Here is a 57,671-nt window from a genome sequence, read left to right on the forward strand (position 1 = left end):
AAAACTTCTTTAAAAATTTACGAATAGCTTGGGTAAGTTTTTGCTTAAAAGATAAATATAGGAAAACAAAAAAATCTACTTTATCTTCTCTTAAACTTATAAACATCCCTTAACTTGACGCGTATGCCTGCTATAACTATCTCATTATCACCAGTCATAATCGCATTTGCTGCAAGTGCTACGCTTTTAAGACCTGAGCCACATACTTTATTAATCGTATAACCCGGCACTTCTTTCGGTATCCCCGCATGCATCAGAGTTTGCCTCGCCGGATTCTGCCCGCTACCGCCTGTTATTACTTGTCCAAGTATTACCTCACCTACTAAAGCTGAATCGATTTTGCTGTTTTGTATCATATCTTTTATTAAATGAGCAGCTAGCATTGGTGCTGAAGTCGTGCTAAGACTACCCATAAACGAGCCGCACGCCGTCCTTTTCGCATAAGTTATATAAACCGGTTTTGTCATAATGTGTATACTCCCAGTGAATGAATAATAGGTATACGAAGATCAACTTCAAAAAGAGCTAGGTATTCAAAGTCCTCGGAGCGGAGCGTATAGTAATACGTGAGCACCGCAGCTCTTATAGAATGACAACACCAATTTTTTGAAGTTCTATCTAAGTATACTCCTTAAATAATTTATCTAATTTACTATTTATCAAATAGCTAATATGTCCGCTTTTTACTTCTATAAGTTTAGAATTTTTTAATAATTTTTGCAAAGATAAAATGGAAGATTTAGGCACTATTTGCTCATCTTCCGCTGCTACTATATATACAGGGCAATCGATTAAACTCGGATCAATAATCAAATTAGACCTCTTCGGAAACTCTACTTCTAGAGGTAATTTGTACGTCGATCCGGTACTCGCATCTTCACGTTTATATACGCTGCGGTGCTGCATTCCGTGTCTCCTCCAAATTCCTCTCTATAAGCGAATTTCTGAAGAGGTCTATTATCGATTTGCCATTTAAGATTTATAAACATATTTTTATCCAATATATTTTGTATGATTTGATTATCAACCCCTTTAGATATATTATTCCCTGACATAAGGCAATGTTCTATTCTAAATGCTAATTCTTGCTCCTGATCGGAAGTTATAGAGAAGGATTTTTTAATTTAGTATTGAAATAGTTAGGAAATAACAGAAAAAATAAAATTTGAATATGAATTTTAGGAATTATCGGTAAATTTTTTATGCCACTATCTAGTGTTAAATATCTATGCAACATTCTTATAGAAAAAAAATGAGCAAAATCCCACGGGCAGGTAAGTAAAGTCAGAGTTTTTATAAATTTAGGCATAAGTACATTTGTGGCTATCGCAAGGTTACCGTCGATACAATGACCTATGAAATTAATGTCTTTAATTTGCAAACTATCTATTACTTCAATTATTTTATGCACATAGTCGTCTAGTAAATATTTAGGTTCCTCAATCTCTAGCTAATCTACTAAATAAACTTCACCGTAGTTTCTCAAATGTTCAATAAAGTTTTTGCCACGAGCTAGAAAAAATATTTCCGGTGCGTTGAAGATAGAGGGGATGATTAGGAAAGTATGCTTGTCATCCCTGTATCTGTTTATGTCATTCCCGCGAAAGCGGGAATCTAGAGCTAATCATAAGATTGGTTCCCGCTTTTGCGGGAATGACAAGGAGGGCATTGAGGATGATGCCGAGTAATGCAACACCCTATAATGCTCTGTTTGCATTACTATTTTAGCGTATTCTAAATATTTATACCTAGCTTATGTGCCTTTGTATAATTATTATAAAGGTCAAAATATTCCTGTAGTTTATTACTATCTAGCATTGCGAGTATTTTATGACTAAATTATTGACAAAAGACTAAATATATTATATAAGTTCAGCACCTTCAAAGTACAATAAACAGTATACCATCTCTCAGATGCTATCTGTAAATATATTTTCATAAAATCTGAGGTTCTGTGTACTGTATAATTAATGATTATACAGTACACAGAACCTCAAGTACTTAAGTTTTTTTTTTGTCCTTAGGGATTTATAATGCTAAGTACCTCATCACGATCGTTTAAAAGCAAATTCAGAGCGGCATTTTGGCCTGTGCATGATTACGAACTCGGAAAGTTTATTCCGATGAGTGCCTTAATGTTTTGTATTTTATTTAATCAAAATGTTTTACGAATCTTAAAAGATAGTATTTTAATTTCCGAGATTAGTGCAGAAATAGCAGGTTTTGCTAAAGTTTATTGTGTTACGCCTGCTGCTGCTTTATTCGTGATTATTTATGCTAAAATGATTAATCATCTTACTTTTGAAAAGATCTTTTATTATTTAAGTGCATTTTTCATCAGCTTTTTTGTTTTATTTGCCTTTGTTATTTATCCTAATATTCATATTTTTCATGTACATCCCGATAATCTAGCTGACTGGATGGAACGCTATCCTCATTTTAAGTGGTATATCTCATTAGTAGGTAATTGGGGTTATATAGTATATTATAGTCTTGCCGAGCTTTGGCCTAATATTTTTTACGTATTATTATTTTGGCAGTTTGCTAATGAACTTACTACCACCGAAGAAGCAAAAAGATTTTATACTCTCTTTTCGCTATTCGGCAACTCTTCTTTAATATTAGTCGGCTTTTTAATGATGAATCTATCATCGGAAGATACTATTATTAAGAAGTTTATGAGTATTTCGGATAGTAAAATCACTTTAGTTCAAGTATCCACGACAATTGTTGCTATCGTTGCTATTGTTTATTGTTTGTTAGTGAGATTTATTAGCAATAACGTTTTTACTAACCCATTATTCTATGCCAAAGCAAAAAGCGGTAGATCAACTTCAGAACGGATGGGACTGATTAAAAGCTTTAAATATATTGCGAAATCAAAATATTTATGGCTACTTTTAATTTGTTCGGCAGCTTTCGGATTTGCTATTAACTTAGTCGAAGCCGTATGGAAAGCAAAAATTAAGGAATTATATCCGACTGTAAATACCTATGCTGAATTTAACAGTCTGTATATACTTTGGACAGGCGTTGCAATAATGGTTATGACCATCATCGGTAATAACGTTATGCGTATGCATAACTGGTTTGCAGCAGCAGTTATTTCACCAGTTATAATAATGGTGACCGGCATTTTGTTCTTTGTACTTATAGTATTTGATCAACAAATTTTATCATTATTTGATGGAGCAATTTTAATGTCACCTCTTGCTCTTGCCGTTTCGATCGGCGGTATTCAAAATATTTTAGCTAAAGGTACTAAATATTCTATATGGGATACTTCAAGAGAAATGTTATATATCCCTCTTGATGAGGAGCTTAAAACCAAAGGCAAAGCAGCGGTTGACGTAATAAGTGCAAAAGTCGGCAAATCCTCTAGCGGTCTTGTACAATCTATTATCTTTACCTTAGTTCCGACTGCTACTTTTACCTCAATCTCACCGATGCTAATGGTGGTATTTACTTTCGTATGCCTTGCTTGGATTTATGCAGTAAGGAAAATATATTTTGAATATCAAAAAATAGCATAATGATACTGATGTTGCCTACGTGATTCGATTTTCTTGTCATTGTGAGCGACTGTAGGCGTTGTTGCGTGGATCGGTTTTTCTTCTGTCATCCCGCGACTTGATCGCGCGGGATCCAGGAAAAATAGACAAATAATATACGCTACAAGCTGTTTTTCTGGATACCGTGGTCAAGCCACGGTATGACACCGAGCGTATTTTTTCGATCCATGCAATAAGGCTGCGACTGTAAGGAGCGTGGCAACCTCAAGAATCTTATATTACTTGCTTTATGAGATTGCCACGTCTCGATGCTATGCATGTCCTCGCAATGACGTCTCAATATCTACAATAAAGCCCTTGTTAACTAGAAACCCTACAGCATAAAACTATCGATTTTACTATGAATCAATCGCTCCTAAAGCTTTAGTCTTTATATTATCTAAGAAAATCTCAAAATCCTTTCAGATATTTTCAACATCTTTTAAGATAGGAGAAAATGCGTCTTTACTTTGAGAAGAAGGCGGTTTAAATGAAGTGAGGGTAACTTTTTCACTCTTTATAAAATTATGAAGCTGATCCTTAAGTTTAATAGTAACAACTTCACCTGCTAGAGGGTTCGTATGTGCAATCTCATTAATTGGGTTTGGATGCGTAATTTTTGGTTTTTTGGGAGTATTATCTTCCTTGTTCTTGCTACGGAATGAAAAAATTCTAGATAATGGCATTTGATTTACATTCTATTTAAAAAATGCCATGATAGGGAAATAATTTATATTTAACAAGCAGGATAGTTAATTTTCATAAACTTTTCTATCATTCTAGTAACGGAACGTTCTAGCTCAATATCGAATTTTGAATAATCAGAAAAGCTAAACCATTTAAGTTCATTCGATTCGTTATTTTTTATAAAATTAGCGTTATTTACTGTTTTGAGTAAAAATCGTACATCATAGTGATAATGAGCAGGCTCCTTATGAGTTTGCGGAATATAATGGGCGTCTATATCAAAAATTTCTTTATTTATTATTTTAATCTAATTAATTCCGGATTCTTTTATAGCTTCTTTAACCGCTACATTTAATATATTACTATCTCCATCACAATGATCGCCTAGTTGAAGCCATTTATCAAGCTTTTTATGGTGCATCAATAAAAATTTAGTTTTATCATTATTAAGTAAAAAAGCCGCAGCAGTGAAATGTCATATTTGTAAATCTCGGCTAAAATGGTTTTCATACTCATTTAAAAATTCAAGCATTTTTGTTTGTGTAACAATTTCTTCAGGATATATACTACTGTAATTTTGTAGTTTAATATTTAATTCATTCATAACGATAATTTCTTATGTATAGAGCTTCGGTATTTAACTAAATTTTTCTGCTAAGTCAAATGAAAATAACAGCATAAAATTATATTTTACCATGTTTCGTGGTAATATTAACAATTAGTTAATATTTAGTTATACACTATGGCTCTAGAATTTAATATTAATTAATAGGTTTATATTTATGCTTAAGGAAATAATCAATGATATAGTAAACGATAATATAAACCCTTGGTACGATAAGCTTGCAGTAGTAGGAGCATGTGCTGTTGGAATTTATTTAGTAGTAATTGATCCACCTTTAAAAATTGCTATGGCATGTGCTGCCGGCATAATGGGAACATTAGCTGCAATTAAAGTAGGAGAAGCATGTTATAATTATTATATGGAAACAAATACCCAAGAAGAAGGATGAATTGGAGCAGTAGAATATAATACTGCAATATAATAACAAAATATTTTTAATGAATTTAGAGTATAAACCTCTCTAAATTCATATTTATTTAAAATCAAATCTTATCGCTATACAAACCGTTTTTTAGTCTAATTTTGACTTGTTTTAAAGAACGAGGAGTTGCATCCGTAACTTCAATTTCAATATTTTCTGAAATATCTATTCTAGTACCGATAACCGGCACACTACTGACTCTAGTCAATACAAGTCCTCCTATTGTATCAAACTCATCATCATTTTTGAGCTTTTCTCCTATTATTTCTTCAAGCACCTCTACTTCAACACGTGCATTTGAAATAATTGTTGAATTATTAATAACCTTGAAATTATCGCTATCTAATTGCTGATCATGCTCATCATCAATTCGTCCTACTATTTCTTCTATAAGATCTTCAATAGTGACTAAACCGTCAGTACCGCCATACTCATCAACAACTATTGCAATATGTGTTCTCTCACGACGCATTTTTGCTAACAAATCTAATAATTTCATAGAAGGAGCTGCAATTATATGCTTACGTATAAGTTTTTTTAAACGACCATTTTGCTTTGTAGCCAATGCTTTAAACAAATCCTTGATATGAATGAACCCTACTACATTGTCCAAAGTACCGTCATATATAAGAGTTCGTGTATGTGGGACTTCTAACCTAATAGACTCACTTAATTCTTCTAGATTCGTAGTTAATTTAATTGCCGCAATATCAGAACGCGGTACCATTATATCTTCAATAGTTTTATCTTCTAGCTCCAATAAATTAGCTAAAATATTACGCTCGTCTAAAGTCATTTTTTGGCTATTAATTTTAAGGCGCTTGATGACACCAAAAAAATTATCAGGTGTTTTTGTTTTTATAAAAAATTTTTTTATCGGAGAGAATAATTTTCGTACAGTAAAAATTAACTTATTATTTTGATTTTTTTTCCTAGAATCTTCTTTTTGTGAAGATTTTAACATAAAGTTTTTTATTTAGTTAATAAGGGGAAGAAATACCGAAATATGATAATATTTCAATTTCTAGATTTTCCATAATATGTGCTTCTGTGTCATTTTGATGATCAAATCCAATTAAATGTAAAATACTATGTATTAAAAGATGAATAAAATGATTCTCAAAAGTTTTTTGCTGCTCGCACGATTCATTATATATTACCTCATAACAAAATGCTACATCACCTAAATGCATATAATCAGAGTCGCCTAAAAATTCAAGTTTAGAATATAAATCCTGCCAATTTAATTCATTACTTGGAAAAGAAAGAACGTTAGTAGCCTTTTCTATATTACGAAATTGTTTGTTTAAGGTCAATATTTCTGCAGTATTTGTTAGTAAAATTGATAATTCAAATTGTTTTATTTTACTAAAATTATCAAACCGCAATAAAATATTTTGAGTTATTTTTTGGATTAAACGCTTATTTATCTGCTTATGCTCACGCCATTTGTCGTAATTTTTTATGATTTCTACGTTTATCATTGTACCAAGTATTGAATGAATTATCGTTATAGACTTAGATGTCATTTAATGGCATATTCCAAAAGCTGCATATCTTCATTAGAGATAACGTTAATTTTAGATTTTAACCTTAATTTGCTTACTGTCATTATTTGATCAGCCATGGCTTTACCTTTTTTACCACCTATCATTATATAAGCTTCACAAGGATAGCATTTATCAATATTACTAGTTAAAGGTATTTATTTGCACACGATTTAATGAAGCATGTGAGTAATCGTTGCTAACGATTATTGCCGGTCTTACTTTAGTTACTTCACCGCCTAACTAGGGATTAAAATCTACCAACCATACTTCACCTCTTGTCATACAAATCACTTTCTATTAATCCTTCTACCCACTCATTGGCTTGTTCTTCAGCTTTTGTATCTTTAGCCATAGCTTCGTCAGCAACTCCCAGCTCCTCATTAATTACATAAGGTTTTACAAGTTGTTCAATAAATTTACTAATTTTACATTCACCTATTACAGAATAAAGCCTATAATAAACTGCTTCATCTATAGTAATTGTTAATTTCTTCTGCATAAAACCATCCTCATACACGTATATCATACGTGTAGTATCATATATAAAAATTAATCAATATTAGGATTATTTACTTTAGAGGTATTGCCAGAAAGAGTTAATATTGTCATGAGTTAAGTAACTAAAAGGAAGTAGCAAGCTCAGGACTCTTGTACTACTTGCTTTATGAGATTGCCACGTCGATGCTACTGCGCTTCTTCTCGCAATGACGGTTCTAGTATCCATACAACAACACCCGTTAAGCAACTGTATGACGCTGTTGGTAATTCTCTTTTAATTTTTGAAAATCCTCATCGGCATAGTATGAAGAACGGGTTAGTGGGGTTGCCGAAACCATCAAGAATCCTTTTGTTTTTGCTATTCGCTCTAAATATTTAAACTCTTCAGGAGTAACATATTTTGCGACCTCGGCATGATTTTTAGTAGGTTGCAGATACTGCCCGATAGTGAGGAAATCAACCTTTGCTTCCCTTAAATCATCCATAACCTGTACTACTTCATTTATTTCTTCGCCAAGCCCTACCATCATACCGGATTTTGTAAAAATTTCAGGCGATAATTTTTTGATATTGTGAAGTAAGCTTAAAGAATTATAATATCTAGCCCCAGGTCTAATCGTTTTATATAAAGACGGTACTGTTTCGACATTATGATTAAAGACGTCAGGCTTTGAATTGGCTATTATTTCAGCTGCTCCTTCTTTTCTTAAAAAATCGGGCGTTAGAATCTCGATAGTAGTATTTGGCGATGATTTTCTAATTTCATTAATACACTCCGCAAAATGTGAAGCTCCACCGTCCTCAAGGTCATCACGATCGACGGAAGTAATTACCACATGCTTAAGATTTAACTTTTGTACCGCCTCTGCTAACCTTTGCGGTTCGTGCGGATCAAGTAAATCCGGTCTACCCGTTTTGACATTACAAAACCTACAGGCTCTAGTACAAACCGAACCTAAAACCATCACGGTTGCATGTTTTTTCGACCAACACTCACCGATATTAGGACAAGCAGCTTCTTCGCACACAGTATTTAAACTCAGATTCTTTATTAAATCTTTTGTATTATAATACTCTGCAGAATTAGGAGCTTTAACCTTTATCCAATCCGGTCTTTTGTTTAAATTAGTCATAAAACGGAAATAATTTAATTAGTTTTGTTACTTTATTTAGCACTTTCTGTTCAGCTTTACTATTATCTTCATTATTCTTTAGACCATCTAAAATATCTGCTACCATATGACCGACTAATACAAAATCCTTGTCTTTAAAGCCTCTAGTAGTACACGCTGGAGTACCAAGGCGAATACCTGAAGTGATCAAAGGCGAAGTTTCATCAAACGGGATAGCATTCTTATTACATGTAATTCCTGCTCTATCTAAAGAATTAGCAGCAAGCTTTCCGGTAATGCCGTTTTTACGCAAATCCACTAAAACAATATGATTATCTGTCCCGCCTGTTAATATATCATATCCTCTTTCTTGCAAGCTACTTGCGAAAGCTTTAGCGTTACTTATTACCTGCTTAATATAGCTTTTATATTCAGGCTGCAAGCTTTCTAAAAAAGCTACTGCTTTTGCGGCGATTATATGCATTAAAGGACCACCTTGTAATCCTGGAAATAATGCAGAATTTATTTTTTTGCCTATCTCTTCATCGTTAGATAAGATTAAACCGCCCCTTGGTCCCCTAAGCGTTTTGTGAGTAGTAGAGGTAACAACATGAGCATAAGAAGTAGGGCTTTGATGCTCACCTGTGGCAACAAGCCCTGCAATATGAGCAATATCTGCCATGAAATATGCTCCGACTTTATCCGCAATTTCTCTAAATCTTGCAAAATCAATATTACGAGGATAAGCAGAAAAGCCAGCTATAAGTAGTTTTGGCTTATGTAAAACTGCTAACCTCTCAATCTCATCATAATCGATTAAATAAGTTTCTTTATTTACGCTATAAGAAACGGCGTTAAACCATTTACCGGACATATTAGGGGCTGCACCGTGTGTTAGATGCCCGCCGCTATCTAAGGACATACCAAGAATTGTATCGCCCGGCTGTAATAAAGCAAGATATACAGCCTGATTTGCTTGTGAGCCTGAATGAGGTTGCACATTTGCATATTTGCAGTTAAATAATTTTTTTACTCTCTCTATCGCTAAATTTTCAGCTTTATCTACTTCCTCACAACCGTTATAAAAACGTTTACTGGAATACCCTTCTGCATATTTATTAGTCAGAATCGACCCTTGCGCTTCAAGCACTGCGGGACTTACGAGATTCTCTGATGCAATAAGCTCGATTACGCTACTTTGACGTAACTTTTCATGCTTTATTATTTCATTAATTTCTTTATCCGTTTCATGTAAATTATTATTAAAAATATTCATTAATTATCCTATATTTATATTGCTTCTACATTTTCATACAACTCGTTCAATCTACTATTTCTGAACCTGAACTTAGTTCCATGATTATGCCCTGTTCTAGCATCAAAATCTACAACAATATCCCCAGAATATAAGAAAAATTCTTTCTCTGCTTCTTTTTTTACCTCTACACCTATAAAAAAACAATTATGAATTTTAGTTCCTGTTTTATGATACAAGTCTTGAAATCCACAAGATAGTTGAGGATTAAGCTCTTTTAAACCAATATTTTTTTTCAACAGATAATAACCACTCTTTATGATGATTAGCTACAAGCTCAGCATCAAACGAGATTAAAACTTTCTGCTCTAATCTATCTACAATTATTTTGAATCCTCTATCACTCTAAGGTAGAAATTGTCTGACTAAAGCTCTTTTCGTGAATAGGATATTTTTTTCCTGCCTCTTGATGAGACCAACCATATTTGGGTAATAGCATACAAGGAACAAATTTTAAAGCTGTAGGGGAGGGCTCCATATGAAAAAGGGTCGTAAGTGATACGGTATTAAGACGTTGACATTTTAGTTCCCATTCAGCAGCATTTGGAATTGGTAAATTATGTTCTCCGATACCTAATAAATCTTCAATAGTGTTTCCAACCCCACCATGATTTCCATGTCTACTATTTTCTATCCATCCCATAGATTTAATTTCAAGTAATTTAGCAATTAAAGATTCTTTTGTATAAATAGGAATATTTATTTTATTAACATTGTTAATTTGTCCAGTTGATCATTAATTCTTGCTTGTGCTTTATTTACATACTCTTGAGAAATTTCTATACCTATATAATCTCAATTTAATTTTTGAGCAGCTATTGCTGTTGTTCCAGAACCCATAAATGGATCTAAGACTATTGTTGCTTAGTAGAAGATATAATTCTTTCAATTAGTGCATTTGGAAACGGTGCAGGATGATCATTATTCATTTCTTGAGTAAATTCCCATACATCACCATATGCATTTGCTTTAGGAGACAATTTAAAATTTTCCTTACATAGGTAGCAAATAACCAGGATTAAAGTTTATCCCTCCTGTGCATTGCCATATAATAATTTGCCTTACAGGAAAACCTGATATTATATCTTGATGATCTTGTAGAATTCCTTTTTGTACTCTCCATTTATGGTTATAGAAAATAGCTCCATCATTTGATATTATCCTCAGCATTTCAGCTAAGCATTCTCTTTGCCAACTGACATATTCATCATGCGGCATACAATCGGAGTGGTTTTATAACCATTAAGTAAAGCTGTATTTGACCATTTACCACCACGTCCATCTTTCATGCCATTACCCGTAGAATTCTTTAAATTATATGGTGGAGAAGTTACAATCAAATCAATAGAATTATTGGGGATTTTATCCATTACTTCTAAACAATCACCACAAATAATCTTAGTTTATAAAGTCTTAAGGCAATCACATAGTTTAATTTTTATACACAGAATCTATAAAATTAATCGCAATCTCAAGCCCCCGTCCATCTATTGAGTGAGCAAGAGAAGTTAATTTATGCCCGCTATGCTCTATATGGAGCTTAGATAAATAGTTTGAAGCATTATACATCTCACTAACACCAACCACCTCATCTAATTCCCCATGAATCAAGCATATAGGGGTACGCTTATTATTAACTTCCATAAGTGGAATTAATGCACCCGCAAAACCTATAGTACAAAAAAACGGCTCTTTTTGAACTAGTGTTAAATATAACCCTACCATCGTACCTTGCGAAAAGCCGATAATGATAGTATCCTTGTTGGTTAGATTTAACTCTTCCTGCTTTTGCTTTATTATATCTTCAAGCTTAGAAATATTATTTGCAATTAGCTTTGCCATAATATGTGGGCTGCGGTCTTGCAAACTAAACCATTGTCTACCATAAGGCATCATATCATAAGCCTCGATACCATGTGGGGAAATAAAATGACAATTGGGTAAATCATTTTTGATATAAGGGACTAATCCTATTAAATCATGTCCGTCCGAGCCGACACCGTGCAGTAACACTACTAGTTTCTTTGCCGGCTGCTCTTTACTTTCTACTTCGGGATATTCTAAATATTTGTTCATGTTTTTTAAAAAATTGTTATGTTTTATATGTCATGCCCGCGAAAGCGGGAATCCAGTCATTAAAAAATTTAAACGCTCTAAACAGTATGACATCCTTACTCTCTTAACATCTTCTCAAGCTCGCCATTATTGTATAGCTCCGTTGTAATGTCACAGCCGCCGACTAATTCCCCTTTAATGTATAATTGTGGGAATGTTGGCCAATCGCTAAATTTTTTTAAATCTTCGCGAAATTCCGGATTAACAAATACATTAATATCACGAAACTCTACACCTAATTTATTCAAAATAGCTACTACTTTAGCAGAAAAGCCACACATTGGAGCTTCCTGAGTACCTTTCATGAACAGCACTACTTTATTATTTTTTAGTGCATTTTCTATAAATTCAAAATTTTTATTTTCTAGCATTTTAAGACTCAATAATTTATCTTCTAAAATACACTTTCTATAGCAATATATGCAAGCACAAATAGTTAATAAAATTCTTGAGATTTTTAGTAAGAATAATCCAAATCCGAAAACTGAATTAATATATAAGAATGATTTTACCTTATTAGTAGCAGTAATATTATCTGCTCAAGCCACCGATATATCAGTAAATTTAGCGACTAAATCTTTATTTGAAGCTTACGATACACCGGAAAAAATTCTAGAACTCGGTGAAGAAGGACTTAAAAAATATATCAAATCTATCGGACTATTTAACAGCAAAGCAAAAAATATTATCGCATTATGTAAAATATTGATAAGCAATTATCAAGCTTCAGTACCAAATGACTTTCAGGAATTAGTGAAACTACCGGGCGTTGGCAGAAAAACTGCCAATGTTGTACAAAACTGCTTATTCGGTATGCCGACAATGGCAGTTGATACGCATGTTTTTAGAGTAGCCAAAAGGATTGGACTTGCTAAAGGTAATAGTCCTGAAATAGTAGAAAAAGAGCTACTGCAAATTATCGATGGAAAATGGCTAACTCACGCCCATCACTGGCTAATTCTGCATGGTAGATATCTTTGCAAAGCTAGAAAACTAGATTGTGACATCTGCCCTATTAAAGAGTATTGTGAGTATTATATTAATAAACTCACAGTAAATGAAATAGATATACGAAGATCAACTTCAAAAAGAGCAAGGAGTCTATAAGTCGAGGAACGGAGCCTATACTTAATAAGTGAGTACCGCAGATCTTATAAGACGACTTAGCCAATTTTTGAAGCTCTATCTGAGTATACATTTTAAGTTGATAATTTTTTGTTTACTTCATAATATCTAGTCTCAATTTGATAAAGGTAAATTTATGCGTTCAGCATTTATAACTTCTATATTAGTAGCTGTAGCTTTCTTAACAAGTGCGTGTAATACAATGCAAGGAGTTGGTCAAGATATGCAAGCGGCAGGTAAAAAACTTGAAGATTCAGCAGAAAGAAATAAGCCTAAAAAAGGTTGCAGATGTTCTCACAGCTCAGCTAACTAATGTGTAATAGGTCGTCTGATATATCACAGGCGATCTTTTATTTTTCCTACCTTATCGATTTCTGCTTTTAGCTTTTCTATTTCCTCTCTAGTTAGCCCTGTAGAATCTGCTATTATATTTATATCTATATTTTAAAATAATAAGTTCTTTGCTATTTCTATATTTCTTTCAGCCCTTCCTTTCTCTTCCATCTTTTTAAAAGCCCCGGCTTTAATTCTAAGCCATTCTCTACGATTCTCATATTCTTCTCTTTCTGCATCACTTAAATTTATTACTTCAAGTATTGTTAATGCTTTTTTAGCTCCTTATTATCTAGCTCTTTTGGTAAATTATCTTTATTTAATAAATCATTACGTGTTAAAAATGCTAGCCATATATCTAAAGCGTTTTTAACTTTCTTAACGACATCCGATGACTCTTCTTTAGGGTTCTTAGCAAATTTATTAAGCTCTATAGTATGTAGTGCTATATCTTTGAAATATATTAAACCACTATTTTTTTGCTTAACTGAAAAGCATTATGATAATTATCAGTATTCGTAATACTTATAAAATTAAGTATATGTATACCTATTGCTTTGTTTAATTCTGAGTAGCTGGCTCCTTCTCTTAGCTGCTGCATATACATCTTTGCCCAATAATATAAAGCTCGTTTATCGTAATCCGCTTCATCTGTCACTTGTATTGCAATATTAAATATTTTACTATTTTCACTCTTGGCTTTAATATTAAGGATAGACAGCTTATCTGTCCAAAAATTCTTCGGGTTATATGGATTAAGCAGCATTACTTTTGCAACCTGATCTTCTTTGCTTACTATCGAATTAATAAGCAAGATCAACAAATCCTTATTCTCTTCTACTCCAAAGATTTTTTTAAAGGCCAAATCGACTCTCGGCTTAAATTTATACATATTATACTACTAAATTTTATCTTTTCTCTTTAATTTACCATATTCTAAGGTAAATTCTACTATAAATTTATACTAGGCTTCTTTGGAAACTCGCTTATAGGGAGGAATTTGAAGGAAACACAGAACGCAGAACCGCAGCATATATAGACATACATGAGGATGCGAGTACCGGATCGACGTACAAATTACCTCTAGAAGTAGAGTTTCAGAAGAAGTCTATTAAGTTTTTTGCTTGTTCACCAATCTATATATTGCTTTCTTACTATAAACGTCTTTGAATTTGTCATAAGCAAGTTCGGTAGAGGTTTTGCTACTTAAGTTTTTACTTAAGCAAAGTTCTATAAATTTTTCTAAATTTATTTGTTGGTTTTGTTCTTGTAAATTTCCTGAAATCAACAATACTATCTCACCTTTTAAAATATTGTTTTGATAGAACTCTATTATTTCATCTATATCCCCTGTTTTTATTTCCTGATACAGTTTAGTTAACTCACGAGCTACACATATTGCTCGGTTTCCTAGTATTTCCTTAGCTACCGATAAGGTGTTTATCAAACGAGGAGCAGTTTCAAAAAAAATCAATGTAGCCTTAAGATTTACTAATTCAGAAAAAATCTTTTGCTTACTTTCTGTAGTTTTAGGTAAAAACCCGTGAAATAAAAATCGATCAGTAGGAAGAGCCGATAAAGTTAGAGCAGTAATCAGTGCAGATACCCCTGGTACTACGTCTATATGACAATTAAGATTACGCAACCCTTTAACTAACTTATAGCCAGGATCGGAAATTAAAGGAGTTCCTGCATCAGAAATTAAGCTTATTATATTGCCCGATTTTATTAAACTTATAATATTTTCTCTATCTTTCTCGTCACTATGATCATTATAAATTTGTAATTTAGTATAAATATCATGTTTTGCTAGCAATTTTTGCGATATTCTAGTATCCTCACATAAGATAATATCTGAGTTTTTTAGAGTCGATATAGCACGAAGCGTTATATCTTCAAAATTGCCTATCGGCGTTGAAACAATATATAATCCCGATTTTAAAATCATAGTTTTTTAATTTTAAGTAATATTATGGCTAGTATAAAACATAAACTACGAATCGTTCTATCATTTTTTTTCTTGATATATTTAACGTCCTGTCAAACTCCGAAAGAAGAACCTATAAGTTTTCCTAAAAAAGAACAAAAAAAAATTGAGATTGCAATTTTAATGCCAAATCAGGGTCCTGATAGTATTGTTGGGACACAATATAAAGATTTAATTAAAATGGGACTTAAAGACGGAATCAAAGCTTATATACATGTTACGTCTTACGACGGTTCAGACGAAAAAAACGTTTTAGCCGCTATGGATAAAATAGTAGCGCGTAAAACTAAGATTATTTTAGGGCCTCTATATTCTAACTTTACCTCTCTAATAGCCGAAAAAGCAAAAGCTAATGATATTATTATTATAACTATGTCAAATAACCCGGCTCTTGCAGAAGATAAATTATTTGTATTCGGTCATGCGCCTTTAAAACAACTGATACGTATTATCAATTATTACGCAAGTAACGACCATAAAGATTTTATGGCATTATTGCCTAAAGGGAAGCATTCGCAAACTATTAGTCAAGTAATGCAAAATATATTGATTCAGAAAAATGCATCATTATCACGCACCGAATTCTATGAGGATAATCCTGAATCTATAGCAAAAGCCGCAAGAAATATTTCAGACAATACCGATATTATAAATGAACGTAGTGACACAACAAAACCGGTTATTTATCTATCAGATGATCCAAAAAATTTAAACCTACTTGCCGATAGCATTCGTAAATATAATTTAGATAAAAAAGCTATTTTAATCGGTGATAATCGTATTGATATCGATTACCCTGAAAATATCGATATTAGCTTTACTGGTTCTTTAAATTTACTCAATAGCAACGTTCTGGATAGGGCAAAAGACTTAGGTATTAACCATATGGGCTTCATGCATCTTCTTTCTTATGATTTAGGACGTATGACTGCAAACTATATAGGCAATGAATTTGCATCTGAAAGGTTTTTAAATAGAATGAACAGTAGACAACCTTATATAGGTTTATCCGGTAATATTCATTTCATCAATGGAGTAGCACAGCGACGGTATGACATTATTAGGAAAGAGAATAGTGTATATTCTACTGTTTCAAGGGATTAGGGCACTGTTATTTGTCATCCCGTGGCTTGCCACGGGATCCAAAAACTAACTTAACATACTAACAATTTTAGTATTTTTAATTGGACCCCGTGGGACCACGTGGTCAAGCCACGGGGTGACACTAAAGATCAATTATTTATTTTTATCATTATCACTACCATCGTATTTCATGCCGTCTTTAAAAGCTTTAAGACCTTTAGCTAACTCGGACATAACTTGAGGTAATTTACCGGCACCGAATAATACAAAAATAATTAATAAAACTATTAATAAATGGCTAAAGCTCATTCCCATGATATTTTTGCTGTATAAGTTAAAATTTTATTATATAAGATATTATAGCTCTAATCTAGAATAAAATAATTAAAGCAATGTTTACTAAAAAACAATTTTCAGAATTTTTTGCTACTTTTTTTTATATCGGAAAAATAAAATACTGTCCAGGCACTTTTGGATCGATTGTCGCTTTCCCTCTCACTTACTTCTTAATATATTTTATTGTTAATAATAAAATAATTATTCTTTTCTCAAATCTTACTCTCGGTGAAGCTCAACTTGTCAGTATATTTATTATAAGCTTTAGCCTATGTTTGATACTCTTAATACTCGGCACTTATTTTACTAAAATATATTTAAATTATACAAATTCAGAAGACCCAAAAGAAGTGGTAATTGATGAAGTAGTAGGGCAAATGCTAACTATCGTTTTAGTATTTTTTTCTGCTTTATTTGCTAACGAATCGCATTTAATTAAATATTTTAGTCCACTAACAATAAATATTATATTACTTTTCATATTACCTTTTTGTTTATTCCGATTTTTTGATATAGTAAAGCCCTGGCCTATTAATTGGTTTGACAAAAATATTAAGGGCAGTATCGGCGTTATGCTTGATGATTTGCTAGCCGCAATATTTGCTGCGGTAACTCAATACGCAACTATATTCGTATTAATAGATAATGTGAGTAAGTGAAAAGGTAGTATACGAAGATCAACTTGAAAAAGAGTAAGGAATCTACAAGACGAGGAGCGACAGCAGTACTTAATACGTGAGCACCCTCGTCCTTGTAAGATGACGTAGCTAATTTTTCAAGTTCATCGAGTATAACATAATATTATCATTGACTAATTTCTAATATAATAATATGATACGACAAATATTTATTAATTTTTAAAGAGATAGTTTTCATGTTCGCAGTTATAAAAGCAGGTGGAAAACAATATAAAGTAGACAGAAATAGTATTATTAAAGTTGAAAAAATTGATGGAGAACTTGGCTCTAAAATTCAGTTTGATCAAATTTTAATGATTGGCGAATACTCAAAGCCTTCCTTTATTGGTACTCCAATAGTGAAAGGGGCTGTCGTTACGGCTGAAATTACTAACCAACTTAAAGATAATAAAATTATAGTCTTTAAGAAAAAGCGTAGAAAAAATTATCGTCGTAAAGCCGGTCATCGTCAAGAACTGACGGAATTAAAAATATTAGATATTACCAAACAATAATAATAACTTAAAAGGAATTATAAAATGGCAACCAAAAAAGCCGGTGGTGGTTCTAGGAACGGAAGAGACTCGGCAGGTCGCAGGCTGGGAGTTAAAAAAGCCGATGGACAATATGTAATACCCGGTAATATTATAGTCAGACAACGCGGCACAACAATTCATCCTGGAACGAATGTAGGGCTTGGTAAAGATCATACAATATTTGCTTTGATAGAAGGTAGAGTAGAATTTTTAACTAAGCGAAGTCATAAAATTGTTAATGTTAAAGAAATTACAAGTGCCTAAGAGGCCATCTGTAAATAAACTTTAATTACTAATTAAAGTTTATTTACAGATGGACTTTGAGAGTATTGTAGTTTGATTTACTAGTATCACATGGAACAAAAAATGCTTTTATGGCATTGTTGTGTAGGTACATAGGTGTCAACTTAAGGCTCGATGTCATTCACGCCTACGCAGGCATGACATCGAGTGAGAGTGTTTTGTTAATCCACTAATAATACTGATAAATAGGCTCCCTTTAGTTATGGCCTTAATAATTCAAAAGTTCGGTGGCACTTCCGTTTCAAATATTGATAGAATAAAACAAATCGTCCCTATCATAAAATCCGAAATAGCTAAAAATAACCAAGTAATTGTAGTAGTTTCGGCTATGGCAGGTGTTACTAATCAACTTGTCACATTATGTAATGAAGTATCAAGCCTTGACAATATTTCTCAATTTGCAGAATATGATGTAGCACTTTCGAGCGGTGAAATAGTCACAGCCTCATTACTAGCACTAGCTCTTCAAGAAGAAGACATAAAGGCACGATCATTTCTAGCTTGGCAATTACCGATTCTCACCGATAATAATCATAGTAAAGCTTTAGTAGAATCAATTACTACAGATTTACTAAAAAAATATTTACAGTTAAATATCGTCCCTATAATAGCCGGTTTTCAAGGAATTAACAAATCCAATAGGTTAACCACTTTGGGCAGAGGAGGATCCGATACTACTGCCGCCTTAATCGCTGCAGCTATGAAAGCCGATAGATGTGATATTTATACCGATGTAGAGGGAATATTTACTGCTGATCCAAGAATTATTCCACATGCAAAGAGAATAAAAGCAATAGATTTTTTAGAAATGTTAGAACTAGCATCAAGTGGAGCAAAAGTATTACACCCTAGAGCCGTAGAGCTGGTAATGCGGTATAAAATAGATATGTGTGTTCTTTCAACATTTTCACCGAATACAGAAGGTACGTTAATTACTTCAAAGGATAAAAATATGGAGAATGGAATTATTAACAGCATTACTTCTAATAAAAATTTATTAAAAATATCTGTAAAGAGCATTTCTTTAAGTTTTTTGCAAGTTGCAAATATTATTACACAAAATAATAATCATATTGAATTTATGCAAGAGATAAAAAATAATGAAGAATATAGTTTTATTATAAATTTAACCGATAAAAATAATTTACAAGCTTTACTTACTAATTTAAAAAATGATAAGCAGATACAAGATTTTACTTTTGATGCAGAAATTGCTACAATCTCTCTTATTGGTTATGGGATTAAAAATGATTGTAAAGTACTTGAAACGATATTATCAAAGTTAACGAAAGATAATGTAAATGTTAACATGATACAATTATCAGAAGTTAAAATTACCTTATTAATAAATGATCAAGATGCAGAAAAAACAATTTTTAATTTATATAATCTTTTTAAAATATCTTAGATTCTGCATCTGCAATTTAATTTATATCTTAAGTTATTTTATGTTAAAATTATAAGATTTTGAAAAGGCATGGTTTCTATTTCAGAAAATTTTATAATTTGTGACAAAAAAAGTTAAAATAGATTAATGTAAATTTCATATATCAGACCTAAATACTTAATGAAATATCTTAAATTTATTATTTTCATTATAATTATCTTCTCTTTACTATTTATTAGTTATATATTAATAAATAAGTCTAATAGGTTATCTATGAAGTTATTTTAAAGCTTGAATTCTTTTTTGCTATAAAATCTCTTTAATTATCAATTAAAATAACTTCATAGATAACCTATTAAAAATCATAAATGCTTATCATTTAAAAAATTATTTTAACTCTCAATTTTTAGGAGTAAATTTTACAGGAAAAAATAATGAGCGAAGATATAAGGTCAAAAGAAAAATTTAATTGGATTAACGATGTATCAGAAACAAATAAAGATATTCTAGAAGAAATTAGAAATAATATTAAAAAATTTGTACTGAATATATTAGAAACAGAGAATATAACCCCGTATAAGTTAAGTGAAAGAACAGGTACCCATGAAACAGCATGGAAAAATTTCCTAGATGGTCGTACAAAAATGCCTGAGATGAGAGCAATTGTTGCTCTTGCCGATTATAAAAATGTTCCGCTAGATGAAGTAATAGGAAGAGATATAAATAAAGAAAAAAAGATAACGGTAGAAATAAAACAAACTCCGGAAATATCCGCATCTATAGCTAAACTACCAAAAGACATACTTCAAGAAGCTATGCTGATAGGAGAAAAAACTAGAGGATTTATGCATAAACCGACAACTAAAGAAACAAAATCTTTTGCTGAACAAGTTAAAAACTCTAATAAACCGAAAGGAAGGTCTCTATCTAAATAAAAATATGTTTTTCAATATTGAGCCTAATATCAAACCTAAAACCTTACTTGATATTCTAAAATGGAAAATAACTTCAAAACGACCAAAAGGGCCGACAACACTGCCACACTTCCACTGATATTCCACCAAAATAACTGATAATGAGACTATAAGGATATCCTATATAGGGCATATAACCTTTTTAGTTCAAATAGACGGTTTAAATATCTTAACCGATCCGGTATGGTAGGAGCGGGAGCTGGTTAAGCCTTGTACTTTTGCAGGACTAAAAAGAGTAGTAAAGCTTGGTATTAATTTTATCGATTTACCTAAAATAGATATTATAGTAGTAAGTCATAATCATTGTGACCACTTAGATATCAGAATAATTAAAGATTTATGGATAAGGGCTAAGCCTAAGATTATTACACCGCTAATGAATGACGTAATAATCAAAAAACATATTAGCGATGCAGAAATTATTACCTTGGGATGGGGAGAATCATATAAAGAACAAAATATTTATCTAGAACCGGCACAGCACTGGTCTGCGAGAGGAATATTTGATAAAAATAAAGCATTATGGGGAACTTTTATCATTAAAACTAAAATAAGAGAGATTTGTTTTATAGGTGATTCGGGTTATAGTGATACTCTTTTTAAAGAGATCGGAAAAAACATAATATTTTAATAAGCCTTATTCCGATAGGTGCTTATGAACCAAGATGGTTTATGGAACAGGTACATATGAATCCTGAAGCAGCCGTATTGACTCATTTGGACTTAGGCTCTAAATATTCTATAGCTAGTCATTTTAACGTATTTCAATTAGCTGATGAAGCCTTTAATTCGACTCTTTTGGAACTACGGCAAGCTATGAAAAAACATAATATTGGTAAAAATAAGTTTATTATGCCTGAAATAGGTGAATTTTTCCTATTTGATTAAAGGATATAAAATAATTATCGTGCCATAATAAACTTAATACCTAAATCTAATTTTTTTGCCAAATTTTATCGCAAGTAAGAATAGGATAATTTTTAAAGATAGCAAGAGCTATACATGCCCCATCTCCAAGTGATAAACCATAAATTTTAGTTGTATTAATTATATTTGCACTTAATTAGTGCTTGCTCAGGACAAAAGTCTATAATTTTGATATCTCATAATTTAATAAGAATTTTTGCAGTTTCTTCCGTTAAGCCTTGTTTTTCTATACAATATTTATAAACTTCAGCAATATTTACGCTTGCAATAACTCCATCTCTCATATATTTCTTAATCAATTGGTAACCATTTTCTTTAGCAAATAAGGCAATTAGTGTAGAGGCATTAAATATTATTTTGGACATTTTTTACTTCTTTTTTCTTCAATTCAATATTCCTGACGTCTTTCAGCAATAAAATCATCTACTATAGAAATATTTTTATCAATTTGATTTTTGATGAAAATCTTATGCATCTCATCAATTATTATTATCAACGCTAACGATTTTAATTTCACTATTTTCAATTTCTATGGTGATTTTTTCACCCGGATGTTATTAAATCTTTCTCTAATGGAAGCCGGTATAAGCACTCTGCCATGCTGGTCACTATTCTTTATATTATAACTCTAAATTAACATTTGTTATAATATGTCATTTTTAAGATAATTACAATTTATTACTTATGTTTATTTGTCGTTTTTTAGATCTTGATTTAATATAGTATCCTTACTAAACAACATCGTCATAGAATAAGCAAGTACGGCAAACATACAAAGATATAAAATCGGGAATAGGTTAAACTCAAATGATTTTATTACCTTTGCACAAATATAATTAGTAGTACCAGACATTAACATTGAACCGATATTATGTCCTAAACTTATAACACGGTAACGTTCCTTAACTCCAAAAGACTTAATAACTATACTATGAGCAAGAGCATTAAAAGGAGCAACCGATGCAGCTAACATTAAACTAGCTGCAAGCCCTAAATTAGTCATTTGATATTTTACTGCTATCACCAAAAATACACTTGCTGTAATAGTACATATAAATGCGATTTTTAATACTGAATTAACTCCTAAGCTGTCAGCAATAAAGCCGGCAATCGGCATGCAAACACCAAAACATATTACTATTAATACTGAAAAAGAACTCATAATAATACCGACTGAAGGTAATACGATTGGTAAATATTGCTTCATAAAGATGATTGCAATTTGATATGTTGCTCCAAAACCTCCGGCCAAAAATATTAACCGTGCAATATTTTTCCATTGCTTTTTAATTATAGAGCTAAGTTTTTCAATAGAATCTTGGCTATGATGTGCTTGTTTAAACTCCGGTGTTTCATCAAATTTCCGGCGATAATAAAGAGTTATTAATGCAAGCGGTAAACTTAGTAAAAATGGAACACGCCAACCCCACTCCGGAAAAATATGAGAATTGAAGAAATTAGTTGCACCAATCCCGCATAATAAACCCATTACTCCTGTACATCTAGTTATTGCAGAGGCAGTAAATCGGTATTTTGCTCCTAAATGTTCAATAACATAAATCGCTGCACCGTCATATTCCCCTCCAATAAAAATACCTTGCATCAAGCGACATAAAACTAAAATTATCGTACTCCAAACTCCTATCGAAGAATAATCAGGCAATAAACCTATTATTAAGGTAGGTATTACAATACCGATAATCGTAAAACTTAAGGCTTTTTTCCGACCGTATATATCCCCTATACGTCCAAAAATATAAGCCCCTATAGGTTTTGATAAATATGCTGCTGCATAAATGGCAAAAACATTTACAAGCTTTGTTAACGGATCAGTACCGGCTGAAAAGAATTTATCTGCGATAATTGCCGCTGAAAAACCATATAAACTATAGTCGTAATATTCAATGATAGTGCCTAAAAAAGCACCGAGAACTTTATTGCTTGATTTTGTTTGTTTCATTTTAAAGCTGATTTGTCGTTTTGTGGTGTCATCCGGCTTTGTTGCATGTGTCGCAAAACCTACTCGATGTCATCCCCGCGTAGGCGGGAATCCAGTAAAAAATATAAATCCAGCAAGTTTTTAAAAATTAAAAGCTCGATTTATCTCGTTTTATGCTGGATTCCCGCTTTTAGCTAGGAATGACATAGGTATATATGACCGCTTTGGCCGTTACTTAAAATCCTTCAAAGACCTTTATGTAAAGGTGGACTTTATATATCTAAACTGAATTAGTATTAGACAGGGACAATGTCCTAAAAGTTAGTGGTAGTCCTAGGTTAATATTAAGCTCACGAACCAAGCAGCCAAGAGCTAATATATCACTTTCCCATTTTACGTGCAAGGTTTTCTAGGTAACCTGCGATAGTAGTTAAGGTTTCTGCGAATTTTTCTTCGTCGGGATGATTTTTTTGAAGGCCGTTTTTATTAAGTGTTTCTGTTAGACTAGCTATTTCAGCTTGAGCAGTAAGTGATGCCATAACTAATAATAGCTCAAAAGAGGCTGTGGGACTACCAAGTTTAATTTCCGCTATTTTATCATTCAATTTATTCGCTAAAGATAGTAATTTTTCTTCATCCCCATTATTACAATATAATTGAAAGCTCTTGTTATTTAATGTTACCGTAACAATTGACATAATTATTTTTGCTGTTTTTTTATTTCTTCAAGTTCATTAATATAAATGTTAATTTGATCTAGCATTTTTATATAATTATCTTTTAATTCTTTATTTTCGTTTTGTAATTTGTTAACTTCATTTTGATGATTCGTTTGTGCCTGCAACAACTCATCAAGTTTATGCTCAACTTCTTCCATTAATCTCTTTAATATTTCACTATCCATTTTTGCCCAAGCATTAATTAGTTGCATTAATTATGAATGGATGATTTACAATAATAATTGATAACATTATAATAGATATAAGTATTAATTGTTTTTTACGTTTATAATTTATCAACGCCGTAGCTCTTTTATTACTTAATAATTTTTCGGTTTCGTTCTGTTTAGTAGCTTCTATTTGCTCTGCATTTCGATCTTTTATGTTCAGATAATCTAAGTATAATTTTAAGTAACCTTTTACGTATACTTTTCCCGGTAAAACATCAAAATCACCCTCTTCTAAAGCTACTAAATATTTTTTTCTAATTTTTAAATCACTAGATACCTGATTTAAAGTTTTACCCGAATCTAACCTAATTTGCTTAAGCATTGATGACATAATTTACTCAAGTTTTTGTAAGAATATTTCAAATTTCTTATTTGCTAAAATAATTATATTTAAGTCTATAGTTTCTTGAGATTTAATTTCTTTAATAAAATCAAGAAAATTTCTAACTAAGTTATTATTATCAATCCATAAATCTAAAGCAATAGTTGTTTTAGATTTATTAATTATTTTTATTAATAATCTACGTTGTTTGTCATATAAATCATCTTTTAGTGATTGAATACCTAAGCGACGCCAAAATGAATCGTTCAATTGCTTATCACAAGCTTTTCGTAACCAATCAAGACTAAACATATCGCTTATAGCAAAATAAGCTTTTGCTATCTCTGTATTATTTCCTGAAGTCTGTTTTGTTACATATATAATGTCAAATACTGAAATTAAATTGTCAAATGTAGCAATAGTAGCAGCAAATGATTCCTCTACCCCGCCAGTTGTATAATAATTTAATTTTTCTTCAAATCTTATTTTAGTTTCTCCGACTAATAAAGTACCTACCGTTTTTCTTAAGTTTTGTGCAGGAACTCTAAACTCTTCTATAGTTTCACTAATATTAATAGGATGTTTTAAATTTTTAATAAACCACGCAATACCCCGACGCATTAATTTCGTTATTTCGGTAAACATATCAATTTTTACATTGTAATCAATATTAGTAGGTAGCTTACTTATAGTTTTCCATATATAATCAAGATCAAAAATTTCACAAATAATGGTATATGACCTTATTATATCACAAAGAGGAGCCCCAATCTCATGCTTTACAATACTAATAAGAGGTCCTCCAAGCTGATTAATTATTTTATTTATAGTAACGGTTTTAATAATCTCATGTTTAAGAGGATGAGATAAAATTTCATTACGAAACTTTTTTTGCATCATTTTAGGAAAATAATCTATAAGATATGCATCAAAATATTTATCATGGGAAAAAGTAGAATTAATTAACTCATGATAAGCAGATCTCTTACTATATGATAGCAATACGCAAAGCTCAGGACGAGTTAATACTTCACCGCTAATAACTCTCCTATTTAATTCTTCTACAGTAGGCAAGAATTCATTTTCCCGCTCTAATACTTTTTCTTCTTCTAAAATATCTATAAATTGACTAAGTATATTAACGGTTAAAGTAGGAGATAATTGCATAATTGTTATTGCTTCAGTTTGCTTATGATTATCAAGCAATACTAATTCTTCAACTTGCTTCGTCATATCATTTAGGAGTTTATTACGTTCTTCTAAAGTAATTTTGCCTGAGGTTACCGCACTACTTAAAGCAATCTTGATATTTACCTCATGATCAGAACAATCAACACCTGCTGAATTATCAATAAAGTCGGCATTTATGCGTCCGCCTTTTTTAGCATATTCAACTCTACCTCTCTGTGATACCCCGACATTACCGCCTTCTGCTATAACCTTTGCTCTAATTTCTTCACCGTTACATCTAAGGTTATCATTTGTTTTATCACCGATTTCTAAATTATTTTCCGTTTTAGCTTTGATATAAGTGCCTATTCCGCCATTCCACAATAAATCAACATCTGCTTTTAAAATAGCTTTAATTAATTCTTCTGGTGATAATTCATTATCATTTATATCAAGTAATTTTTTAATTTCCGGTGATAATTTTATTAATTTACTGCTGCGTTCAAATACTTGGCCTCCTTTAGAAATAAGCTTAGAATCGTAATCGGACCAATTAGAACCCTTTAAATTAAATAAACGCAAACGCTCATTAAAACTTGATACAGGATCAGGGGTAGGATCAATAAATATATGTTTATGATTAAAGGCAGCCACCAACTTAATAGCCTCTGATCTTAGCATACCGTTACCGAACACGTCTCCCGACATATCTCCTATACCTACTACGGTGATAGGGTCTTGTTGAACATCTAATCCTAAAGTTTTAAAGTGATTAGTTACGGAAATCCAAGCTCCTTTGGAAGTAATAGCCATTTTTTTATGATCGTAACCTGTAGAGCCACCGGAAGCAAAAGCATCATCAAGCCAGTAATTATATTCTCTTGCCACACTATTAGCGTAATCCGAAAATGAAGCTGTACCTTTATCGGCAGCAACCACTAAATAAGGATCTTCTTTATCATAAATAATAACGTCTTTCGGATGTACTACTTTACCGTCAATGATATTATCGGTTATGTCTAATAAACCTCTCAGGAAATTCTTATAGCATTCTACCACTTTTTCCATATATTCATCACGAGTAAGCCCTTCCTCAGTAAAATGAACATAAAAGCCGCCTTTAGAGCCGACAGGGACAATAACGGAGTTCTTCATCATTTGTGCTTTCATAAGCCCAAGGACCTCAAGCCTATAATCTTCTGCTCTATCCGACCATCTAAGTCCTCCGCGTGATACGGGACTGCCTCTTAAATGAACAGCTTCAAAATTTCTAGAATAAACAAATGCTTCGGCAAACGGAACAGGTTTAGGTAAATCTGGTACTTTTGAAGAATCAAACTTAAATGAAAAAATATGTTTATGTGGTTGATAGTAATTTGTCCTAGTAATAGCATTAACTATACCAAGCATATTACGTAGTACTTTATCTTCACTACTCATCTCAACGGTTACTAAGTAATTATTTAGTTTATCTTTAATTACATCATAATTGTTATTGGGATGTTTAGGATTAAATTTTATATCAAATAGATTTACTAACATTTTTGTATATTCGGGATGTTTAAGTAACGTTAACTGTACATAACCTTTACCGTAACTAAAACCCGTTTGATGTAAATATCTTGTTAAAGCTTTAACGAGTTTAACTTGCTTCCAATTAAAACCGGCAAGCACTATTAATTGGCTTAAAGAATCATTCGCAAACATCCCAAGTGCCATTTTATCTAAGGCCTCTTCAACATTTATTTTTAATTCGGTAATATTATCTTTTACAGGTACAATAGAAGTTAAGATAAAATTATATATCCAGCTTTCTTTAATTTCGAGAGCCTCCTTAATTGTAAAAGTTTGTTCATCAATTGCTTTAAAACCTAAATTTTCGATTGGCGGCAATATGTTAGAAAGTGCAAGTTTTACTTTTGGACTATATATTTTTAAGGAAAATTCCGTTTCATTTACAGAAACTAGATTAAACATACATTCTTGTGACTTGCTTGCTTCCGTTAAATATTCAATATCTACTAAAGCTATTTCTGGAGAAAATTTTTGTCTATAATCTGCCGGAAAAACATTATAAAAAAGCTTTAAATTAATACCTGCTTGATATTCGCCAAATTTTTTAGAAAGCTTAAAATACAAATCTTCACTCCAACGTGTAGAGATACGATCTAAATCTTGCTGTATTATTTCTGCTTCAAAATTTATTTTATGTTCCCCTTGTGCTTCAAGCGTTACAAAAAGATAAGAAAAATTGCCGGCTACTTCGGTTATATAGTTGGATAAAATTTTACTCCCGAATTTTTCTGCTAAATAACAATCTATCATATTATGTATTTCAGACGTTAAACGTTCTCGTGGCAGAAAAATTATGATATTAAGAAAAGAACTCGACCAATCATATTGAATAAATAATTTAAGCTTCTTACTCATCATACTTGAGAGCATATGTAAACACATACAATATAAATCGCCTTGATCAATTTGTATTAAAGCTTCTCTCGGTAACGACTCCATTAAAATTCTTAACTTATCGGCATTATAACCGGATAATGCAAAACCGGCTTTCTCAATTACAAAATTAAATTTTTGTCGTAGGATTGGAATATCACTTACTGAATGGTAATACATATTTGAATTATATATACCAAAAATTATACTTCCCGAAATATATTCACCCGAAGAGTTAAATTGTTTCACTAAGATATAGTCAATTAAATTATCTGAATGGATAAGCGACGCACTATTTATTTTACCGAGTATTATTAATTGATTTTGATATAAAGGATTAGCAGAACATTTTATAATATCATCAATCTCGTCTTTTACTTCTTGCCATATTTTTGCTGCTCCTATTTCATTGGTTAATTTTAAAGATTTTACCTCAAAATCAAGAGTTCCTAATAAAACCAAATTATTCTTTTGTAACCAATTTAAGAATTCTTTAGCCTCTTCAAAATTTAATTTATCATTATTAATTATATTTTTAGATAAACCTTGTAATTTTGTAAGTAATTGCGGTAAATGGCTATAGCTTTGTTCTAACTCTTCTAATCTTTCATTTATAGCCTCAGTTAAAAATGTAGTAGTTTTATCGTCAAAATTTCCCAAAATAGTTAAATGTAGTATCGATTCTGATTTTTCATCCGACACAGAATTTTCTAATATTTTTTCTAATTCTCCTTTACTATTTCGGATGCAGTTTATTACCGGATGGAGTAAAAACTTAGTTTGTAAATTCATGTTTTTAAGCAGACATATAATAAAATCAACAATATGCGGTTTATTATCAAGTAATATCAAGACATTTATTGCCGGATCATGTTCTATAACCGTCTTTGTTATTGCTATTTTTCTTGCTCTTTCTACCCTTTGCTTAAAAAACTTAAAGGCTTCATCTGCAAAATTTTGAAATAATTTTTCTCTATTCTCAAAATCATAATCTATCGGAATATAATTTAAAAACTTTTGAACAAAATCTATATATATGGAACTTAACTCGCGTTCCGTGCTAAGTTCTAGAATTTTAGTTTTATAATTCGGAATTTGACAATTTAAACGGCTAAAGTTTAAAGGAGTTGTTTTTGATGCCATGATTTTCTCTAGAATAATAATAATAAAGTTATTATATTATATAAAATAACTTAAGCAAGAGGCATAGAAAATAAGTGGAAACTATATTTGCACAAAGCTCTGCATTCGGTAAAGCAGGGGTAGCGGTTTTTAGGATTTCAGGTCCTAAAAGTCTGGAAGTTTTGCAGCTGCTTACTGGTAAAAAAGACTTTAAGCCAAGATTAATGTATTACCAACAAATTATTGCCCCTGAAACCAAGGAGCTAATTGATAATGCTATGGTTGTTTATTTTAAGCTACCTAATAGTTTTACTGGAGAAGACGTAGTCGAGATTCATACTCACGGCAGTAAAGCTATATCTATTATGCTGATAAATACTTTGTTAAATATATCTGATATTCGTTTGGCAGAAGCAGGGGAATTTACCAAAAGAGCTTTTTTAAATAATAAATTTGATTTAACAGCCGCAGAGGGAATAACCGATCTAATTAACGCCGAAACCATTATGCAGCATAGGCAAGCAATTAGACAAGCAAGTGGCAGACTTGAAGAATTATATAATAACTGGCGTAGTCAGCTTTTAAAAATTATCTCTCTGCTTGAAGCTTATATAGATTTCCCTGATGAAGATATACCGGATAGCGTCCTTAACGACGTTAATAACATTCATAAAAACCTTGTAAATGAAATATCTAATTATCTTAACGATAATAGACGAGGAGAATTACTAAATAGCGGTCTTAAACTTGCAATTATCGGTCCACCTAATGCAGGTAAGTCTAGCTTATTAAACTTCTTAATGCAAAAAGACATAGCGATTGTCTCAAATATTGCAGGCACTACTAGAGATATAATAGAGGGGCATTTAGACATTGGCGGTTATCCTATTATTTTACAAGATACAGCAGGTATAAGAGAAGAAAGTAGTGACATTATCGAGCAAGAAGGTATAAAAAGAGCTATTAATTCTGCTAAAACAGCAGATATTAAAATTATTATGTTTGATGCCAAAAAATTAGATTCCTCTATAAATGAAGATATTACAGGTTTAATTGATGAAAATACTATCGTAATAATTAATAAAATAGACCTTATAGAACCAAGCAAAGTATTTTTAATTGAAGATAAATATAAATGCTTAAGAGTTTCGGTAAAAAATAATATTGCTCTTTCAAGTATATTAAAAAATATCGAAAATATTGCCGAAAATATGGCGGGCTTTACCGAAACGCCTTACATAACAAATCAACGTCATCGTCATTATTTAAAACAAGCTCTCTCACATTTAACGGCTTTTAGCTTAGATAATGATTTAGTTCTAGCAACTGAAGATATTAGAATGACAGCACGCTGTATTGGTGCTATTACGGGCGTTATTAACGTAGAAGAAATACTAGGCGAGATCTTTAAAAATTTCTGCATAGGGAAATAATGTCTTGTGATGCCCGCTTGGCATTGGTGTTATTGCATGGATCAAAAAACGCACTTGGTGTCACATCCCGTGGCTTTACCACGGGATCCAGTTAAAAATGTCAAATTATGTACATTATAAGTTATATTTCTGGACCCCGTGGTCAAGCTACAGTATGACACCGAATAGGCTTTCATAATAATAACCCATCTCAAACTCCTTTCTCATATATTAGTTTATTTTAACTTTATCTTGACAAAAACATCAATATACTCTAGAATCATGTTTTATGGTTTTATTAATTAAATTCAAGGATTCACAAGATGGCACCTATATTAAATATAAACTTAAACTGTTTCATGCCTATATTTGCAAATGAAATGGTGAGTAGCTTACCTGGAAATACAAAACATACTATTTATAAGTTAGGCAATACTATACTTTCGTCAGTATATAATACTGTTAAAGGAAGTTTCACTAACGGTTATTTAGTTGAGCATATCAAATGTAATTGGGCAGGAATCTCTAATCATTTAACAGATGTACCTAACGATTTATCAGCAGTAATTAGGGACTGTACAGGCATTAAAATCCCTATAAAATCTATTGCTACTTATGAAGACAATACTAGCGTTATTTTAGACGAAGGTAAGCACTTACTTCAAAACACTACCTTAGTAGAATTAAATGAATGCACTACCACTGAAGGCGAAGCTATTTTACAAGAGCATAATGCCAAAATGCTTGTTAATAATTTGAGAGATATTTTTAATCATTCGGCAATAACTTTGAACAATGCTCAAGAAGCAGGGGTAGAAATTTTTAATTTATTGAAGATACCAATCACATTCACTACTGATAATCTTAAGGTTATTCTAGATGCTTTCAACGTAACTTTGGACGATATATCCCCTACAGAAGTAGGTAAAAATATTTTAGATTTACTAAGTAAACCTTTCACTGTGGTCACCACTCCCACTACAGAAAAACCTACATATACCGGTGCTTATATCACCGCTACTACGGTATTAGGAATAATAAGTCTAGGTTTTGTAGCTAAATATGGATGGGATTGGTATAAGGGAAAAAATATAAAATATAAAAATTTAGAGTTAGCGGGTGAAAACATAAAGTTAGAGGGTGAAAACATAAAGTTACAAAAGGATAATATAAATCTTAACGCACTAATTGAATTTCAAGTTACATTAGATGAAATGATAGAAATTGGAAATTTAACAGATATACTTGCAGTACTAAGCAAAATTAATCAAGAGACGATAAATTTAGGTGGTCAATATTATGATATTGCTCCATTAAAATCAACAATACAAGGTCTAGATAAAGCAATTACAAAGTTAAATTCTGTCTCTAACATATGTACTAATATAAGTTCTTTAGGTAACACATTACATACAATATGTACTCTTCTTAAGGGAAAGGATACTTTTATTGCTATTAAATCTTTTGTAAATTTAATAAAAGAAGCGAGGGAACAGGATATTCAATCCGAAGCATACAAAAACTGTACTGATAAAATATTCGGGAGGCTACTTGAAATTGATGCAATCTCACTTGGAATTGATGAAACCTCAAGCGGAGAATATTCTTATATTTCAGAGTTACCAAAGCATGAAATATCATTATTAGCCGATGTCTCATCTAGCTTTTGAGGCATGGGAGTATAGAACGTTGTGAGTATAATAACAAACCATCATTAACTTTTTGAAAGTTATATATAAAATGATACTTGGAGTAGCAAAGTGCTATTTCGTGGTGTCGGAACCTCTGCCAAAAGTGAGAACATTTCTTACAAACCCGATGTAATCCTCGACTTCACGGTCGGGGAGATATTGGGTATGTTCAGAGCTTAAGGGTTACTATAAGCTTAAAACCTAGTGTGGCTGACTTGTGGCAGTTTGCGACCTCCTAGACTACCAAAAATTATGCTCATTGGTGGTTAAAAAACTTAAAGTATTTCAAATTAACCCTAGGTTATGTAAAGGAAAATCAATTTAATCTATTTTTGCTTTTTTAGCTACAAATTATAAGATTTTTTTAAATAAGGTATAACTATTACTGCAAAAATCTTATTAATTTTTCTTCACATAGCCTAGTTACTTTATAAGTTTAGGCGGTCAATAATTCTCTGTTGAGATTACTTTTTACCGGTTTTATTTTCTAAGGCGTTTTTAGCTATACATTTTACTTGCAACCTTATTTTCTTCCATTCCTGTTGCATTATTAGCTTCCGCTACTTGACGAGTAGGTCATTCAGCAAGATTCGTATGTATAAATTTTAACTGAAATAGCAACACGCTATTTCGGGGTTTCAAAGCCTTTTGTAAACGTGGTTGGTATCTACCATTGAATGATACCATCCTCAACTTTATTAAGGTTGGGGTGATAATAGCATATGTCCAAGGTTTAAACCTAAAAGCTATTATAAACTGTCGTTTACGGTTTATCTGAACGCACCGTGTAACCAAACTTCAGATACATCGATATAAAAATATGCTTTGTCATGTTTTTCTCTCCTGTCCTATGTACGAGCTAAGGGGTTATTCACTTGATATTAATGGTTGATCGTGAATAACCCATTGCTCTATTGATTTTGTTCGGACCCAAATGAAGTAAGGAGTAACACATCGGGGCATGGGTTATTAATTATAATTAAATTAATAACCTGGCCACCATCGTTACCTCCTTACAGTATCTAAAACTATACTTCATTTTAAATACTTATTAAATACATAGACCATCATAAAATATTTTGTGGTGGTTAGAACTTAAAAATCTAAGTTTAACTAAACGTGGTAAATCAAAATGACTTCCACTAAAAAATAATAATCTTTCTAACACTACTTTGAAATTCTGAAGATCGTAAGCGTCGTAGATAACTCCTTAATTCATATTGTTGGCACAACAGTTTCATTATATTAAAAACCCTAGAAAAAAGCTCGTTTGATCATGCTATTTTACAAGAGCTGATTAATCAAATCGTATACGAGCCTAAAGGAACCATTACTGCTTTTATTGAAGATAAATTATTAAACACTCCAAATAGTATAGTCCTATTTTCAGTAATTGGGACTTTATATTGACTTGGATTAATTAAAACGGCAATATATATATAAAATCTTATACTGAGTTAAAACTTTGTGAATCAATACTTGACGATTTTTTTTAAGTATTGCGACCTTTAATCTTAATTTTTATATTTCAGGATAAATGATAGAGCCGTTAGTAAAATAGCTTTAATTAGCTTTAAAATTATTTTGTTAACAGTCCTATAGTATGCTAAGATATTGCTTTTAAAAACAAGTGATTATCAGTGTCAAAATTCTCATTTAATATTCATCATCAGCATAAAAAAGCTAGAAGCGGTATTATCGCAACTGCACACGGTGAAATTCGTACTCCGGCCTTTATGCCGGTCGGGACTAGAGGAACTGTTAAGGCAATGTTGCCTGAATCGGTAGCAGAAACCGGAGCTGATATATTACTCGGGAATACTTACCACTTAATGCTTCAGCCAAGTGCCGAGCGTATAGCACGCCTTGGCGGTCTGCATAAATTCATGAATTGGGATAAGCCTATATTAACCGATTCCGGCGGTTTTCAGGTAATGTCGCTATCGAAGTTACGCAAGATAACCGAAGAAGGAGTAAGTTTCAGCTCTCATATTAACGGTGATAAATATATGTTAACACCTGAGCGTTCTACCGCAATACAATATCTGCTCGGTAGCACGATCACTATGGCTTTTGACGAATGTATGCCGTACCCTGTTACATTTGAAGAAGCTAAAACTTCTATGCAGCTTACAACTAGATGGGCGAATAGATCACGTAATGCCTTTGTTAAGCGGGCAGGCTACGCACAATTCGGTATTATTCAAGGTAGTGTTTACGAAGAATTACGTGAGCAATCAGCTAAAGATTTAGTAGAACTCGATTTTGAGGGTTATGCTATAGGCGGGCTTGCAGTGGGTGAGGGGCAGGAGCTTATGTTTAAAGTGCTTGATTATGCTCCTGATTTTCTTCCGCAAAATAAGCCGCGTTATTTAATGGGAGTCGGTAAGCCTGCTGATATTATCGGTGCGGTTAACCGAGGTATAGATATGTTTGACTGCGTAATTCCGACACGCTCAGGACGCAACGGTCAGGCTTTTACAAAATACGGTACGGTAAATATCCGCAATAGCAAATACGCAGGTGATAATGAGCCATTAGAACATGATTGTCCATGTCCTGCTTGCACTAATTACACGAAAGCTTATCTGCATCATTTAGTTAGAATCGGTGAGATACTTGGTTCTATGCTAATGACCTGGCATAATTTAACATATTTTCAAAACCTCATGAGCCGTATTAGAGAATATCTTAAACTAGGTAAAGATTTTGATTTTGATTCTTAATAAGCCCTTAGTTGACTAATTATAAAACGTACTTAAATAGGTTATGTTATGGAAAAGGTTTATGTAGATCATACTTCAGTGATTGTAGATAGACAAAAACAAAAATCGGTGGCTATTATATCGCTTGAAGATCATAATTCTATAGAAGAAACTTTATATTTGTTAAAAAGTCTTAAGAATGCTGAAAGACTAAAGCGAGCAATTAACGATTTTGAAGAAAATAAAAATTTTAGAAACAGATACTCAAGCCGTTATTGCGAGGAAATTATGGAGTAATTGACGAAGCAATCTAGTAAAAATTCTGATTTACAGAATTTTTTTATTATTTTTCCTGGATTGCTTCGTCTAATTACTATGTAATTCTTCTCGCAATGACGGAAAACCGGTCCACCACGCAACAACGCCTCCTCGCAATGACAAAATTTATAGTTATTGAGCAATGTAAATTAAAAATATAAACTACTAATGCAAAATATTGATTTAATATCTGAAGAAGAAGCAAAAAAATTACTAGAAGAACTAAGCTGTAAAATAGCAGCGTATAATCATGCTTATTATATAGAGGATAATCCTTTAGTTTCAGATGCCGAGTATGATCAGCTAGTTAATATCAATCTAAAATTAGAGCAGAAATTTCCTCATTTAGTTTTAGAAAATAGTCCTAGCAAGGAAGTCGGGGCTAAAATAGCAAATAAATTTGCTAAAGTTACGCATCAAGTGCCTATGCTATCTCTTAGTAATGCTTTTGATGAGCAAGATGTAAGAGATTTTGTAGACCGTATAAAAAATTTCTTACGCCTTGATGAGTTTGCTCCTATCTTTTGTGAACCTAAAATAGATGGCTTATCTTTTGCTGCTATATATAAAAACGGGCTGCTTATAACAGGAGCAACCAGAGGTGATGGATATGTCGGTGAAGATATAACGGCAAATATTAAAACAATCAAAAATTTTCCTCATAAAATAGATAATGCTCCGGAATTTTTAGAAGTACGAGGGGAAATTTATATTGAAAAACAAGATTTTTTAAACCTAAATGAAGAACAAGAAGAGCAGGGCAGAGATCAATTTGCTAATCCCCGTAATGCTGCTGCCGGTTCGCTTCGTCAGCTTGATACTTCTATTACGGCTAAACGACCGCTCAAATATTTTGTCTATTCAGGTGGAGTAACTGAGCAGAATCTGGCTTCTGCTCAAGATCAATTACTTACAAAATTAAAAGAATTTGGTTTTAGCGTTAATGAAATATCTAAGCTTACAAATTCCGAAGAAGAAATTTTGGCCTTTTACGAATATTTAAAAACAAATCGAGAAAATTTACCTTATGAAATTGATGGGGTAGTATATAAGCTAAATGATTTTGCACTACAAAATAGAATGGGTTTTATTGCTCGATCTCCACGTTTTGCTACCGCTCATAAGTTTCCCGCAATAATAGGACAAACAAAACTGCTCGCTATTACTGTGCAGGTCGGTAGAACCGGTACGTTAACGCCGGTAGCAGAGCTTGAGCCTATAGAAATAGGCGGGGTAACCGTTAGCAGAGCAACGCTGCATAATTTCCAAGAAATCGCACGAAAAGATGTGCAGATTAAGGATTACGTATTCTTGCAGCGTGCCGGTGACGTTATTCCTAAAATCACGGGAGTTGATATAGAGAAGCGTCCTAATGATACAATAGCATTTGAAGCTCCTTTATTTTGTCCTTCATGTAATTCTAAGTTGTATTATGTTCCTGAAGATATTATTATACGCTGTGATAACGGTCTTAATTGTCCAGCTCAGAATTATGAGCGTATACGCCATTTTGTGTCAAAAAATGCGATGGATATTGAAGGGCTTGGGCGTAAGCAAGTTGAGTTTTTAATAGATAAGGGGTTGATTAGTAATCCTCTCGATATTTTCTTTTTAAAAGAAAAAAATGAAGCTAGTTTAACAAAACTTGACAATATGGATGGATGGGGTAAAAAATCAGTAGAAAAGCTTTTTAAAAATATAGAAAAATCAAAAAATGTTAGCTTGCCAAGATTTATATATGCACTAGGCATAAGGCATATTGGTGAACAAAATGCTAAATTACTTGCTAGAGAATTTGGCAGCTATAATAATTTTATAGCTCAAATGGAATTGCTTAGCAGAAACGATTCGGATATCTATCAAAAACTAAACAATTTAGCAGGAATCGGTTATAAGATTTTAATAGATACTATTGACTTTTTAGACGTTAAAGAAAATATCCAGCTTATCAAAAAACTTGGTGAAATATTAAATATTGAAGATTATAAAGAGACTAGGGAACAAAGCAGTTTAACAGGTAAGATAGTGGTATTGACCGGTAGCTTACCGACGATATCTAGAGCGGAAGTTAAAGCAACAGCTGAGAAGCTTGGAGCTAAAGTTGCAGCTAGCGTATCATCGAACACGGATTTAGTCGTAGCAGGCCTTGATGCAGGCATTAAGCTTAAAAAAGCTAAAGAGCTTAATATTAAAATTATTGATGAAGAAGAATGGCTTACGCTTATAAAAAACGCTTAGGAAAAGCAACTGTTGGCATGTTTTGCAACAGTTCAAATAGAAGGAGAAAAGAGCGTAGAAAGACAAATAGAATATTATAATTTAGATGCAATAATCTTAGTAGGATATAGGGTCAATTCTAAGAGAGGAATCGCTTTTAGAAAATGGACTACTAACTTACTTAAAGAATATAGTATTATTTACATTGCTTTTACGAAAGATTGCACAGTAAATTGTACTATGATATAATAAATATAAAGAGGCATTTATGGGGCATAGTATTGTTATCCCTGATGATTTAAATAATGAATTAACAATTGTAGCTAAATTAGAGGAAATGCCTAAATCTAAGCTGATACGAGAAGCAATTAAAAATTATTTACGTGAATTAAAAGAAGATAGAGAAGATACAGAAATTGCTTTAGCAAGAAGCAATAATCCAAATAAAAAATTTTATACTGCAGAAGAAGCAACGGAATTCTTAAAAAAGAAATATGGTTTATAAAGTATATGCTCTATGTCATTCCCGCTTTTGCGGGAATGACATAGAGTTATGCAAGCGAGCTGGTCATAGAAGTGAAATTTATGATTAATTTAAAATGAACTATCGTCATATTTATAATGCAGGTAATTTTGCCGATATAGTCAAACATTTAGTGCTAATTAGCATTTTAGAACAGCTTAAGAAAAAGGATAAACCTTTTGCGGTTTTAGATGCTTTTTCAGGTCTTGATCTTTATGATTTAAACTCGGAAGCGGCTTCTAAAAATCTAGAAAGCGATACGGGAATTAATAAATTACTGCAAGCTACTAATCCTATCCTTGAACTCTTACAAACTTTCTTAAATATAGTAAATCTAGCAGGACAAAATCATTATCCTGGCTCACCTTTTATAATTAAACAATTATTAAGAGCAAATGATCGTTTAATTGCCTACGCACTTCATCCAAGCGATTATTTAACTTTAAAAAAATTATTACCAAATGATACGCATAATATAGATGCTTATAATGCGATTAAAGCTTTTCTACTATTTAAAGAGAATAGAGGGTTAATTCTTCTGGATCTACCTTTTGAAGTAAAAAATGAGTTCCAAAAATTACTTGCAGCACTTAAAAAAATTAAGCTACGAGTTCTTAATAATCCCGTCTTAATTTGGTATCCTATAAAGGATTTACCTTTGGTCCGTGATTTTTACCACAATTACAAAAATATCGGATTTAACGAAGCTATAATTATTGAGTATGAGCTTTTAAATAGTGATAAAAATATGGTAAAGTGAGGATTAATGTTAATTAATCCTCTAAATATTATAGGAGAATTAGAAAAATTAACGGGTTATTTAAGCAATATTTTAAACTTAAAATTTACGTATATTTACTTTTAATGTCTTTTCAAAAATATATCTTTTTACTGTTTATAGTTTTTCTTGTTCAAGGTTGCAGCAGTATTAAAGAATCTAGTGATACTACATTACTTTCTACTACTTCATCTCAATTAAAGCAAAAATATAAAATCAGTCATGCGGATTTAATAGTACAGTATGATTTAACAAACAAAAATAACAAATGTATATATGCAAAAAACTTAGGTCTGATAATTAATAACCCTAAGCAGAATAAGATTTTTTTACAAAAATTCCATAATAAAAACCCGACAGAATTTAATAAAGCAGCCGCAATAAAAATAGCTGATATAAAGGCAGTTGTAACAAAATTAAATTCAAAATATAAGTTTCTCTCTAAACCGGAAGCTAGTTATTTTGCAAAAAAACAGACTCATAGGAATAATATTTCAGAACTAACTAAGCTTGATAAGATCATTAGCACGATACCGCTTATGATGCCGGAATATGAGCCGAAAATTACTAGCCATTACGGAACTCGGAAAAGTCCTCATAAAAAGAAAAGAAAAAAGAAATGTTTCCATAGCGGTATTGATTTACAAGCTAAAAAAGCAGCACCGATATATGCAGCAGCAAGCGGAATTGTTATAAAAGCCGCTAGAGCACCTGATTACGGGAATTTTATTGAGATTAAACATGGACGCAAATTTGTTACGAAATATGCTCATTTAAAGGAAATGTCAGTTAAGGAAGGCAATAAAATTAAGCGGGGTCAATTTATCGGTATACAAGGAAGAACCGGTAATGCAACGGGTGAACATTTGCATTTTGAAATTCTACTAGATAACAAAGCAATCAATCCGTTGGACTTTATTTTTAACTGCCGTAAATGTTGATAAATAGGTTTTATTGTATAGTTTTATGTCATTCCCGCGTAGGCGGGAATCCAGTAAGACATATAAAAAACAAGTTTTTTATATGTCTATTTTACCAAATATGTAACTTCTATATTAATATTGAAGTTAATTTTTCTGGATCCCAGCCTACGCGGGAATGACATAGAGTAGGTTGGTCGATCCATGCAATAATACAAATATTAACCTAATTTATATATAATATGATCAAACTTTTATATCCTAAATTTTGGCAGAAGCGAAATATTATAGCTTATTTGCTTTTGCCTATAAGCCTTATATATAAATTTTTAGGCTATTTACGAGCTAGTTTAGCACGTCCTATTATGTTGCCTGCTAAAGTTATTTGTGTCGGTAATTGTAGCGTAGGAGGTACGGGTAAGACACAGATAGTAATGTATCTAGCCAAATTACTGAGAGCTAAAAATGTAAGTTTTGTAATAGTAACTAAGGCTTATGGTAGTAACCTTAAAAGTGCAACTACCATACATCAAGGACATACAGCATTAGAGGTAGGAGATGAGGGAGTAATACTTGCAAAGCATGGAACAGTTATTGCTACTAAAAATATTAAAGAGATTTTACCATTAATTAACGAGCTTAAACCTGATATAATAATAATTGATGATTTCCTACAAAATCCTTATTTTTATAAAGATTTTACTATAGTTTCAGTAGATAGCCAAAGGCTTTTCGGCAATGGCTTTCTAATTCCTGCAGGGCCTTTAAGACAATATCCAAATAAAGCCCTTGATGCAGCTGATTTAATTTTTTTAGTCAGTAGTACCAATGATAAAATACCGAATATTTTAACTCCTTATGTCAATAAATTAATAAATGCTCAAATAGTTCCTTCAAATAATATAGATAAAACTAAAAATTATTTTGCTTTTAGCGGTATCGGTAATCCTGAGCGTTTCTTTTCGACTTTAAAAAATTATGGACTGAATATAACCGGTTACAAAATTTTTCCTGATCATTATAATTATTTACAAGCAGATTTGGAAAATTTATATTCATTAGTTAAAGAGCATAATACTACCTTAATTACTACAAGAAAAGATCATATTAAGTTCAATGATTTAAATAATAATATTGTCTGTTTAGATGTAGAACTATCTATAAACAACCCTGATTTATTAAATGAAAAAATTTTTAAAAAAGCTCAGATATTTAATTGAGTATTTTATCGTCGTTATATTCCTTAAAGTAATAGGAATATTCGGTGTAGATAAAGCAGCAGATATTTGTAGTTTTATAGCAAGAAAAGTCGGTATATTATTCGCCGTTAATAAAATTGCTAAACGAAATATTAAAGCAGTATTCGGCGATATATGTGATGTTGAAGAAATCATAGATAAAACTTGGGATAATTTCGGTAGATTCATCGGTGAAAGTGCTTATGTTAATAAAATGAGTGAAGCTGAGCTAGAACATAGAGCCGAGATAATAGGTATTGAGAATATTAGAAAGCTAGGAGAACAACCATTTTTATTATTTAGTGGTCACTTTGCTAATTGGGATATTGGGCTTCATCTTCTGCATAAATCTTATTCGAAATTTGCTGTGATTTACCGTAAGGCAAATAATCCGTATGTTAATAAGTTAATTAATGAAAGCCGTGCCGGTGATAAATTAAGACTTATACCGAAAGGTCCTGAAGGTAGCAGAGCTTTAGTTAGGGCTATCAAGGATGGTGAATCTATTGTTATGCTTGTTGATCAAAAAATGAACGATGGAATTGAAGTGCCTTTTTTAGGGCATCCTGCTATGACGGCCAACGCCATCGCTAAAATTGCTTTGCAGTATAAATATACAATTATACCGTGTCAAATTATCAGAACTAAAGGTAGCTATTTTAAAGTAATAGTGCATCCGCAATTAAAGTTTGAGCAAACCGGCGATAATAAAGCCGATTGCTATAATATTATGCTGAATATTAATCAAATGCTAGGAGAATGGGTTAAGCAAAATCCTTCTCAATGGTTTTGGTTTCACAATAGATGGAAGAAATGAAACGTCATGAGCTAAGCGACTGAATGGTCCCACAGCCTCGGTGTCATACCGTGGCTTGACCACGGTATCCAGTCTTTTTTAATTTTTTTGGATTCCGTGGTCACGCCACGGTATGACAACGGTGGAATTGATCCACGTAACAACACTTAAGAAAGCATAGTCCGTAATGTTTCAAGTACTTCTTGAGCGTGATTTTTAGCATTTACCGAACGCCAAATATGCTTAACTATTCCCTCATTATCAAGTAAAAACGTAGCTCTATCAATGCCCATATATTTTTTACCGAACATTGATTTTTCTATCCATACCCCTAATTGTTCACACAAATTTGAATTTGTATCAGAGGCTAAATGAAATCCTAAACTATATTTTTCTTTAAATTTATCATGAGAGTCAAGCTTATCTTTGGATACTCCGATAATTACCGTATTAAGTTTATCGAATTCCGCTTTTAGCTTGTTAAAATCTTGTGCTTCAATAGTACATCCGGGCGTATCGTCTTTCGGATAAAAATATAGTACTATGAATTTTCCTTTTAAATCCGATAGTTTAATTACTTTATCTTTACCTATGTGTAAAGATAAATCAGGAACTTTTGTTCCTAGTTCTAATGTCATGACATCCTCAAATTTATTTTATATTAATAAACTATATATTAAATACGTCCTTTTTAAAATTGCTTTTTAAAATTATATTATTTATGATACCGGTATATAATATCTAAGTTTAATTTTTATTAGCTATTTTCAAAAAGAAATTTTATGAAAATTATTAAGTGAAGCACTTGAAGAATTACATAAAAATCTTAAGGACTCTGCTAAAATTATTATTGCCGATTTTAATAAAAAAGGTCATGAAGTAGCGGATAAATTATCCGTCACAAATAATGATTTAGAGGGATATGCTAAGGACAGTAAAGACCATTTTTTAGAAACTATAAAAGAGCAATATAAAAATTTAACGCAAGAGTTACAGGATTATCAGAAAATTAAAGATGATAAAGTAGAAGAATATAGACAAACTCTTGTAAAAAAACTTGATGATTTAAGTAAGAAAATTGAACAATATAATAATAAACATAAATAATTGGAGAATATAATGAAAAAAGTTTTAATAACATTAGGTGCTACTGCTACATTATTATTAACACCTAGCATTTTTGCAGATTCACCTACCAAGGAGGAAGCAAAAGCAAATGCAGTGCAAACTGAAGAAGTAATTACAAGCAGTATAAAAACAATTACCGAAAATTTACAGGTATTAAAAGACAATTTAACCAACTTAGCCCAAACGGGAGCCGATACATTTAATCAGACCTTAAGCAATACTTACGATCAGATAGCACAAAGTATTGCAGAGATAAAAAAGACTGTGAAAGATCAAAAAGATAAAAAAGGTGAAGAACTGCAAAAATCTATAGAGGATGTAAAAGCAAAAATGGAAGATTATAAAAAAGCAGGCAGCAAGGAGCAAGAAAAAATACGTCAGCACCTAGTGGATAAATTAGAAGAGCTAAATAAAAATATTAACAAATATAATAAAGAAAAAGCAAATTCATAATTTTATTGATTGGGCTTTGGTTCTACCATTGTCACCCCGTGGCTTGACCGGTGTTGTTGCATGGCTCACTTATGTCATTCCCACGTAGGTGGGAATCCATCATAAAGCGAGATAGATCGAGCTTTAAAAAATATTTTAGATTAAGATTTTATTCAAATAAAGCTTAAAAAGCTTTAAAGTACTGGATTGCTGCCTACGCAGGAATGACATAGAGTGGGTTTTGCAAACCATGTAACAAGGCTGGCTTGACCCCACGGGGTGACACCATTAAAAATCGGTATTATTTATATGACTATTACCAAAGAAAAAATTTCAGCTATGTTAAGCTCCAAATTGGGTTTTTCAAATAATTTATGCGAGGAAATAGTTAATACGGTTTTTTCTAATATTTTAGAAATAGCAAAAGAGCAAAAATTAACTTTAAAGCATTTTGGTAGCTTTGAGGTTAAACAAAAAAATCCACGTCCCGGCATAAATTTTCATACTAAATCACCAGTAATTATAGAATCAAAAAAGAATTTACGTTTTGTCCCTTCTGCCAAATTAAAAGCCCTAGTTAATGAACATGACAAACAATAAGCTAATAAAAAAATATTATTCTGCTAGTGAAGTGATTAAGCATTTAAATATTGCTTTACATCAATTAAGATATCTAGAGGTAAAAATCCCTGATTTATCTAATTATAAAATAAATAATAGAAAATACTATACTGTTAATGATATTGATCTACTTCAAAAATCTTTAAAGAAAGATATTACATCTCCGTCTACCGATAAAGTCGATATGTTACTTACCAACTTTCATAATTTGTCTTTTCAAATAAAAAAAATTCTTGCCGATTCCTCGATGACTTGCGTATAGTACTTGTCATATCACGTTTTAAAGACAAGAAAAGAGTATATTATGACAATAAGACAAAGAGCAAAACCGGTAATTATAGGCATATCCGGTCCTGAATTAACCGATGCTGAAAGAGAATTATTTGAAGAGCATAATCCTTTAGGTGTAATTTTATTCCGTCGTAATATTAGCAAGAATGATAACGGTGAGCAGGATAAAGAAACGCTTATTACGCTTATTGCAGATATAAAAGAAGTATTAGGAGAAAATACTATCATCTCTATAGATCAAGAGGGCGGTAGGATCAAAAGGCTCATAGCACCGACTTTTTATGACGCTCCGGCTGCTCAAACTTTCGTTGATGTGCAAGAGTGCAAACAAAACTATATCAATATAGGCAAAGAGCTAAGAGAAGTAGGTATTAATCTAGATTTTGCTCCGGTAGCGGATTTGATCCATGAAGGAGCAGACAAGGTAGTCGGCGATAGAAGTTTCGGCTCAGAGCTGGAAGTAGTCGTGCCTTTATGTTTAGCTGCTATAGATGGATTACAAGAAGAGAAAGTCGTGGCTTGTATAAAACATATTCCTGGTAATGGTAGAGCTAAAGTGGATAGCCATATAGGGTTACCTATTGTTGATACTAGCTTAAAAGAACTAGAGGATACAGACTTTAAAGTATTTAAGGAGCTAGCGAAGCACGATAATATTAAACTTGCTATGACGGCACATATAATTTATAAAGCTCTTGATCCTGAGAACCCTGCCACCCTATCCAAAAAAGTTAACGCCTATATTAAAAATGATATAGGCTTTAAAGGGCTTATTATTTCCGATGCAATAGATATGAAAGCTTTAAGCGATAGTATGGCAGATATTACCAAAGGAGTTTTAGATGCAGGCGTAGATATAGTGCTTGAATGTACCGGAGAATTGAACAAAATGTCTGAAGTTCTAGGTAGTGTTGAGGAAGATTTTATAGATAAATTTTCTGACCTGTTAATTGTTTAATGCTATTCGTCATTGCGAAGAGCGAAGCGACGTGGCAATCCAGTAAAAAGTTCTGATTTACAGCATTTTTTACTGGATTGCTTCGTCGAATTACTACATAATTCTTCTCGCAATGACGATGAAACAGATCTATCCAATTAATCTAAGTTAAAATTAATTAAACAATTATATTGAAAAAATTTATTTTTGCTATTAATCTGTTTTTTAATTTTTAGTTAAAGAATTAATTTTATAAATTACTTGAATTAGTATTATAAACAGTCTTGGGGATTTAAGTTCTAAAAGCTATAAGTAATATTTACTAAGAATAGAGATATTATAGAATTTTAGGTAGCAGGAGGGGATTTGATTTGTAATATTATTAATCTGCTTAAAGAAGATTTAAATAAGGCAGATATAGAAAATGAGATATATATGCGTCTTAAAGAACCTTATTCTGTTTTAAAAAAGATGAAAAGGAAAGAAGTGCTGATTGATGCATTGAAAGACTTAATTGCGTGTAGGATTATAGTTAAATCTAAAACTCTATGCTATAATGCTTTGGACGTAGTTAAGAGTTCTCCGCATTTAGCTTGGTTATACACCAAAGATTATATCAATAGACCAAAAAGCAATGGCTATCAGTCTCTTCATAATATAATGCAGCTTGTACACTCTAAACGTAATTTTGAAATACAGATCAGAAGTGAAGATATGCATAAAGATGCTGAGCTGGGTAGAGCAGCTCATTTAAATTATAAAGAAGAACAAGACCGTCATTTGAAAAAAGTTTTTGACGTTAGTAATGACATGATACTTTCTAAAGCACGTCAAATGGTGAAACAATTTCAAGGATTAGAAGAGCAAATTGTAGAATATGAAAAAGAAATGATGCGTATTTGGGATACTAAATATGACGAAATCCTAAAATGGGCAAATACTGCTGAAGTGCTAATATTTAATGAAGAGTAGGGGGAGTAATTAGTGCGTCATCCCGTGAGACAAGAATATGTCATCCCGTGGTCAAGCCACGGGATGAGAGAGGTGAAATTGATCCACGTGGGCAATATCTCCTCGCAATGACGACCCATGTGTCATAACACCAATGTGATAAAAATATAACAGTTATTAAAACTTTATAAAAAAATTACAGTGATGCTTGTAATTATATACAACATATGGTATACTCAGCCCGTAGTTTAGAAACTATTGAAACAAAATATTAGGTTATTTCCTGATCAAACGCGAGATATATTGGCTCACGTTTTATAAGTTTGTTTTAATACTAGGTACTAAATTTTAACTTAAATATAGGAAAAAATAATTATGGCTCAAAAACCAAATTTTCTAAAAAAATTAATTTCCGCAGGATTGGTCACTGCTTCTACAGCTACCATAGTAGCCAGCTTCGCAGGCTCAGCTATGGGTGCTGCTGCACAGCAGCATAGAATGACAGTTGTTGGTGGAGTTGCTACAACTGTTGATGGTGCAGGATTTGACCAAACTGCCGCTCCTGCAGCAAATCTTGCAGTTGCTCCAAATGCAGTTATTACGGCTAGTGTTAATCATGGTATTGAGTTTAATACTCCAGCAGGTAGTTTTAACGGTTTGTGTTTAGATACTGCAAACAATTTAGCAGTGACAGTTAGTGAGAATACTACTTTAGGATTTATCACTAATAATGTTCATAACGTTAACTTCTTTGACCCTACTCTTGCTGCCGGTAAAACTCTTACCATAACAGGACAAGGTCTTACTACTGCACAAGCACGTGCTACAAAAAATGCTCAAAATGTTGTTGTGCAAGCTAATGGTGGTAATGCTGTTGCCAATAATGATCTTAACGGTTTAAGAACAATAGACTTTGGTGGTGCACCTTCTACATTAGTATTTAATTTAGCAAATCCTACAACTCAAAACGTTCCTCTTATACTTGATAATGCTCTAGCTCATAATGGTGCTAACGGCACATTAGATGTTACTAGTGGATTTATTCAAGTTTCAAAGAACGATTTTGCTACTGTTAAGACAATTAATATCGGTGACGGTCAAGGTTTCATTTTTAATACTGATCCTACTAACGGTAATGCTTTACATTTACAACAAGTAGCTGGTTCTACTATTAATTTTAACGGAATGGACGGTACCGGTAGATTAGTATTATTAAGTAAGAATGGTGGTGCTACCGACTTTAACGTTATGACAGGAAGTTTAGGCGGTAATCTAAAAGGTATTATCGAATTTGACACTACTACAGTAGTAGCCGGTCAACTTGTGGCTAATGCAGGTCTTGCTAATGCAGTAATAGGTACTGATAATAGAGCAGGTAGAGCTGCAGGATTTGTTGTTAGCGTAGATAATGGTAATGCAGCAACAATCGCTGGACAAGTTTATGCTAAAGACATGGTTATAAAAAGTGCGAATGCAGGCGGACAAGTAAACTTTAACCACATAGTTGATGTTGGTATAGACGGTACTACTGCCTTTAAAACAGCAGCTTCTCAAGTTGCAATAACTCAAAACTCAAACTTTGGTGCTACTGATTTCTGTAATCTTGCAGTACAGATTACAGTTCCTGATAATAAGACCCTTATAGGTAATTTCACAGGTGATGCTAGCAATAAAGGTAATACTGCAGGTGTGGTAACTTTTGCTGCTCACGGTACTTTAACGAGCGGTAATGCTGATGCAAATGTTGCGGTGACAAATAATATTGAAGCAATCGAAGCAGCAGGTGTCGGAGTTGTGCAATTATCAGGAATACATACTGCCGAGTTACGTTTAGGAAATGCCCATTCTGTCTTTAAACTTGCTGACGGTACAGTTATAAACGGTCAAGTTAACCGAACTGCTCTTATTGGCGGTGCTCTTGCAAGTGGTGCTATTCAGTTAGATGGAAGTGCTACAATTACCGGTGATATAGGTAACGGTGGTGGTAATGCTGCGTTACAAGGTATTACTTTAGCTAACGATGCTTCAAAAACATTAACTCTCGGTGGAGCAAATATTATCGGTGCTAATGCCGGTGGAACGATTGATTTCCAAGCTAACGGTGGTACTATTAAATTAACAAGTACTCAAAATGATATTTTAGTTCATTTTGATTTAGCTATTACTACTGATAAAACAGGTGTTGTTGATGCAAGTAGCTTAACAAATACTCAAAATTTAACTATTGCAGGTAGTATCGGTACTATTGCAGCTAATAATAAAACTCTTGGTCAATTAAAGATAGGTTCAAGTACAACAACTTTAAATATCGGTGATGTTGCTATTAATGAGTTAGTTATTGGAAATAACGGTTCAGTAAAGCTTGATAATGGGCAATATTTAATAGCTAAAACTACTAATGCTTCAGGTCAAGGTAAAATAATAGCTAACTCTACTGTAATTACTAATGTTGGTGGGAATAATTTTAATATAACAAAGCTTATAGCAGGAACAAATTTAGGTAGTGCGGAAGCTCCACTTTCAGAATTAAATTTTGCTGCACCAACTGCTTTGGCCAGAAGTACTATATTAGATGTGATTGGCGGAGCTAATATATACGCCAATAATATTACTACTAATACTCCTAATACCGGTGGCTTTAGCTTTGTTGGTGGAACAAGTATAATAAGCGGTATAGTTGGTACGCCTGCTAATAAAATCAGCAGCGTACGTTTAGACGGCAATAGTACGGTTCAGTTTGCAGGTAATGCCATTTTTAATGACCATACTTCCATTTCCGGTAATTCTACCTTACAAATCGGTGGTGACTATGCTGCAGACTTTATCGCATCGGATGATAATACCGGTATAGTAGAATTTGTGAACACCGATCTTATTACCGTAACATTAAACAAACAAGCTGGACCTGTTAATGATTTAAAACAAATAACAGTTTCCGGTCGCGGTAACGTAGTGATTAATGAAATAGGTAATGCAGGTAATAACCATGCTATAGAGACTGATACAATTTCTTTTGAAAATGCAAGTTTAGGTACAGTTTTATTCTTAGCTAGCGATACCTCATTAGATGGTTTAACAATTAAAAGTAAAGTAGGTAATGGTACACCAGGTAACTTGAATGTTCCTGCTGTAGTCGTATCAGGTATTGATAGTGTAATCGCTGATGGTCAAGCAATCGGTGATCAACAAAATATCGTAGGTCTAGGTCTTGGAAGCGATAATGGCATAATCGTTAATTCTACTACATTATATGCAGGTATCAGTACTACAAAAAATAATCAAGGTACTGTCACACTTAGCGGCGGTATCCCTAATACCCCTGGTACAATTTACGGTTTAGGTGTAGGGCATGATGATCCAAAGTTAAAGCAAGTAACGTTTACTACAGACTATAACAACTTAGGTAGTATTGTCGCAACTAACGCAACAATTAATGACGATGTAACTGTTACTACAGGTGGTGTAGCCGGGACATATTTCAACGGTACAATTACCCTTGGAAGTGTTAACGGTAACGCTAATATAAGATTTGTTGACCGTACATTTTCTGATCCTAACAGTATGATTGTTACCACTAAAGCTAATAACGGTACTGTAACTTATTTAGGTGGTGCGCGTGTTGGCAATATCGGTGCTTCTGATACTAATGTAGCTTCTGTTAAGTTTACAGGTAATGGTAATGGTGCAGTATTACAAGGAAATATTTATTCAGAAGTCATAGATTTTGGTACTTATAACTTAACTGTTTTAAGTTCTAACGTAATTTTAGGCGGCGGTACTACTGCTATTAACGGTGGAATCAGTCTTCTGACAAATACCTTAACATTTGCAAGCGGTACTTCAACATGGGGAAGCGATACTTCTATTGACACTACCTTAACAGTAGCAAACGGTAATATAGGTCAAATCGTTATTGCGGAAAATGCTCAGGTTAATGCAACAACTACAGGGACTACAACCATTAACGTACAAGATAATGCCAATGCAAATTTCAGCGGTACAAAAACTTATATTTTAATCCAAGGTGGTGCTAGATTTAACGGTACTTTAGGAGGTCCTAACTTTGCTGTAACAGGAAGTAATCGTTTCGTAAATTACGGTTTAATACGTGATGTTAACCAAGATTATGTAATAATACGTACTAACAATACAGCAAACGTAGTTACTAATGATATCGCAAATAGCCCATTTGCAGGTGCACCGGGTGTAGGTCAGAACATTACAACATTTGTAAATGCAACTAATACCGCGGCGTATAATAATCTTCTTTTAGCTAAAAATAATGCTGATTCTGCTAACTTTGTTGGAGCTATTACTACCGATACAAGTGCAGCTGTAACTAATGCACAATTAGATGTAGCTAAAGATATCCAAGCTCAACTTGGTAACAGATTAGGTGCTCTTAGATATTTAGGTACTGCTGAAATGGCTGGACCTGAAGTTAGAGCAATACCGGCTGCGGTTGCTGCAGGTGACGAAGCTGTTGACAATGTAGCTTACGGTATATGGGCAAAACCTTTCTATACTGATACACATCAAAGTAAGAAAGGCGGTTTAGCTGGTTATAAAGCTAAAACCACCGGTGTCGTAGTCGGTTTAGATACGCTAGCTAAGGATAACTTAATGATCGGTGCTGCTATCGGTATCACTAAAACCGATATAAAACACCAAGATTATAAGAAAGGTGATAAAACCGACATTGACGGTTTCTCATTCTCTCTATATGGTGCCCAGCAGCTTGTTAATAACTTCTTTGCTCAAGGTAGTGCAATATTTAGCTTAAACCAAGTGAAGAACAAAAGTCAGCGTTACTTCTTCGATGCTAACGGTAAGATGAATAAACAAATTGCTGCCAGTAATTACGATAACATGACATTCGGTGGTAACTTAATGGTCGGTTATGATTACAACGCAGTGCAAGGTGTATTAGTAACTCCAATGGTAGGGCTTAGATACTTAAAGTCTTCTGACGAAAACTACAAAGAAACCGGTACAACAGTTGCAAACAAGCAGGTTAACAGCAAGTTTAGCGATAGAACCGATTTAATAGTAGGTACTAAAGTAGCCGGTGGTACTATGAATATAACTGATCTTGCGGTATATCCGGAAGCTCACGCTTTTGTAGTTCACAAAGTAAATGGTAGATTATCTCAAACTCAGTCTCAGTTAGATGGACAAGTTACTCCGTTCATCAGCCAGCCTGACAGCACTGCTAAAACATCTTATAATTTAGGTTTCAGTGCAAGTATAAGACCTGATGCTAAGATGGAATACGGAGTCGGTTACGATGCTCAGATTGCAAGTAAATATGTTGCACATCAAGGTACTTTAAAAGTCCGTGTAAACTTCTAAGCGCTCCAGATTAGCAAGTTTATAAGTTCTGCAAGAAAAAGCCCTCTTTGAAAAAAGGGGTTTTTTTATTTTTTCTGCCCGTTTATAGATCTTGTTGTGTGGATATCTAATCGTCATTGCGAGGAGCGAAGCCGACGCGGCAATCCAGAAAAAATAATAAAAAGCTTCTGTAAATCAGAATTTTTTACTGGATTGCTTCGTCGAATTACTGTGTAATTCTTCTCGCAATGACGGAAAAGCAGGTCCACGCAAAATGCCACGCGGGAATGACATCATCTACTTTTCTACCCAGTGCAATATCTTCATTAACTTTTAGTCGAAAAAATATTTTACTTTACAGCTAAAAATTTAAATTAATAAATATTATGAAAAAATATATCTAATTTAGTCGTACCGGTTAGCTATTTTATAAATCATGTATTGCAATTGGAAAAACTAAAAGAAAATCTTAATAAATACAAGCAGTCTAGTGTAGTAGGGGGAAGCGGTATTGGTAAAACGCAGCTTGCTAGGATGTACGCTTATGAAAATAAAGATAACTATAACATAATTTGGTTTATTGATTGTAATCTAAATATAGAGCAGCAATTACTCAAATTATCTAAAGCTATTAATATCGAGGTAAAATCACCGGTGATTTCAGAAGATATGGTAGTGATGAGGAAAGATTTAATAGCTTATCTAGCAAGTCAAGATAAATGGTTGTTGGTGTTTGATAATTTAAAAATAGGCGAGAATAAGAAAATAGAGGATTTTATTTTGGGAATATAACAGTAATATTATAGTTTGTTCTCAAGATGATGAATTATTATCTAATATAATCAAAGCAAATGCTTTCACTAAGTTGGAAACTGCATTACTTGCAAAAAATATATTGGAAAATAAAAATCCGGAATTAATAAATTTTTTGACCCAAGAATTTGGAGGCTATCCGATTCTTGTAGTTCAAGGAACACAAATATTAAATCAAGTACAAGGTTTGAACTTAGAGGAATATAAGAAAAAGATAAAAGCCGCTAAGGATAAAATTGAGCTAAATATAAAACTTGTTAGCAATGAATTAAACCCTAGCGCCAAAAGATTACTAGATGGGATAGCACTGCTTAATAATCAAAGTTTTTCAAAAGAATTATTAAATTCTATTACTGAAGATAAGCATAGTCTAGACAATGATATTTATCAGCTTTCTCAATTTGCTTTGATCTCTAATATTGAACCTAATGAAGTTAATCCGATATTTGAAATGCATGATGTTATAGCTGAAAAAATATTACAAATAAATGGAGATAAAGGAAATAAAGAATATCTTGAACATAATGCTACTAATCTTTTAAATTCTATCCCTCAAAGTTTAGTAAAGGGACGTATTTTTAGAAATGCTAAAACTATACCGGATAATATTGAGATAATTACAAAAAATGCAGAAAAATACGATATATAAAATTTTAGAGTTAAAATTAAATTTATTAATACAATATGCTAATTCTTCCGATTTATATAACTCAAAAAAATTAGTAAATTGGTTTGATCAAAACGATTAAAAAGGTAAATTTAAATTATGGACAATGAATAATGAAGAAAAATTTGCTTATGCTGCATATTTAGGACGCATAGGGTGGTATTATAGAACTTAGTCGGATCCTAAAAAAGCAATTGAATATGATGCGAAAGCTAAGCAGGTATTTGATGAAGTGAAAGGATATGATTCTATAAAATGTAATGTAGTTTTCGGTTCGGCTATATACAATATTCAGCTGGGAAACCTAGAGGAGGCAGCAAAAAATATCCAAATGATAGAAGATATGTTTAATCAAAATCTAGTAGATATAACTGATACGGCAACTATATATTATGAAAAATCTAAATTGTTTAATATTCAAGGTAAAAATTATGAGACCTTGAGAAGAATTAATGATACTATAAATGCATGTATCGAAAACGGCATGAAACCTCAAGATTTATTTCTTATCGGTTCATATCTCATTAAAGTAGATGTATGAAATAATCTTAAGAAACATCAGGAAGCTCTTTCTTTATTAGCACAAGTATATGATATGAATAAATCGAGTAAAAAAGAGGAAAATCAAGTATTTGGACGAATTTTTACTCACAAATCAAGAGCAAAGCTAGGACTCGGTGATGTTACTGAAGCTCTAGAATACGCCAAAAAAGCTAAAGCAATTTTCTTTAATGATCCAACTAGACCTAATAAAGAGGTATTATATCACCGGATATAGATTTGGCAAAAACGTTTGTTGCTGAAGGGGACGCACTAGTGTTACTTAATCAAAATGAGAAGGCGGTAGATGCTTAGGTTACTGCTGAGAATATATATTGGAAACTATAAAGAAAATATGAAAAATGTGTATGAAATAAGTAATATGTATCTTGCAAGCCGCTAAAGCTAGTTGTACTTTACCTAAGAAATGTTGGTATGAAAGATTCTGTAATAATCAGATAGAAAAATTCGGAGCTGAGCATCCGAATAGTATAATAAACCTTAAATGTGATGACTCGAATTAGCTAGAATTGTTTCTGATTAGTGCAATAAAAAAACCGGAAGCGGTAAGAATAATTCCAAGCCAAATAAAACTCATCATTGGCTTGTAATATATTTTAGCATGAATTATATCGCCGTCTATATTACTTAAAACTGCGTAAAGATCATATGATAAGTAAGAATATATATCGCTTTCTTGCGATAAACTCTTTTCAACTATATAAAGCCTATTTTCCGGTTTTAATATAGTTATATTACGGCTATTATCCTCAAGCCAAAATTCAGCGATTTGTCTATAATAATTTTTACCTTGAGCGAACTTAATATTTTGCAATGTTACTTTAAATTTGTTAAATGTTTTACTTGTGCCTACTTCTCCGGTAAAATCCATTTCACCTTGTAATAATGAATTCATGGTAATACTGAAAGTAACTAGTGCAAAACCAAAATGCCCAAGGATCATACTAGCAGCACTTGCTTTAAGTCTATTTTTAAAATAATTAGTTTTAACCAAAAGATAATGCATATTATGAAGCATCAAAAATATCGATGTGATTATAGTTAAAATCGATATAACACTAAATGTTACTTTTAATGATATTAAATAAGTAATTATTAGAGATAATATTAGAATTATAATATGTTTTTTAATAGAGCTGCTGGTAGTAAATAATCCTAGAGTACAAAGAATAGGGATAACGAATATAATAAAATTATTAACAAAAAATGTTTCACTAATAATGATTGGTTTATCGTCAAATAAAGAGTAAATTGGTGGATAAAGTGTGGCAGCTATTAGCACAATGAGGCTAAGTAAGAAGAATGTATTGCCAAGGAGTATGCATTTTTCTATTCTTGTCATCCCACGGCTTGACCGCGGGATCCAGTTAAAAGTATGATCAATTGTTTTTGGGATCCCGCGGTCAAGCCGTGGGATGACACAGAGTCCACCAATCCCCATAATCAAAAATATCCCAAGCAAGTATATTCCCCTCTCAGGTGAGAATACAAAAGAGTGAATTGAAGTAATAAAACCGGAACGTACTAAAAAAGTACTAAATACAACTAACAGAAAAGTAGTAAGTGATAAAAGCATAGTCCAGCTTTGCATACGTCCAGTTTTTGTTGTTACAATTATAGAATGATGTAGCATAATTCCGGATAACCAAGGGAATAGCGAAATATTTTCTACCGGATCAAAAAACCAAAATCCACCCCAGCCGAGTTCTCTATATGCCCACCAAGAACCAAGGCTAATTCCTATGGTAGTAAATAAGATACCGATATTGGAAAATGTTTTGAGAAGTTTTATGTCATTCCCGCGTAGGCGGGAATCCAGTAAAAATTTTATAAAAGAAGCAATGGATTCCTGCCTATGCGGGAATGACATAGCGGCACAAACAATAGTAAAAGGCACTAAATAGCTGACATAGCCTAAATAAAGCAGAGGAGGATGGATGCTCAAAGCAATATCTTGTAGCATCGGGTTTAAGCCTAATCCTTCTTTAGGAGCAAAAGAAAATACGTTAAAAGGATTGGAAGTAAAATAAATAAAACTGCTAAAAAGTAATTGTATAGCTGATAATATGATGATAGATAAAAGTTGAAGCTGTTTATCTTTAACTAAAAATATATAACAGCAACTAACGATTTGTAATAAACAAAACCATAATAACATTGAGCCTTCATGGCTCGACCAACTGCCGGCTATTTGATATATTAAAGGTTTTAAAGTACTGGAATTTAAGAAAACGTTTTGTAGTGAAAAGTCAGAAGTGATAAAGGCATAGATTAGGGTAAAAAAGGCAAGTATAGCACATGAGGCTGCTATGTAGAAGGGGAGTATGGTTGTTATCCCGTGGCTTGACCGCGGAATCCATTTATTAATTATTTTGTTGGATCCTGTGGTCAAGCCACGGGATGACAAAGGTACATAAATAATCGATATCCCGCTTAAGCACATAGTTGTTAGCAGTAAAAAATTACCGATGTCACTCACTGCTTATTGTTTCCTCGGTAGTAGGTAATACGGTAATTTTTACACTATCAATCTTATTGGCAATTTTCTTTAAAATTATTATTTTAAAGTTAAATATTTCAATTACTTCTCCTTGATTTGGAATTCTAGCAATTTTATGGATTATTAATCCTGCTATAGTGTTTGCATCCTCATCCGATAAATTCCAATCAAGTTCTCGGTTAATATCTCTAATAGTCGTAGTTCCTTTTATAATGAACTCGGTATCAGACTTCTTGATAATTTCATTATTAAGCCTATCATGTTCATCGGTAATAGGTCCTACGATTTCTTCTATAACATCTTCAAGAGTAATAATTCCCTGTAAATCGCCATATTCATCTACAACACAAGCAAAATGATTATTACGTTCTCTAAATGCATGTAGCTGGTCTACTACAAGTGCGTTCTCAGGGATAAACCAAGGTGGAGTTAGAAGTGTATTAATATCAACTTTTTTTGCATCATTATTATTTTCGTATAATGTCTTAAGCAAATCTTTTAGATTGAGAATCCCTATTATATTATCTCTATTATCTTGCCATAAAGGTATACGTGTATGAGTGCCAGATAATAAAGTTTTAATTATCACTTCATGAGGTAGGTCGATATTAAGTGCTATAATACTACTTCTGTGAGTCATAATTTCCGATACCGTCATATTACGTATATCTAATATCCCGCCGAGCATATTACGATCGGATTTATACACTCCGCCTTCTTGGTGGTAATGCTCAATCACGCCTCTTACTTCTTCCGTTCCTGATATTTGAGGACTTAAATTAATACGAAATATGAAGCAAAATATTTTTGTAATGTAATCAAGAGCAATATTAATAGGTTTAAAAAGCTTTAAAAATATTACGATAGTTGAAGCCATTTTTAATGCTAATTGTTCAGGTTTAGCAACGGCTATTGCTTTCGGTACTACTTCGGCAAAAACAATAATTATAAAAGCCATAACGCCGGAAGCAACAATAGGTCCATTATCTCCAAGAAAGCTAATAAAGAGAGTAGTAGCAATAGTAGTACAAACAGTATTGATTAGGCTATTACCGATTAGTAGGGTTCCTATGACTTTTTCTTTTTTCTTAAGAACCTCTAAAACTGTTTTAGCACGCTTATTACCGGTGATTTTAAGCTTATGAATCTTCCCTGGGGAAGAAGCGGTAATAGCAGTTTCGGTAGCAGCAAATAAAGCAGATAAGGCGATCATTATTATAATAACGATCACAAGTATGGTAGTCATTCTTGTTAAATATAAATTAACTATAAATGATTATATTAGGAATTAGAAATTTTGCCTAATGTTTTTTTATTATACTACGATAGAACTTCAAAAATTGGCTATG

At 32.4% G+C, this 57,671-nt stretch carries 61 protein-coding genes, 1 other RNA gene and 4 pseudogenes; 33 read left to right on the forward strand and 33 right to left on the reverse strand.

Going from position 1 to position 57,671, the window contains the following annotated elements; translation table 11 throughout:
* Positions 1-125: 125 nt before the first annotated feature.
* Positions 126-467 (reverse strand): annotated as a pseudogene (locus tag ACKTSD_RS02240) (thiolase family protein); the annotation flags it as partial.
* A 154-nt stretch (positions 468-621) separates the two neighbouring features.
* Positions 622-1,818 (reverse strand): annotated as a pseudogene (locus ACKTSD_RS02245) (palindromic element RPE1 domain-containing protein); the annotation flags it as partial.
* 215 nt (positions 1,819-2,033) lie between these two features.
* Here ACKTSD_RS02245 and tlc5 point away from each other — a divergent pair.
* A complete protein-coding gene (gene tlc5, locus ACKTSD_RS02250) occupies positions 2,034-3,533 on the forward strand; it encodes a GTP/GDP exchange transporter Tlc5 (protein ID WP_412707815.1) in 1,500 nt (499 codons plus the stop codon).
* Between the two features lie 440 nt (positions 3,534-3,973).
* On the opposite strand, the gene ACKTSD_RS02260 is transcribed toward tlc5, so the two are convergent.
* The 3 genes and pseudogenes from ACKTSD_RS02260 to ACKTSD_RS02270 form a co-directional block, all read right to left on the reverse strand.
* Entirely contained in the window at positions 3,974-4,237 is a 264-nt protein-coding gene (locus ACKTSD_RS02260; RefSeq protein WP_412707816.1) for a hypothetical protein, read from the reverse strand.
* 50 nt (positions 4,238-4,287) lie between these two features.
* A pseudogene (locus ACKTSD_RS02265) lies at positions 4,288-4,659 on the reverse strand (NUDIX hydrolase).
* Between the two features lie 54 nt (positions 4,660-4,713).
* Positions 4,714-4,842: a nucleoside triphosphate hydrolase gene (locus ACKTSD_RS02270; RefSeq protein ID WP_412707817.1), complete on the reverse strand. Its 129-nt coding sequence runs from the start codon at positions 4,840-4,842 to the stop codon at positions 4,714-4,716.
* Between the two features lie 178 nt (positions 4,843-5,020).
* Here ACKTSD_RS02270 and ACKTSD_RS02275 point away from each other — a divergent pair, with 178 nt between their 5' ends.
* Positions 5,021-5,251, forward strand: coding sequence for a hypothetical protein (locus tag ACKTSD_RS02275; protein WP_412707818.1), 231 nt, complete (start codon positions 5,021-5,023; stop codon positions 5,249-5,251).
* A gap of 94 nt (positions 5,252-5,345) precedes the next feature.
* On the opposite strand, the gene tlyC is transcribed toward ACKTSD_RS02275, so the two are convergent.
* The 14 genes from tlyC to grxD form a co-directional block, all read right to left on the reverse strand.
* Positions 5,346-6,248 (reverse strand): hemolysin C, encoded by a 903-nt coding sequence (gene tlyC, locus ACKTSD_RS02280; RefSeq protein ID WP_412707819.1) that lies wholly within the window; start codon positions 6,246-6,248, stop codon positions 5,346-5,348.
* Positions 6,249-6,264: 16 nt separating this feature from the next.
* Entirely contained in the window at positions 6,265-6,768 is a 504-nt protein-coding gene (gene ybeY, locus ACKTSD_RS02285) for an rRNA maturation RNase YbeY (RefSeq protein WP_412707950.1), read from the reverse strand.
* A gap of 41 nt (positions 6,769-6,809) precedes the next feature.
* Positions 6,810-6,938: a type II toxin-antitoxin system PemK/MazF family toxin gene (locus tag ACKTSD_RS02290; RefSeq protein ID WP_412707820.1), complete on the reverse strand. Its 129-nt coding sequence runs from the start codon at positions 6,936-6,938 to the stop codon at positions 6,810-6,812.
* A 164-nt stretch (positions 6,939-7,102) separates the two neighbouring features.
* Positions 7,103-7,333, reverse strand: a complete 231-nt coding sequence (locus ACKTSD_RS02295) for a DUF8778 family protein (RefSeq protein ID WP_412707821.1) — start codon at positions 7,331-7,333, stop codon at positions 7,103-7,105.
* Between the two features lie 238 nt (positions 7,334-7,571).
* Positions 7,572-8,465, reverse strand: coding sequence for a lipoyl synthase (gene lipA / locus ACKTSD_RS02300; protein WP_412707822.1), 894 nt, complete (start codon positions 8,463-8,465; stop codon positions 7,572-7,574).
* Entirely contained in the window at positions 8,458-9,720 is a 1,263-nt protein-coding gene (gene glyA, locus ACKTSD_RS02305; RefSeq protein WP_412707823.1) for a serine hydroxymethyltransferase, read from the reverse strand. Before glyA ends, lipA begins: the two co-directional genes overlap by 8 nt.
* Positions 9,721-9,734: 14 nt before the next feature.
* Entirely contained in the window at positions 9,735-9,998 is a 264-nt protein-coding gene (locus ACKTSD_RS02310) for a PDDEXK family nuclease (protein WP_412707824.1), read from the reverse strand.
* Positions 9,999-10,099: 101 nt separating this feature from the next.
* Positions 10,100-10,480, reverse strand: coding sequence for an MvaI/BcnI family restriction endonuclease (locus ACKTSD_RS02315; protein WP_412707951.1), 381 nt, complete (start codon positions 10,478-10,480; stop codon positions 10,100-10,102).
* 74 nt (positions 10,481-10,554) lie between these two features.
* The gene (locus tag ACKTSD_RS02320) at positions 10,555-10,599 is read right to left on the reverse strand and encodes a hypothetical protein (RefSeq protein ID WP_412707952.1); all 45 of its coding nucleotides are present in this window, start codon (positions 10,597-10,599) and stop codon (positions 10,555-10,557) included.
* A gap of 14 nt (positions 10,600-10,613) precedes the next feature.
* The gene (locus tag ACKTSD_RS02325) at positions 10,614-10,739 is read right to left on the reverse strand and encodes a hypothetical protein (protein WP_412707825.1); all 126 of its coding nucleotides are present in this window, start codon (positions 10,737-10,739) and stop codon (positions 10,614-10,616) included.
* Between the two features lie 13 nt (positions 10,740-10,752).
* A complete protein-coding gene (locus ACKTSD_RS02330; protein WP_412707826.1) occupies positions 10,753-10,929 on the reverse strand; it encodes a hypothetical protein in 177 nt (58 codons plus the stop codon).
* A 5-nt stretch (positions 10,930-10,934) separates the two neighbouring features.
* Positions 10,935-11,129, reverse strand: a complete 195-nt coding sequence (locus ACKTSD_RS02335) for a hypothetical protein (RefSeq protein WP_412707827.1) — start codon at positions 11,127-11,129, stop codon at positions 10,935-10,937.
* 61 nt (positions 11,130-11,190) lie between these two features.
* On the reverse strand, positions 11,191-11,835 hold the full coding sequence (locus ACKTSD_RS02340; RefSeq protein ID WP_412707828.1) for an alpha/beta hydrolase family protein: 645 nt from the start codon (positions 11,833-11,835) through the stop codon (positions 11,191-11,193).
* A 95-nt stretch (positions 11,836-11,930) separates the two neighbouring features.
* Positions 11,931-12,245 (reverse strand): Grx4 family monothiol glutaredoxin, encoded by a 315-nt coding sequence (gene grxD, locus ACKTSD_RS02345; protein WP_412707829.1) that lies wholly within the window; start codon positions 12,243-12,245, stop codon positions 11,931-11,933.
* Between the two features lie 49 nt (positions 12,246-12,294).
* On the opposite strand from grxD, the gene nth reads away from it, so the two are divergent.
* A complete protein-coding gene (gene nth, locus ACKTSD_RS02350) occupies positions 12,295-12,981 on the forward strand; it encodes an endonuclease III (RefSeq protein WP_412707830.1) in 687 nt (228 codons plus the stop codon).
* Positions 12,982-13,135: 154 nt separating this feature from the next.
* Positions 13,136-13,312, forward strand: a complete 177-nt coding sequence (locus tag ACKTSD_RS02355) for an entericidin A/B family lipoprotein (RefSeq protein WP_412707831.1) — start codon at positions 13,136-13,138, stop codon at positions 13,310-13,312.
* 483 nt (positions 13,313-13,795) lie between these two features.
* Here ACKTSD_RS02355 and ACKTSD_RS02360 read toward each other — a convergent pair whose 3' ends face one another.
* Both ACKTSD_RS02360 and rsmI read right to left on the reverse strand, forming a co-directional pair.
* Positions 13,796-14,224, reverse strand: coding sequence for an Rpn family recombination-promoting nuclease/putative transposase (locus ACKTSD_RS02360; RefSeq protein WP_412707832.1), 429 nt, complete (start codon positions 14,222-14,224; stop codon positions 13,796-13,798).
* Between the two features lie 219 nt (positions 14,225-14,443).
* Positions 14,444-15,280 carry a 16S rRNA (cytidine(1402)-2'-O)-methyltransferase gene (gene rsmI, locus ACKTSD_RS02370; RefSeq protein ID WP_412707833.1) on the reverse strand — a complete coding sequence of 279 codons (837 nt, stop codon included), beginning with the start codon at positions 15,278-15,280 and terminating at the stop codon, positions 14,444-14,446.
* A gap of 24 nt (positions 15,281-15,304) precedes the next feature.
* Between rsmI and ACKTSD_RS02375 the strand changes: the two genes are divergently transcribed.
* On the forward strand, positions 15,305-16,423 hold the full coding sequence (locus ACKTSD_RS02375; protein ID WP_412707834.1) for a penicillin-binding protein activator: 1,119 nt from the start codon (positions 15,305-15,307) through the stop codon (positions 16,421-16,423).
* Between the two features lie 132 nt (positions 16,424-16,555).
* Here the strand turns inward: ACKTSD_RS02375 and tatA are convergent, their stop codons facing one another.
* Positions 16,556-16,717: a twin-arginine translocase TatA gene (tatA, locus tag ACKTSD_RS02380; protein WP_412707835.1), complete on the reverse strand. Its 162-nt coding sequence runs from the start codon at positions 16,715-16,717 to the stop codon at positions 16,556-16,558.
* Between the two features lie 77 nt (positions 16,718-16,794).
* Here tatA and ACKTSD_RS02385 point away from each other — a divergent pair, with 77 nt between their 5' ends.
* The 7 genes from ACKTSD_RS02385 to ACKTSD_RS02415 all read left to right on the forward strand — a co-directional run bounded on the left by ACKTSD_RS02385 (position 16,795) and on the right by ACKTSD_RS02415 (position 21,503).
* A complete protein-coding gene (locus ACKTSD_RS02385) occupies positions 16,795-17,397 on the forward strand; it encodes a phosphatidylglycerophosphatase A family protein (RefSeq protein ID WP_412707836.1) in 603 nt (200 codons plus the stop codon).
* 215 nt (positions 17,398-17,612) lie between these two features.
* Complete coding sequence (gene rplU, locus ACKTSD_RS02390) at positions 17,613-17,930, forward strand: 50S ribosomal protein L21 (RefSeq protein ID WP_004997480.1); 318 nt, start codon at positions 17,613-17,615, stop codon at positions 17,928-17,930.
* Positions 17,931-17,954: 24 nt separating this feature from the next.
* Positions 17,955-18,215: a 50S ribosomal protein L27 gene (rpmA, locus tag ACKTSD_RS02395; RefSeq protein ID WP_412707837.1), complete on the forward strand. Its 261-nt coding sequence runs from the start codon at positions 17,955-17,957 to the stop codon at positions 18,213-18,215.
* A 241-nt stretch (positions 18,216-18,456) separates the two neighbouring features.
* Positions 18,457-19,662 (forward strand): aspartate kinase, encoded by a 1,206-nt coding sequence (locus ACKTSD_RS02400; RefSeq protein ID WP_412707838.1) that lies wholly within the window; start codon positions 18,457-18,459, stop codon positions 19,660-19,662.
* A gap of 413 nt (positions 19,663-20,075) precedes the next feature.
* Entirely contained in the window at positions 20,076-20,576 is a 501-nt protein-coding gene (locus ACKTSD_RS02405; protein ID WP_412707839.1) for an XRE family transcriptional regulator, read from the forward strand.
* Positions 20,577-20,814: 238 nt separating this feature from the next.
* Positions 20,815-21,246: an MBL fold metallo-hydrolase gene (locus ACKTSD_RS02410; RefSeq protein WP_412707954.1), complete on the forward strand. Its 432-nt coding sequence runs from the start codon at positions 20,815-20,817 to the stop codon at positions 21,244-21,246.
* Positions 21,247-21,287: 41 nt separating this feature from the next.
* On the forward strand, positions 21,288-21,503 hold the full coding sequence (locus ACKTSD_RS02415) for an MBL fold metallo-hydrolase (protein WP_412707840.1): 216 nt from the start codon (positions 21,288-21,290) through the stop codon (positions 21,501-21,503).
* 215 nt (positions 21,504-21,718) lie between these two features.
* Here ACKTSD_RS02415 and ACKTSD_RS02420 read toward each other — a convergent pair whose 3' ends face one another.
* From ACKTSD_RS02420 to ACKTSD_RS02455, 8 genes are all read right to left on the reverse strand, one after another.
* Positions 21,719-21,907 carry a PIN domain-containing protein gene (locus ACKTSD_RS02420; protein ID WP_412707841.1) on the reverse strand — a complete coding sequence of 63 codons (189 nt, stop codon included), beginning with the start codon at positions 21,905-21,907 and terminating at the stop codon, positions 21,719-21,721.
* A gap of 23 nt (positions 21,908-21,930) precedes the next feature.
* The gene (locus ACKTSD_RS02425) at positions 21,931-22,059 is read right to left on the reverse strand and encodes a hypothetical protein (protein WP_412707842.1); all 129 of its coding nucleotides are present in this window, start codon (positions 22,057-22,059) and stop codon (positions 21,931-21,933) included.
* A gap of 171 nt (positions 22,060-22,230) precedes the next feature.
* A complete protein-coding gene (locus tag ACKTSD_RS02430; RefSeq protein ID WP_412707843.1) occupies positions 22,231-23,502 on the reverse strand; it encodes an MFS transporter in 1,272 nt (423 codons plus the stop codon).
* A 191-nt stretch (positions 23,503-23,693) separates the two neighbouring features.
* Positions 23,694-23,852: non-coding RNA, 6S RNA (gene ssrS, locus ACKTSD_RS02435), on the reverse strand.
* 9 nt (positions 23,853-23,861) lie between these two features.
* Positions 23,862-24,179, reverse strand: a complete 318-nt coding sequence (locus ACKTSD_RS02440) for a cell division protein ZapA (RefSeq protein ID WP_412707844.1) — start codon at positions 24,177-24,179, stop codon at positions 23,862-23,864.
* Positions 24,180-24,181: 2 nt separating this feature from the next.
* A complete protein-coding gene (locus ACKTSD_RS02445; RefSeq protein WP_412707955.1) occupies positions 24,182-24,385 on the reverse strand; it encodes an RP576a family tick cell line-upregulated protein in 204 nt (67 codons plus the stop codon).
* A gap of 13 nt (positions 24,386-24,398) precedes the next feature.
* Complete coding sequence (locus tag ACKTSD_RS02450; RefSeq protein ID WP_412707845.1) at positions 24,399-24,761, reverse strand: helix-turn-helix domain-containing protein; 363 nt, start codon at positions 24,759-24,761, stop codon at positions 24,399-24,401.
* Positions 24,762-24,764: 3 nt separating this feature from the next.
* Positions 24,765-29,513 carry an NAD-glutamate dehydrogenase gene (locus ACKTSD_RS02455; RefSeq protein ID WP_412707846.1) on the reverse strand — a complete coding sequence of 1,583 codons (4,749 nt, stop codon included), beginning with the start codon at positions 29,511-29,513 and terminating at the stop codon, positions 24,765-24,767.
* 74 nt (positions 29,514-29,587) lie between these two features.
* Between ACKTSD_RS02455 and mnmE the strand changes: the two genes are divergently transcribed.
* The 11 genes and pseudogenes from mnmE (at position 29,588) to ACKTSD_RS02510 (ending at position 42,111) form a co-directional block, all read left to right on the forward strand.
* Positions 29,588-30,925, forward strand: coding sequence for a tRNA uridine-5-carboxymethylaminomethyl(34) synthesis GTPase MnmE (gene mnmE / locus ACKTSD_RS02460; protein ID WP_412707847.1), 1,338 nt, complete (start codon positions 29,588-29,590; stop codon positions 30,923-30,925).
* Positions 30,926-31,227: 302 nt separating this feature from the next.
* Entirely contained in the window at positions 31,228-32,574 is a 1,347-nt protein-coding gene (srfE, locus tag ACKTSD_RS02465) for an SrfE family effector protein (RefSeq protein WP_412707848.1), read from the forward strand.
* Between the two features lie 1,661 nt (positions 32,575-34,235).
* A complete protein-coding gene (gene tgt, locus ACKTSD_RS02470; protein ID WP_412707849.1) occupies positions 34,236-35,321 on the forward strand; it encodes a tRNA guanosine(34) transglycosylase Tgt in 1,086 nt (361 codons plus the stop codon).
* A 48-nt stretch (positions 35,322-35,369) separates the two neighbouring features.
* Entirely contained in the window at positions 35,370-35,597 is a 228-nt protein-coding gene (locus tag ACKTSD_RS02475) for a type II toxin-antitoxin system Phd/YefM family antitoxin (RefSeq protein ID WP_412707850.1), read from the forward strand.
* A 189-nt stretch (positions 35,598-35,786) separates the two neighbouring features.
* A complete protein-coding gene (gene ligA / locus ACKTSD_RS02480) occupies positions 35,787-37,856 on the forward strand; it encodes an NAD-dependent DNA ligase LigA (protein ID WP_412707851.1) in 2,070 nt (689 codons plus the stop codon).
* Between the two features lie 12 nt (positions 37,857-37,868).
* Positions 37,869-38,084 carry a RhuM family protein gene (gene rhuM / locus ACKTSD_RS02485; RefSeq protein ID WP_412707852.1) on the forward strand — a complete coding sequence of 72 codons (216 nt, stop codon included), beginning with the start codon at positions 37,869-37,871 and terminating at the stop codon, positions 38,082-38,084.
* Between the two features lie 19 nt (positions 38,085-38,103).
* Complete coding sequence (locus ACKTSD_RS02490; RefSeq protein WP_412707853.1) at positions 38,104-38,340, forward strand: ribbon-helix-helix domain-containing protein; 237 nt, start codon at positions 38,104-38,106, stop codon at positions 38,338-38,340.
* A gap of 94 nt (positions 38,341-38,434) precedes the next feature.
* Positions 38,435-39,223, forward strand: a pseudogene (gene rlmJ, locus ACKTSD_RS02495) (23S rRNA (adenine(2030)-N(6))-methyltransferase RlmJ).
* Positions 39,223-40,077, forward strand: coding sequence for a M23 family metallopeptidase (locus tag ACKTSD_RS02500; protein ID WP_412707854.1), 855 nt, complete (start codon positions 39,223-39,225; stop codon positions 40,075-40,077). Before rlmJ ends, ACKTSD_RS02500 begins: the two are co-directional and overlap by 1 nt.
* Before the next feature lie 221 nt (positions 40,078-40,298).
* Positions 40,299-41,276: a tetraacyldisaccharide 4'-kinase gene (gene lpxK / locus ACKTSD_RS02505; protein ID WP_412707855.1), complete on the forward strand. Its 978-nt coding sequence runs from the start codon at positions 40,299-40,301 to the stop codon at positions 41,274-41,276.
* Positions 41,239-42,111 (forward strand): lipid A biosynthesis lauroyl acyltransferase, encoded by an 873-nt coding sequence (locus tag ACKTSD_RS02510; RefSeq protein ID WP_412707856.1) that lies wholly within the window; start codon positions 41,239-41,241, stop codon positions 42,109-42,111. The genes lpxK and ACKTSD_RS02510 overlap by 38 nt, the downstream gene beginning before the upstream one ends.
* Positions 42,112-42,257: 146 nt before the next feature.
* Here ACKTSD_RS02510 and bcp read toward each other — a convergent pair whose 3' ends face one another.
* Entirely contained in the window at positions 42,258-42,728 is a 471-nt protein-coding gene (bcp, locus tag ACKTSD_RS02515; protein ID WP_412707857.1) for a thioredoxin-dependent thiol peroxidase, read from the reverse strand.
* Positions 42,729-43,209: 481 nt separating this feature from the next.
* Between bcp and ACKTSD_RS02520 the strand changes: the two genes are divergently transcribed.
* The 10 genes from ACKTSD_RS02520 to ACKTSD_RS02565 all read left to right on the forward strand — a co-directional run bounded on the left by ACKTSD_RS02520 (position 43,210) and on the right by ACKTSD_RS02565 (position 54,039).
* On the forward strand, positions 43,210-43,671 hold the full coding sequence (locus tag ACKTSD_RS02520; protein WP_412707858.1) for a hypothetical protein: 462 nt from the start codon (positions 43,210-43,212) through the stop codon (positions 43,669-43,671).
* Positions 43,672-43,959: 288 nt separating this feature from the next.
* Complete coding sequence (locus ACKTSD_RS02525) at positions 43,960-44,250, forward strand: HU family DNA-binding protein (protein WP_412707956.1); 291 nt, start codon at positions 43,960-43,962, stop codon at positions 44,248-44,250.
* The gene (locus ACKTSD_RS02530) at positions 44,237-44,533 is read left to right on the forward strand and encodes a MerR family transcriptional regulator (protein WP_412707859.1); all 297 of its coding nucleotides are present in this window, start codon (positions 44,237-44,239) and stop codon (positions 44,531-44,533) included. The genes ACKTSD_RS02525 and ACKTSD_RS02530 overlap by 14 nt, the downstream gene beginning before the upstream one ends.
* 42 nt (positions 44,534-44,575) lie before the next feature.
* Positions 44,576-45,520 carry a glycoside hydrolase family 3 N-terminal domain-containing protein gene (locus ACKTSD_RS02535; protein WP_412707860.1) on the forward strand — a complete coding sequence of 315 codons (945 nt, stop codon included), beginning with the start codon at positions 44,576-44,578 and terminating at the stop codon, positions 45,518-45,520.
* A gap of 345 nt (positions 45,521-45,865) precedes the next feature.
* Positions 45,866-46,471 (forward strand): bifunctional (p)ppGpp synthetase/guanosine-3',5'-bis(diphosphate) 3'-pyrophosphohydrolase, encoded by a 606-nt coding sequence (locus ACKTSD_RS02540; protein WP_412707861.1) that lies wholly within the window; start codon positions 45,866-45,868, stop codon positions 46,469-46,471.
* Between the two features lie 354 nt (positions 46,472-46,825).
* Positions 46,826-51,802: an outer membrane protein OmpB gene (ompB, locus tag ACKTSD_RS02545; protein WP_412707862.1), complete on the forward strand. Its 4,977-nt coding sequence runs from the start codon at positions 46,826-46,828 to the stop codon at positions 51,800-51,802.
* A 426-nt stretch (positions 51,803-52,228) separates the two neighbouring features.
* Complete coding sequence (locus ACKTSD_RS02550; RefSeq protein WP_412707863.1) at positions 52,229-52,573, forward strand: hypothetical protein; 345 nt, start codon at positions 52,229-52,231, stop codon at positions 52,571-52,573.
* A 73-nt stretch (positions 52,574-52,646) separates the two neighbouring features.
* The gene (locus ACKTSD_RS02555; protein WP_412707864.1) at positions 52,647-53,243 is read left to right on the forward strand and encodes a hypothetical protein; all 597 of its coding nucleotides are present in this window, start codon (positions 52,647-52,649) and stop codon (positions 53,241-53,243) included.
* A gap of 250 nt (positions 53,244-53,493) precedes the next feature.
* The gene (locus ACKTSD_RS02560) at positions 53,494-53,802 is read left to right on the forward strand and encodes a hypothetical protein (RefSeq protein WP_412707865.1); all 309 of its coding nucleotides are present in this window, start codon (positions 53,494-53,496) and stop codon (positions 53,800-53,802) included.
* 54 nt (positions 53,803-53,856) lie between these two features.
* A complete protein-coding gene (locus ACKTSD_RS02565; protein WP_412707866.1) occupies positions 53,857-54,039 on the forward strand; it encodes a CD225/dispanin family protein in 183 nt (60 codons plus the stop codon).
* Between the two features lie 282 nt (positions 54,040-54,321).
* Here ACKTSD_RS02565 and ACKTSD_RS02570 read toward each other — a convergent pair whose 3' ends face one another.
* Together ACKTSD_RS02570 and ACKTSD_RS02580 are read right to left on the reverse strand one after the other, a co-directional pair.
* Positions 54,322-56,193 carry a heme lyase CcmF/NrfE family subunit gene (locus ACKTSD_RS02570; RefSeq protein WP_456237191.1) on the reverse strand — a complete coding sequence of 624 codons (1,872 nt, stop codon included), beginning with the start codon at positions 56,191-56,193 and terminating at the stop codon, positions 54,322-54,324.
* A 100-nt stretch (positions 56,194-56,293) separates the two neighbouring features.
* Positions 56,294-57,568 carry an HlyC/CorC family transporter gene (locus ACKTSD_RS02580; protein WP_412707868.1) on the reverse strand — a complete coding sequence of 425 codons (1,275 nt, stop codon included), beginning with the start codon at positions 57,566-57,568 and terminating at the stop codon, positions 56,294-56,296.
* Between the last annotated feature and the right edge of the window lie 103 nt (positions 57,569-57,671).

The sequence above is a fragment of the Candidatus Rickettsia kedanie genome (assembly GCF_045865205.1).
In the GTDB taxonomy this organism is placed as follows: Bacteria; Pseudomonadota; Alphaproteobacteria; order Rickettsiales; family Rickettsiaceae; genus Rickettsia; species Rickettsia australis.

Coding starts and splice junctions, on each gene's coding strand:
- tlc5 (WP_412707815.1), top strand. CDS start 2,034: ATGCTAAGTACCTCATCACGATCGTTTAAAAGCAAATTCAGAGCGGCA.
- ACKTSD_RS02260 (WP_412707816.1), bottom strand. CDS start 4,237: ATGCCATTATCTAGAATTTTTTCATTCCGTAGCAAGAACAAGGAAGAT.
- ACKTSD_RS02270 (WP_412707817.1), bottom strand. CDS start 4,842: ATGAATGAATTAAATATTAAACTACAAAATTACAGTAGTATATATCCT.
- ACKTSD_RS02275 (WP_412707818.1), top strand. CDS start 5,021: ATGCTTAAGGAAATAATCAATGATATAGTAAACGATAATATAAACCCT.
- tlyC (WP_412707819.1), bottom strand. CDS start 6,248: ATGTTAAAATCTTCACAAAAAGAAGATTCTAGGAAAAAAAATCAAAAT.
- ybeY (WP_412707950.1), bottom strand. CDS start 6,768: ATGATAAACGTAGAAATCATAAAAAATTACGACAAATGGCGTGAGCAT.
- ACKTSD_RS02290 (WP_412707820.1), bottom strand. CDS start 6,938: ATGATAGGTGGTAAAAAAGGTAAAGCCATGGCTGATCAAATAATGACA.
- ACKTSD_RS02295 (WP_412707821.1), bottom strand. CDS start 7,333: ATGCAGAAGAAATTAACAATTACTATAGATGAAGCAGTTTATTATAGG.
- lipA (WP_412707822.1), bottom strand. CDS start 8,465: ATGACTAATTTAAACAAAAGACCGGATTGGATAAAGGTTAAAGCTCCT.
- glyA (WP_412707823.1), bottom strand. CDS start 9,720: ATGAATATTTTTAATAATAATTTACATGAAACGGATAAAGAAATTAAT.
- ACKTSD_RS02330 (WP_412707826.1), bottom strand. CDS start 10,929: ATGCTGAGGATAATATCAAATGATGGAGCTATTTTCTATAACCATAAA.
- ACKTSD_RS02335 (WP_412707827.1), bottom strand. CDS start 11,129: ATGGATAAAATCCCCAATAATTCTATTGATTTGATTGTAACTTCTCCA.
- ACKTSD_RS02340 (WP_412707828.1), bottom strand. CDS start 11,835: ATGAACAAATATTTAGAATATCCCGAAGTAGAAAGTAAAGAGCAGCCG.
- grxD (WP_412707829.1), bottom strand. CDS start 12,245: ATGCTAGAAAATAAAAATTTTGAATTTATAGAAAATGCACTAAAAAAT.
- nth (WP_412707830.1), top strand. CDS start 12,295: ATGCAAGCACAAATAGTTAATAAAATTCTTGAGATTTTTAGTAAGAAT.
- ACKTSD_RS02355 (WP_412707831.1), top strand. CDS start 13,136: ATGCGTTCAGCATTTATAACTTCTATATTAGTAGCTGTAGCTTTCTTA.
- ACKTSD_RS02360 (WP_412707832.1), bottom strand. CDS start 14,224: ATGTATAAATTTAAGCCGAGAGTCGATTTGGCCTTTAAAAAAATCTTT.
- rsmI (WP_412707833.1), bottom strand. CDS start 15,280: ATGATTTTAAAATCGGGATTATATATTGTTTCAACGCCGATAGGCAAT.
- ACKTSD_RS02375 (WP_412707834.1), top strand. CDS start 15,305: ATGGCTAGTATAAAACATAAACTACGAATCGTTCTATCATTTTTTTTC.
- tatA (WP_412707835.1), bottom strand. CDS start 16,717: ATGGGAATGAGCTTTAGCCATTTATTAATAGTTTTATTAATTATTTTT.
- ACKTSD_RS02385 (WP_412707836.1), top strand. CDS start 16,795: ATGTTTACTAAAAAACAATTTTCAGAATTTTTTGCTACTTTTTTTTAT.
- rplU (WP_004997480.1), top strand. CDS start 17,613: ATGTTCGCAGTTATAAAAGCAGGTGGAAAACAATATAAAGTAGACAGA.
- rpmA (WP_412707837.1), top strand. CDS start 17,955: ATGGCAACCAAAAAAGCCGGTGGTGGTTCTAGGAACGGAAGAGACTCG.
- ACKTSD_RS02400 (WP_412707838.1), top strand. CDS start 18,457: ATGGCCTTAATAATTCAAAAGTTCGGTGGCACTTCCGTTTCAAATATT.
- ACKTSD_RS02405 (WP_412707839.1), top strand. CDS start 20,076: ATGAGCGAAGATATAAGGTCAAAAGAAAAATTTAATTGGATTAACGAT.
- ACKTSD_RS02415 (WP_412707840.1), top strand. CDS start 21,288: ATGGAACAGGTACATATGAATCCTGAAGCAGCCGTATTGACTCATTTG.
- ACKTSD_RS02420 (WP_412707841.1), bottom strand. CDS start 21,907: ATGTCCAAAATAATATTTAATGCCTCTACACTAATTGCCTTATTTGCT.
- ACKTSD_RS02430 (WP_412707843.1), bottom strand. CDS start 23,502: ATGAAACAAACAAAATCAAGCAATAAAGTTCTCGGTGCTTTTTTAGGC.
- ACKTSD_RS02440 (WP_412707844.1), bottom strand. CDS start 24,179: ATGTCAATTGTTACGGTAACATTAAATAACAAGAGCTTTCAATTATAT.
- ACKTSD_RS02445 (WP_412707955.1), bottom strand. CDS start 24,385: ATGGATAGTGAAATATTAAAGAGATTAATGGAAGAAGTTGAGCATAAA.
- ACKTSD_RS02450 (WP_412707845.1), bottom strand. CDS start 24,761: ATGTCATCAATGCTTAAGCAAATTAGGTTAGATTCGGGTAAAACTTTA.
- ACKTSD_RS02455 (WP_412707846.1), bottom strand. CDS start 29,513: ATGGCATCAAAAACAACTCCTTTAAACTTTAGCCGTTTAAATTGTCAA.
- srfE (WP_412707848.1), top strand. CDS start 31,228: ATGGCACCTATATTAAATATAAACTTAAACTGTTTCATGCCTATATTT.
- ACKTSD_RS02475 (WP_412707850.1), top strand. CDS start 35,370: ATGGAAAAGGTTTATGTAGATCATACTTCAGTGATTGTAGATAGACAA.
- ligA (WP_412707851.1), top strand. CDS start 35,787: ATGCAAAATATTGATTTAATATCTGAAGAAGAAGCAAAAAAATTACTA.
- ACKTSD_RS02490 (WP_412707853.1), top strand. CDS start 38,104: ATGGGGCATAGTATTGTTATCCCTGATGATTTAAATAATGAATTAACA.
- ACKTSD_RS02500 (WP_412707854.1), top strand. CDS start 39,223: ATGTCTTTTCAAAAATATATCTTTTTACTGTTTATAGTTTTTCTTGTT.
- lpxK (WP_412707855.1), top strand. CDS start 40,299: ATGATCAAACTTTTATATCCTAAATTTTGGCAGAAGCGAAATATTATA.
- ACKTSD_RS02510 (WP_412707856.1), top strand. CDS start 41,239: ATGAAAAAATTTTTAAAAAAGCTCAGATATTTAATTGAGTATTTTATC.
- bcp (WP_412707857.1), bottom strand. CDS start 42,728: ATGACATTAGAACTAGGAACAAAAGTTCCTGATTTATCTTTACACATA.
- ACKTSD_RS02520 (WP_412707858.1), top strand. CDS start 43,210: ATGAAAAAAGTTTTAATAACATTAGGTGCTACTGCTACATTATTATTA.
- ACKTSD_RS02525 (WP_412707956.1), top strand. CDS start 43,960: ATGACTATTACCAAAGAAAAAATTTCAGCTATGTTAAGCTCCAAATTG.
- ACKTSD_RS02530 (WP_412707859.1), top strand. CDS start 44,237: ATGACAAACAATAAGCTAATAAAAAAATATTATTCTGCTAGTGAAGTG.
- ACKTSD_RS02535 (WP_412707860.1), top strand. CDS start 44,576: ATGACAATAAGACAAAGAGCAAAACCGGTAATTATAGGCATATCCGGT.
- ompB (WP_412707862.1), top strand. CDS start 46,826: ATGGCTCAAAAACCAAATTTTCTAAAAAAATTAATTTCCGCAGGATTG.
- ACKTSD_RS02565 (WP_412707866.1), top strand. CDS start 53,857: ATGAATAAATCGAGTAAAAAAGAGGAAAATCAAGTATTTGGACGAATT.
- ACKTSD_RS02580 (WP_412707868.1), bottom strand. CDS start 57,568: ATGACTACCATACTTGTGATCGTTATTATAATAATGATCGCCTTATCT.